The organism is Blastococcus sp. CT_GayMR19, assembly GCF_004570385.1.
Taxonomy (GTDB): Bacteria; Actinomycetota; Actinomycetes; order Mycobacteriales; family Geodermatophilaceae; genus Blastococcus_B.
In genome coordinates this window covers 57,672-102,509 of record NZ_SPQL01000017.1, presented here as the reverse complement: position 1 = coordinate 102,509, position 44,838 = coordinate 57,672, and the positions used below count along the sequence as shown (strand labels likewise).

At 72.9% G+C, this 44,838-nt stretch carries 43 protein-coding genes and 1 tRNA gene (1 of these 44 cut by a window edge); 19 read left to right on the top strand and 25 right to left on the bottom strand.

Annotated features, from left to right (window positions below; all coding sequences use genetic code 11):
• Positions 1–1,061, bottom strand: a 1,061-nt coding sequence (locus E4P39_RS19260) for a lytic murein transglycosylase (protein ID WP_135138198.1), incomplete at its 3' end; no start/stop codon positions are given.
• 270 nt (positions 1,062–1,331) lie between these two features.
• A tRNA-Arg gene (locus E4P39_RS19255) sits at positions 1,332–1,404 on the bottom strand.
• A 205-nt stretch (positions 1,405–1,609) separates the two neighbouring features.
• On the opposite strand from E4P39_RS19255, the gene E4P39_RS19250 reads away from it, so the two are divergent.
• The 3 genes from E4P39_RS19250 to E4P39_RS19240 all read left to right on the top strand — a co-directional run bounded on the left by E4P39_RS19250 (position 1,610) and on the right by E4P39_RS19240 (position 4,385).
• Positions 1,610–2,140, top strand: a complete 531-nt coding sequence (locus E4P39_RS19250; protein WP_135138197.1) for a single-stranded DNA-binding protein — start codon at positions 1,610–1,612, stop codon at positions 2,138–2,140.
• Positions 2,141–2,242: 102 nt separating this feature from the next.
• Positions 2,243–3,913 (top strand): energy-dependent translational throttle protein EttA, encoded by a 1,671-nt coding sequence (gene ettA, locus E4P39_RS19245; RefSeq protein ID WP_135138196.1) that lies wholly within the window; start codon positions 2,243–2,245, stop codon positions 3,911–3,913.
• Positions 3,914–3,971: 58 nt separating this feature from the next.
• Positions 3,972–4,385, top strand: a complete 414-nt coding sequence (locus tag E4P39_RS19240) for a thioesterase family protein (RefSeq protein WP_135138195.1) — start codon at positions 3,972–3,974, stop codon at positions 4,383–4,385.
• Between the two features lie 9 nt (positions 4,386–4,394).
• Here the strand turns inward: E4P39_RS19240 and E4P39_RS19235 are convergent, their stop codons facing one another.
• The 8 genes from E4P39_RS19235 to E4P39_RS19200 form a co-directional block, all read right to left on the bottom strand.
• Entirely contained in the window at positions 4,395–4,931 is a 537-nt protein-coding gene (locus tag E4P39_RS19235; protein WP_245159963.1) for an MOSC domain-containing protein, read from the bottom strand.
• Positions 4,921–5,568 (bottom strand): energy-coupling factor transporter transmembrane protein EcfT, encoded by a 648-nt coding sequence (locus tag E4P39_RS19230; protein ID WP_135138194.1) that lies wholly within the window; start codon positions 5,566–5,568, stop codon positions 4,921–4,923. Before E4P39_RS19230 ends, E4P39_RS19235 begins: the two co-directional genes overlap by 11 nt.
• Positions 5,565–6,293 (bottom strand): ABC transporter ATP-binding protein, encoded by a 729-nt coding sequence (locus E4P39_RS19225; protein WP_209306625.1) that lies wholly within the window; start codon positions 6,291–6,293, stop codon positions 5,565–5,567. The genes E4P39_RS19230 and E4P39_RS19225 overlap by 4 nt, the downstream gene beginning before the upstream one ends.
• A complete protein-coding gene (locus E4P39_RS19220) occupies positions 6,290–6,853 on the bottom strand; it encodes a biotin transporter BioY (protein ID WP_135138193.1) in 564 nt (187 codons plus the stop codon). Before E4P39_RS19220 ends, E4P39_RS19225 begins: the two co-directional genes overlap by 4 nt.
• A gap of 113 nt (positions 6,854–6,966) precedes the next feature.
• Positions 6,967–8,553, bottom strand: a complete 1,587-nt coding sequence (locus tag E4P39_RS19215) for a glycoside hydrolase family 13 protein (RefSeq protein ID WP_135138192.1) — start codon at positions 8,551–8,553, stop codon at positions 6,967–6,969.
• 55 nt (positions 8,554–8,608) lie between these two features.
• On the bottom strand, positions 8,609–9,040 hold the full coding sequence (locus E4P39_RS19210) for a globin (protein ID WP_135138191.1): 432 nt from the start codon (positions 9,038–9,040) through the stop codon (positions 8,609–8,611).
• Complete coding sequence (locus tag E4P39_RS19205; protein WP_245159962.1) at positions 9,037–10,347, bottom strand: MFS transporter; 1,311 nt, start codon at positions 10,345–10,347, stop codon at positions 9,037–9,039. The genes E4P39_RS19210 and E4P39_RS19205 overlap by 4 nt, the downstream gene beginning before the upstream one ends.
• A gap of 128 nt (positions 10,348–10,475) precedes the next feature.
• A complete protein-coding gene (locus tag E4P39_RS19200) occupies positions 10,476–12,554 on the bottom strand; it encodes a prolyl oligopeptidase family serine peptidase (RefSeq protein ID WP_135138190.1) in 2,079 nt (692 codons plus the stop codon).
• A gap of 153 nt (positions 12,555–12,707) precedes the next feature.
• Here E4P39_RS19200 and E4P39_RS19195 point away from each other — a divergent pair, with 153 nt between their 5' ends.
• Positions 12,708–13,313 (top strand): HNH endonuclease, encoded by a 606-nt coding sequence (locus tag E4P39_RS19195; RefSeq protein ID WP_245159961.1) that lies wholly within the window; start codon positions 12,708–12,710, stop codon positions 13,311–13,313.
• A 66-nt stretch (positions 13,314–13,379) separates the two neighbouring features.
• Positions 13,380–14,243, top strand: a complete 864-nt coding sequence (locus tag E4P39_RS19190) for a hypothetical protein (protein WP_135138189.1) — start codon at positions 13,380–13,382, stop codon at positions 14,241–14,243.
• A gap of 43 nt (positions 14,244–14,286) precedes the next feature.
• Here E4P39_RS19190 and kynU read toward each other — a convergent pair whose 3' ends face one another.
• A complete protein-coding gene (gene kynU, locus E4P39_RS19185; RefSeq protein WP_135138188.1) occupies positions 14,287–15,552 on the bottom strand; it encodes a kynureninase in 1,266 nt (421 codons plus the stop codon).
• A 45-nt stretch (positions 15,553–15,597) separates the two neighbouring features.
• Here kynU and E4P39_RS19180 point away from each other — a divergent pair, with 45 nt between their 5' ends.
• The 3 genes from E4P39_RS19180 to E4P39_RS19170 all read left to right on the top strand — a co-directional run bounded on the left by E4P39_RS19180 (position 15,598) and on the right by E4P39_RS19170 (position 18,015).
• Entirely contained in the window at positions 15,598–17,076 is a 1,479-nt protein-coding gene (locus E4P39_RS19180; RefSeq protein ID WP_135138187.1) for an amidase, read from the top strand.
• A 30-nt stretch (positions 17,077–17,106) separates the two neighbouring features.
• The gene (locus tag E4P39_RS19175) at positions 17,107–17,454 is read left to right on the top strand and encodes a hypothetical protein (protein ID WP_135138186.1); all 348 of its coding nucleotides are present in this window, start codon (positions 17,107–17,109) and stop codon (positions 17,452–17,454) included.
• 87 nt (positions 17,455–17,541) lie between these two features.
• Positions 17,542–18,015, top strand: a complete 474-nt coding sequence (locus E4P39_RS19170) for a DUF5130 family protein (RefSeq protein ID WP_135138185.1) — start codon at positions 17,542–17,544, stop codon at positions 18,013–18,015.
• Here E4P39_RS19170 and E4P39_RS19165 read toward each other — a convergent pair.
• Complete coding sequence (locus tag E4P39_RS19165; RefSeq protein ID WP_135138184.1) at positions 17,948–19,039, bottom strand: helix-turn-helix domain-containing protein; 1,092 nt, start codon at positions 19,037–19,039, stop codon at positions 17,948–17,950. The two genes, E4P39_RS19170 and E4P39_RS19165, sit on opposite strands and share 68 nt — an antisense overlap.
• 162 nt (positions 19,040–19,201) lie before the next feature.
• On the opposite strand from E4P39_RS19165, the gene E4P39_RS19160 reads away from it, so the two are divergent.
• Positions 19,202–21,331, top strand: a complete 2,130-nt coding sequence (locus tag E4P39_RS19160) for a molybdopterin-dependent oxidoreductase (protein WP_135138183.1) — start codon at positions 19,202–19,204, stop codon at positions 21,329–21,331.
• A 141-nt stretch (positions 21,332–21,472) separates the two neighbouring features.
• Here E4P39_RS19160 and pepN read toward each other — a convergent pair whose 3' ends face one another.
• Positions 21,473–24,016, bottom strand: a complete 2,544-nt coding sequence (gene pepN / locus E4P39_RS19155; RefSeq protein WP_135138182.1) for an aminopeptidase N — start codon at positions 24,014–24,016, stop codon at positions 21,473–21,475.
• Between the two features lie 137 nt (positions 24,017–24,153).
• Here pepN and E4P39_RS19150 point away from each other — a divergent pair, with 137 nt between their 5' ends.
• Positions 24,154–24,819: a DsbA family protein gene (locus E4P39_RS19150; protein ID WP_135138181.1), complete on the top strand. Its 666-nt coding sequence runs from the start codon at positions 24,154–24,156 to the stop codon at positions 24,817–24,819.
• A 131-nt stretch (positions 24,820–24,950) separates the two neighbouring features.
• Positions 24,951–25,706: an SDR family oxidoreductase gene (locus E4P39_RS19145; protein ID WP_135138180.1), complete on the top strand. Its 756-nt coding sequence runs from the start codon at positions 24,951–24,953 to the stop codon at positions 25,704–25,706.
• Between the two features lie 26 nt (positions 25,707–25,732).
• Here E4P39_RS19145 and E4P39_RS19140 read toward each other — a convergent pair whose 3' ends face one another.
• Positions 25,733–26,506 (bottom strand): MBL fold metallo-hydrolase, encoded by a 774-nt coding sequence (locus E4P39_RS19140; protein ID WP_135138179.1) that lies wholly within the window; start codon positions 26,504–26,506, stop codon positions 25,733–25,735.
• An 85-nt stretch (positions 26,507–26,591) separates the two neighbouring features.
• Complete coding sequence (locus tag E4P39_RS19135) at positions 26,592–27,257, bottom strand: DUF429 domain-containing protein (protein ID WP_135138178.1); 666 nt, start codon at positions 27,255–27,257, stop codon at positions 26,592–26,594.
• Between the two features lie 26 nt (positions 27,258–27,283).
• On the opposite strand from E4P39_RS19135, the gene E4P39_RS19130 reads away from it, so the two are divergent.
• Complete coding sequence (locus tag E4P39_RS19130) at positions 27,284–27,766, top strand: ribose-5-phosphate isomerase (protein WP_135138177.1); 483 nt, start codon at positions 27,284–27,286, stop codon at positions 27,764–27,766.
• Between the two features lie 23 nt (positions 27,767–27,789).
• Here E4P39_RS19130 and E4P39_RS22710 read toward each other — a convergent pair whose 3' ends face one another.
• On the bottom strand, positions 27,790–29,103 hold the full coding sequence (locus E4P39_RS22710; RefSeq protein ID WP_245159960.1) for a BtrH N-terminal domain-containing protein: 1,314 nt from the start codon (positions 29,101–29,103) through the stop codon (positions 27,790–27,792).
• 527 nt (positions 29,104–29,630) lie between these two features.
• Positions 29,631–30,872 carry a GNAT family N-acetyltransferase gene (locus E4P39_RS19120; protein WP_135138175.1) on the bottom strand — a complete coding sequence of 414 codons (1,242 nt, stop codon included), beginning with the start codon at positions 30,870–30,872 and terminating at the stop codon, positions 29,631–29,633.
• Between the two features lie 125 nt (positions 30,873–30,997).
• Between E4P39_RS19120 and E4P39_RS19115 the strand changes: the two genes are divergently transcribed.
• The 4 genes from E4P39_RS19115 to E4P39_RS19100 all read left to right on the top strand — a co-directional run bounded on the left by E4P39_RS19115 (position 30,998) and on the right by E4P39_RS19100 (position 33,722).
• A complete protein-coding gene (locus tag E4P39_RS19115) occupies positions 30,998–31,981 on the top strand; it encodes a sigma-70 family RNA polymerase sigma factor (protein ID WP_135138174.1) in 984 nt (327 codons plus the stop codon).
• A 66-nt stretch (positions 31,982–32,047) separates the two neighbouring features.
• Positions 32,048–32,425 (top strand): VOC family protein, encoded by a 378-nt coding sequence (locus tag E4P39_RS19110; RefSeq protein ID WP_135138173.1) that lies wholly within the window; start codon positions 32,048–32,050, stop codon positions 32,423–32,425.
• A 63-nt stretch (positions 32,426–32,488) separates the two neighbouring features.
• Positions 32,489–32,884 carry a hypothetical protein gene (locus E4P39_RS19105; RefSeq protein ID WP_135138172.1) on the top strand — a complete coding sequence of 132 codons (396 nt, stop codon included), beginning with the start codon at positions 32,489–32,491 and terminating at the stop codon, positions 32,882–32,884.
• 214 nt (positions 32,885–33,098) lie between these two features.
• A complete protein-coding gene (locus E4P39_RS19100) occupies positions 33,099–33,722 on the top strand; it encodes a universal stress protein (protein ID WP_245159958.1) in 624 nt (207 codons plus the stop codon).
• Positions 33,723–34,001: 279 nt separating this feature from the next.
• On the opposite strand, the gene E4P39_RS19095 is transcribed toward E4P39_RS19100, so the two are convergent.
• The 6 genes from E4P39_RS19095 to E4P39_RS19070 form a co-directional block, all read right to left on the bottom strand.
• Positions 34,002–34,373 carry a type II toxin-antitoxin system PemK/MazF family toxin gene (locus E4P39_RS19095; protein WP_280790877.1) on the bottom strand — a complete coding sequence of 124 codons (372 nt, stop codon included), beginning with the start codon at positions 34,371–34,373 and terminating at the stop codon, positions 34,002–34,004.
• A complete protein-coding gene (locus E4P39_RS19090; RefSeq protein ID WP_280790876.1) occupies positions 34,328–34,477 on the bottom strand; it encodes a hypothetical protein in 150 nt (49 codons plus the stop codon). The genes E4P39_RS19095 and E4P39_RS19090 overlap by 46 nt, the downstream gene beginning before the upstream one ends.
• Before the next feature lie 258 nt (positions 34,478–34,735).
• Positions 34,736–36,172: an amidohydrolase gene (locus E4P39_RS19085; protein ID WP_245159956.1), complete on the bottom strand. Its 1,437-nt coding sequence runs from the start codon at positions 36,170–36,172 to the stop codon at positions 34,736–34,738.
• Positions 36,169–38,475 (bottom strand): xanthine dehydrogenase family protein molybdopterin-binding subunit, encoded by a 2,307-nt coding sequence (locus E4P39_RS19080; RefSeq protein WP_167761976.1) that lies wholly within the window; start codon positions 38,473–38,475, stop codon positions 36,169–36,171. Before E4P39_RS19080 ends, E4P39_RS19085 begins: the two co-directional genes overlap by 4 nt.
• A gap of 37 nt (positions 38,476–38,512) precedes the next feature.
• Positions 38,513–39,025, bottom strand: a complete 513-nt coding sequence (locus tag E4P39_RS19075) for a (2Fe-2S)-binding protein (RefSeq protein ID WP_135138168.1) — start codon at positions 39,023–39,025, stop codon at positions 38,513–38,515.
• Between the two features lie 86 nt (positions 39,026–39,111).
• Positions 39,112–40,002, bottom strand: a complete 891-nt coding sequence (locus tag E4P39_RS19070; protein ID WP_209306623.1) for an FAD binding domain-containing protein — start codon at positions 40,000–40,002, stop codon at positions 39,112–39,114.
• A gap of 165 nt (positions 40,003–40,167) precedes the next feature.
• Between E4P39_RS19070 and E4P39_RS19065 the strand changes: the two genes are divergently transcribed.
• Complete coding sequence (locus E4P39_RS19065; protein WP_245159964.1) at positions 40,168–41,664, top strand: PucR family transcriptional regulator ligand-binding domain-containing protein; 1,497 nt, start codon at positions 40,168–40,170, stop codon at positions 41,662–41,664.
• Positions 41,665–41,689: 25 nt separating this feature from the next.
• Here E4P39_RS19065 and E4P39_RS23040 read toward each other — a convergent pair whose 3' ends face one another.
• Together E4P39_RS23040 and E4P39_RS19055 are read right to left on the bottom strand one after the other, a co-directional pair.
• Positions 41,690–42,001, bottom strand: a complete 312-nt coding sequence (locus tag E4P39_RS23040; protein WP_245159955.1) for a hypothetical protein — start codon at positions 41,999–42,001, stop codon at positions 41,690–41,692.
• 460 nt (positions 42,002–42,461) lie between these two features.
• A complete protein-coding gene (locus E4P39_RS19055; protein WP_135138166.1) occupies positions 42,462–43,460 on the bottom strand; it encodes a LacI family DNA-binding transcriptional regulator in 999 nt (332 codons plus the stop codon).
• Between the two features lie 136 nt (positions 43,461–43,596).
• Here E4P39_RS19055 and E4P39_RS19050 point away from each other — a divergent pair, with 136 nt between their 5' ends.
• Together E4P39_RS19050 and E4P39_RS19045 are read left to right on the top strand one after the other, a co-directional pair.
• Positions 43,597–44,550, top strand: coding sequence for a substrate-binding domain-containing protein (locus E4P39_RS19050; RefSeq protein WP_135138165.1), 954 nt, complete (start codon positions 43,597–43,599; stop codon positions 44,548–44,550).
• Positions 44,547–44,838: the beginning of an ATP-binding cassette domain-containing protein gene (locus E4P39_RS19045; RefSeq protein WP_245159954.1), read on the top strand. 461 nt of this gene lie beyond the right edge of the window; the window shows 292 of its 753 coding nt (coding positions 1–292); it begins with the start codon at positions 44,547–44,549; its stop codon lies off the right edge, out of view. Before E4P39_RS19050 ends, E4P39_RS19045 begins: the two co-directional genes overlap by 4 nt.

Below are 44,838 nucleotides of genomic sequence, written 5' to 3'. Positions count from 1 at the left end.
GGCGGCGGTGGCGGCGCGGGCTCGTTGGTGCCGCCGGTGGGAGCCGGGCCGCCGCTCGTTCCCTGGGACGTGCTCGACCTGGGCGGGGGTGCCGCACCGGCAGTCGGCTGCGCGGCGGCCGCACCGGCCGGCGTACCGGCCGTCGTGCCGGCGGGCTGGCTACCCGGCGGAGGCGAGGCTCCGACGGCCTCGCCGGGCGGCGAGTACGTCTGGTCCCGCGCGCCGATGGCCGGCCCGGGGGCGGCGGGGATCCCGGTCCAGTCGGGTGCCGGGACGGCGCCGGTCGTGTTGCCGATGATCGGCAGGCCGGCCACCGGGATGCCGGAGGCGTAGGCCCGGGCGAGGCCGAGCACCTGGTTCACGTAGCTGTCCGAGTGGTTGTAGGCGAACACCGCCCGGCGCTGCCCGGCGTCGGTCCGCAGGTCGCCGCCGGCCGTGCAGAGGTAGTTGGCGGCCGCGAGCGACACGTCGTCGATGTCGAACGGGTCGGTCGTTCCGTTCCCGTCGGCGTCGACGGCATAGGCGCGCCACGTCGTGGGGATGAACTGCATGGGGCCCATCGCCCGGTCGTACCGGGTGTCGTCGTCCCACTGGCCGCCGTCGCTGTCGGCGATGTAGGCGAACTGCACGCCGTCCAGCGCCGGCCCGAGGACCCTCGGTGTCGCGGTGCCGTCGGGGTTCAGGACGGCCCCGCCGTAGCGGCCGTGGTTGGACTCGACGCGGCCGATCCCGGCCAGCAGTGACCAGTCGATGCCGCAGGACGGCTTCGCGGACGCCATGCGGGCGGCGGCGACGCGGTAGGCGTTGAGGACGACGTTCGGAATGCCGTTGGCGGCGAGCCCGGTGATCTGCGCGGGTGGGGCAGGCTGTCCCTCCGCGGGTCGGGCGGGCAGGCCGGCCAAGGTGATCGCCCCGGGCGGAGCGCCGGCCGACAACCGGTCGAGCGCTGTCGCCGTCGTCTGGGCAGCGGCGCCGGAGAGATCGGCGGCTGCCAGCGCGGGCCGCGGGCCGGGCGGCGGGGCGACGAGCCCGCCCAGCGCGGCAAGGGCCACCGCGACCACGGGCCACCGCCGTCGGTGGATCCGCCGCCGCCTCGGGCGCACCGCGCCCCCTGCGCTACGGATCCGCCGGGCCCCTTCGTCGCCGGTGCCGCTGGGCTCTGCCGGCTCGTCATGGCCGACCCTCGATCTCCGCACCCGTCACTCCCGACGATCTGCCGGCGGCACGTCTTGCCCCCGCAGCCGCCGCGATCTACCCGTGACGCGAGGTTCGCAATCCGGTCCACGCGGACGTCGCCGTTCCGTCGTCACGGGCCGGAGGCGGGTTCGAGGCGCGCCCGGCAGGGATCGAACCTGCGACCAAGTGCTTAGAAGGCACCTGCTCTATCCACTGAGCTACGGGCGCTCGGCTCCAGATCATTCCATCGGCCGTGGCCGACGGGCCGGCAGGCAACGGCGTGGTCATGCCCTGGGGTGAGCCCGTCCACAGGCGGGCCGGTCGTCCACAGATGGTTCGGGCGCCGGTCAGGGCCGACCGGCAGCGGCGAGGGTCGTCTGCACACCGGCACCGCGCCGGCAGCGCGAGTCCGCGCAGCAGCCCGAGGAGCACCATGAACGACACCGAACTGACCGTCGTCGGCAACGTCGTCGACTCGCCCCGGCGCGTCCGGCTGGAGAACAGCGCCGTCACCAACTTCCGGATGGCCTCGACCGCCCGCCGGTACGACACCGGAAAGCAGGAGTTCGTCGACGCCGGCACCCTGTGGGTCGACATCGAGGCGTGGGGCGAGCTCGGCGGCAACGTCGCGCGGAGCATCAGCAAGGGCGACCCGGTGATCGTGCGCGGCACGCTGACCACGCGCAGCTGGGAGTCCGAGGCCGGGCGACGGTCCGCGCCCCAGATCAGGGCGACCGCCGTCGGCCCCAACCTGGCGCGGGGCTGGAGCGACTTCCACCGTCCCGCCCGCGCGGCGCTGGCGAACGGCCAGGAGGCCGGTCGCGAGCCGCAGCCGACGCCGGAGGAGGAGCAGCTGGCCCGCGACCTGGACGAGGCCTCCACCAGCGAGGACTACGGCAGCGGGTCCGGCGCGTTGTACGAGGTGGACTCCGAGAGCTCCTCGCTGGAACCGGCGCGCGTCTAGTTGCCCCGGGCTGGGAGGATCGGAGGCGAGAACGCACGGGGTGGGGCCGCGATCCGGCGGCCCCACCCTCGCTCGCGAGACGACGGAAGGCTTCGAAGCCCAGTGGCTCAGTACATCTACACGATGGTCCGCGCGCGCAAGGCGCACGGCGACAAGGTGATCCTCGACAACGTCACCCTGTCCTTCCTGCCCGGCGCCAAGATCGGCGTGGTCGGCCCCAACGGCGCCGGCAAATCGACCGTGCTCCAGATCATGGCCGGCATGCAGCAGCCGTCCAACGGTGAGGCGGCGCTGGCGCCCGACGCGACGGTCGGCATCCTGCTGCAGGAGCCGCCGCTCAACGAGAACCTCGACGTCCGCGGCAACGTCGAGGAGGCCGTGAAGCCCCTCCGCGACGCGCTGACCCGCTTCGAGGAGGTCAGCGCGGCGATGGGGGAGCCCGACGCCGACTTCGACGCGCTGCTCACCGAGCAGGGCGAGCTCATGGAGGTCATCGAGAACCACGACGGCTGGGAGCTCGACGCCCGCATCGAGCAGGCGATGGACGCCCTGCGCTGCCCGCCCGGCGACGCCGACGTCACCGTCCTGTCCGGTGGTGAGCGCCGCCGTGTCGCCCTGTGCAAGCTGCTGCTCGAGGCGCCCGACCTCCTGCTCCTCGACGAGCCCACCAACCACCTCGACGCCGAGAGCGTCGCGTGGCTGGAGCAGCACCTGGAGAAGTACGCGGGCACCGTCGTCGCCGTCACCCACGACCGGTACTTCCTCGACAACGTCGCCGAGTGGATCCTCGAGCTCGACCGGGGCCGCGCCTACCCCTACGAGGGCAACTACTCCACCTACCTCGAGACCAAGGCCGCCCGCCTGCAGGTCGAGGGCGCCAAGGACGCCAAGCGCGCCAAGCGTCTCAAGGAGGAGCTGGAGTGGGTGCGCTCCGGCGCCAAGGCCCGCCAGGCGAAGAGCAAGGCGCGGCTGGCCCGGTACGAGGAGATGGCCGCCGAGGCCGACAAGTTCCGCAAGCTGGACTTCGAGGAGATCCAGATCCCGCCGGGCCCCCGGCTCGGCAGCGTCGTCGTCGAGACCAGGAAGCTGACCAAGGGTTTCGGCGACCGGGTGCTGATCGACGAGCTGTCCTTCACGCTGCCGCGCAACGGCATCGTCGGTGTCGTCGGCCCCAACGGCGCCGGGAAGACCACGCTGTTCAAGATGCTGGTCGGCGAGGAGAAGCCCGACGACGGCGAGATCAAGGTCGGCGAGACGGTCAAGCTCTCCTACGTCGAGCAGAACCGCGCCGGCATCGACCCGAAGAAGACCCTGTGGCAGGTCGTCTCCGACGGCCTGGACCACATCAAGGTCGGCAACGTCGAGATGCCCTCACGTGCCTACGTCGCCGCCTTCGGGTTCAAGGGCCCCGACCAGCAGAAGCCGGCCGGCGTCCTGTCCGGTGGTGAGCGCAACCGTCTCAACCTCGCCTTGACCCTCAAGCAGGGCGGCAACCTGCTGCTGCTCGACGAGCCGACGAACGACCTGGACGTCGAGACGCTGACCAGCCTCGAGAGCGCCCTGCTGGAGTTCCCCGGCTGCGCCGTCGTGGTCAGCCACGACCGGTGGTTCCTCGACCGCGTCGCGACCCACATCCTCGCCTACGAGGGCGAGTCCAAGTGGTTCTGGTTCGAGGGCAACTTCCAGGACTACGAGAAGAACAAGGTCGACCGGCTCGGCATCGAGGCCACGCGCCCGCACCGCGCGACGTACCGCAAGCTCTCCCGCGACTGACCGGCCGGCTGCCGGGGGTGTTCTGCGCCCCCGGCAGCCGTACGGCAGGGTGTCGCCCGTGAGGCACACCGTGCGGGTTCCCATGCGCTGGTCGGACATGGACGCCTACCAGCACATCAACAACGTGGCCTTCCTCGGCTACTTCGAGATGGCCCGCGTGAGCCTCTTCTTCGAGCACCCCACGCACGACGAGAAGACCGGCATGCGCCGCGGCCTCGTCGTGCACTCGCACGAGATCACCTACAGGCTCCCCGTCGAGTACGACGCCGAGCCGCTGGAGATCCAGATCTGGGTGTCCGGCGTGCGGGCGGCGTCCTTCCTCTGCCACTACGAGGCCTTCGACCACGGCCGGCTCGCCGCCACCGGCCAGACGATGCTCGTGCCGTTCGACTTCGCGCTCAACCGCCCCCGCCGGCTGACCCCGGAGGAGAAGGCCTTCCTCGCCCGCTTCACCGACGAAGCGGCCGCCTGAGCCGGCCGGTCAGACCAGCCGCGGCACCGGGCGGTCGGCACCGGTCGGTGCACCGGCCCGGACGGCCTCCTCCTCGGGCACGGGCCGCACGAGGGAACCCTCGGCGATCGGACCGCCGGCGACCACTGCGGCGTTGATGCCGCCCCGGTGAGCCATCGCCTTCACCAGCCGCACCCCCGTCAGCCGCTCCAGGTGGGTGCAGGGCGGGCATCGCTTCATCCCGAACAGCAGCGCGTCGCCCACCCGGAACCACTGCCCGACGAGCGCGGGCAGGTCGATGCCCGTCGTCACGATGTTGCGGCGGGTGTCCCCGGGGGTGAGCTCGGACGAGGTCTCCGCGGCGACGGCGGCGACGTCGTCCCGGTCGATCAGAGTCACCTGCTTCTCCAGATCCGGGTACTGCGCCCAGGTGCCGCCCCCGAGGGCATAGCGGTCCCCGGCCAGTCCCAGCCCGGCGACGGCGGCGACCGACGAGACCCGGCGCATCGGCTCGGCCGCTGCGCCCGCCAGCCACATCTCGACCACGGAGCCGGCGTCAGGTGGCACGGGGATCCCGTCGCCGCAGGGGCACGTCGTCGGCGCCCCGGGCGTCCAGCGCCTCGCTGACCGTGTGTGCCAGCTGCAGCACCTGGACCAGCAGCGGCACGACCGTCGTCCTCAGGCCCCGCAGGCCCCGCACCGAGCCGCCGCGCGCGGCCTGGGCGTCGCGGATCCGGTCGGCCCGCTCGGCGATCAGCGGGATGAACCGCAGCGCCATGGCGATGACCAGCCCGATGCGAGCCGGGCGGACGCCGACCCACTCCAGCGGCCGGCAGATGCGCTCGACGACGGCCACCATCGCGGTCACCCGCGTGGTCGCGGTGACCACCGCGGCGGCCAGCACCAGCGCCAGCAGCCGCAGGACGGTCAGGGTGCCGGTGAGGACGTCGGTGAGCACCGCGTGCAGGATGAAGATGGCCACCAGCATCCACCGCACCGCGCGGGTCTGGCGGAGGAGCACGGCGGCCGGTAGCCGGGCCACCACCAGCCCGACGACGACGACGGCACCTAGCGCGCCGCACACCACCGGCAGCGTCGGGACGGCGAAGACGAGCACGCTCAGCCCCGCCAGAGCCAGCAGCTTCCAGCCCGCCGGCGTCCGGTGGACGACGGTGCCCCGGGGGACGTACAGCGCCAGCGTCACCGGTGCACCATCAGCGCGCGGTAGGCGGCCACCGAGCTGTCTGGCGGGCCGTCGGCGACCACCCGGCCGGCGTCGAAGACGAGCACCCGGTCGAACCCGTCCAGCAGTTCGAGGTCGTGGGTGACGACGACGACCTGCTGGTCGAGCTCGTCGATGATCTGCGCGACCCGGCGGGTGTTGACCAGATCCAGCAGCGTGGTGGGTTCGTCGAAGACGATCCGGGCCGGGCGCATGACGAGCACGCCGGCGATGGCCAGCAGCTGCTTCTGCCCGCCCGAGAGCAGGTGTGCCGGGTGGTCGGCGTGCCCGGCCAGCCCGTACCGCTCCAGCACCTCCGCGACGCGCGCCGCCCGCTCGGCGGCCGGCACGCCCTGGTTCTCGAGCCCGTAGGCGGCGTCCTCCGCGACCGTCGGGTGCACGATCTGGGCGTCGGGGTCCTGGAAGACGAAGCCCACTCGCCGGCGCACCTCGCGCACGTGGGTGCGGGTGTCGAGGCCGTCGACGAGCACGCTGCCGGTCGCGGGCACCACCAGGCCGTTGAGCAGGCGGGCGAACGTGCTCTTGCCCGAACCGTTGGCGCCGACGATGCCGATCCGGCGCTCGGTCAGGTGCAGATCGACCTCGGAGAGCACCACGCGGTCGCCGTAGACGTGCCGGACCCCGCGCAGCTCGATGCCGCGGGCCGGGTCCGCGACCGGCGCGGTCGTCTCCCGGCGCAGCCTCACTTGAGGGCGACCGCCCGCTGCGGCCGTTCGATGACCGGGTAGCTCCGGCGCACCTGGACCGCGATCACCGCGGCCAGCACCGCCTTGATCCCGTCACCGATCAGGAAGGGCAGCGCGCCGGACACGATCGCCGCCCTCGGCGACAGGTTCGCCATCGCTGCGAGAACCGGAACGCCGATCGCGTAGATGACCAGGATTCCGCCGACGACATTGGCCAGCACGCCCCACGCCAGGTTGTAGCGGGCCCAGAACCGCTCGGTCAGCCACCCGACGACGAACGCCGCGATCGGCCAGCTGATCAGGTAACCCGCGGTCGGCCCGGCGAACACCGCCAGGCCTCCGGTGCCACTGGCGAGCAGCGGCAGGCCGATCGCGACGAGGACCAGGAACAGCAGCTGCGAGAGGAATCCCCGGCGCGCGCCCAGGACGGCCCCGGCCAGCATCACGCCGAGGGTCTGGGCCGTGATCGGGACCGGACCCACCTGGATGGCCGGTACCAGTCCGAGCACCGCGGTGATCGCGGCGAAGAGCGCGATGTAGGCGAGGTCCTTGGTCTTCACAGCAGTCTCCCGGGTGCGGCCGCCGGTGCCGGTCACGCCGGGCGCCGTTGTGGCCCGGAAAGTACCGGAGTGCCGGTAACGGACCCCGCCCGCTCCCGGAACGTGGGCGCCGGTCAGGCGTGCAGCCACACCGCCGCGTCGTCGGGCAGCGTGCCGCCGCCGACGTCGGCACTCGCCAGCAGCACCCGGCCCTCGGGCAGCGGAACGGGCGCGCCGGAGAGGTTCACCAGGCACGCCAGACCGCCGGTCCGGCGGAAGGCCAGGCAGCCCTCGGCCGCCGGCAGCCACTCGAGGTCGCCCGTGAACGCCTGCGACGAGCGCCGCAGCGCCAGGGCCGATCGGTACAGCGACTGCATCGACGCCGGGTTACCCGCCTGCACCTCCGCGGTCAGGCCGGCCCAGCCCTCCGGCATGGGCAGCCAGGTGTCGCGCCGCGACGAGAAGCCGTACGGCGGCTCGCTCCCCGACCACGGCACCGGCACCCGGCAGGCGTCCCGGCCCCGCTGGGTGCGCCCCGACCGTTCCCACACCGGGTCCTGCAGCACCTCGTCGGGCAGGTCGACGTCGGGCAACCCCAGTTCGTCCCCGTTGTAGAGGTACGCCGCGCCGGGCAGGGCCAGCTGCAGCAGCGCCGCCGCCCGCGCGCGGCGGAGTCCGACCGGGCCTCCGCCGTAGCGGGACACGTGCCGCGAGCGGTCGTGGTTGGACAGCACCCAGCAGGCCGGCGCCGGCGTCTCCGCCACGGCGGCCAGCGAGTGGGTCACGGCGTCGCGCAGCGCGTCCGGCTCCCACTCCGCCGACAGCAGCTTGAAGTTGAAGGCGAGCTGCAGCTCGTCTGCCCGGAGATACTGCGCCAGCCGCGCGTCGTCGGACACCCAGACCTCGCCGACGGCCATCGATCTCGGGTACTCGTCGAGCACGGTGCGGATCCTCCGGTGCACGACGTGCACGGCGTCCTGGTCGAAGCGCAGGTCGCCGGGCCCGTGGTCGGCGAGCAGGCCGGTGTCCGAGGTGGGCACCATGTCCGGCAGGCCCTCGGGCTTGGCCATGCCGTGCGCGACGTCGATGCGGAAGCCGTCGACGCCCCGGTCCAGCCAGAACCGCATCGTGGTCTCGAGGTCGGCGAGCACCTCGGGATTGGTGAAGTCCAGGTCCGGCTGCTCCGGCGCGAAGAGGTGCAGGTACCACTGGCCGTCCGGCACACGGGTCCAGGCCGGGCCGCCGAAGACCGACGGCCAGTTGTTCGGCGGCTCGGCCCCGTCCGGCCCGCGGCCGTCGCGGAACAGGTAGCGGGCCCGCTCGGCCGAGCCCGGCGGCGACGCCAGTGCCGCCCGGAACCACTCGTGGTGGTCCGAGGTGTGGTTCGGCACCAGGTCGATCGTCACCCGCAGTCCCAGCAGGTGGGCGTCGGCGAGCAGCGCGTCGAACCCGGCGAGGTCGCCGAACACCGGCTCCACGTCGCGAGGATCGGCGACGTCGTACCCGTGATCGGCCATCGGGGAGGGGTAGAACGGCGTGATCCACACGGCGTCGACACCGAGCTCGGCCAGGTACGGCAGCCGGCTGCGGATGCCGGCCAGGTCGCCGACGCCGTCCCCGTTCCCGTCGGCGAAGCTGCGGATGTAGATCTGGTAGACGACCGCCTCGCGCCACCAGTCGGCGTCCGCGGACAGCGTGGGAGTGCTCGGGTCCGGGTGCACCGGGCTCCTCGGGGGTGTCGTGGCGTGCGGGAGGCGCAGGAACGCCCCGCGGAGGTCAGGCGGGGGAGAGGTCGCTGCCGCCGTCGGGAATGCGGTTCTGCATGCTGCGGGCCGCCATCTCCAGGTAGCCCCAGAGGGTCGCGTCCTGGTCGGGGGAGAGGGCCAGGGAGTCCACGGCGTCCCGCATGTGCCGCAGCCAGGCGTCGCGCTCGGCCGGGCCGATCGCGAACGGGGCGTGCCGCATGCGCAGCCGCGGGTGGCCGCGCTCCTGCGAGTACGTCGTCGGCCCGCCCCAGTACTGCTCGAGGAAGCCGCGGAGCCTCGTCTCGGCGCCGTCCCAGTCGTCCTGGGGGTACAGCGGCGCGAGGACCGGGTCGGTCCGCACACCCGCGTAGAAGCGCGCGACGAGTCGGGTGAAGGTCGGAGCACCGCCGACCTCCTCGTAGAAGGTCCGTGCGGAGGGCAGCGACCGGCTCGACTCGCTCATCCCGACGATGGTCCCCCAGGGGAGCCGGTTGCGGCCATGTGACCCTGCGTACGTCGGAAGGCCACCAGCACCGGGAGTACGGCGATCAGCCCCAGGCCACCCGACAGGGCGACGACGCCGCTCGGTGGCACGCCCTCCGCGGCGAGGCCTGCGGCGAGCGCGCCGATGCCCTGCACGCCGTACAGGCCGCTGACGGCGACGCCGAAGGCCCGCCCCCGGTAGGCGCTCGGCACCGCCTGCACGAAGGTGACGTTCAGCGGGATCACCCACGCCGAGGCCAGGCCGGAGAGGAACTGCAGACCGATCACCGTGGCGAAGGGGATGGTCCCCGGACCGGCGAGCAGCGCCACCAGGCCGGCCACCAGCACGGGGGCCAGCGTCAGCACGACCAGCGGCGCGACCAGCCGCTCGCGGCGGTCCGGCGGGACGAGCCGCCCGATGACCAGCCCGCCGATCGTCGCCCCCAACGGGTTGGCCGCGAGAAGGAGCCCGATGGCCGTCGTCGCCTGCCCGAGCTCGTCCACCAGCGGAGCGGCCACGCCTTCCGAGGCGTAGGCGAACATGGTGCCCAGCCAGAGCACGCCCACGATGGCCAGCAGGCGCGGCGTGCGGCCGATGAACGTCAGCCCGTCCGCCGCGTCCTGCCACAGCGAGCGTTTCCCCCCGCCGCCCTCGGACAGCGGGGCGGGTCTGCGCTTCAGCCGGGCCCAGAGCCACAGGGCGGACAGGGCGAACGTCCCCGCGTCGAGCAGCAGCGCCACGGAGGGGTTGAACACCGCCACCAGGGCCCCGGCGGCGACGAACCCGATGACCTGCGCGAGCTGCAGGCTGATGTTCGACAGCGACGTCGCCACCGCGTACTGGTCGCCCTCGAGGACATCGGCCACGAGCGCCGACCGGGCGGACTCGAACGGGGGCGCGCAGAGCGCGATCAGGAACAAGAGGCCGAGCAGGAGCCAGAGCGGCGCGCCGGGGATCGCCAGCAGCGCGACCAGCACCGCCCGGGCGGCGTCCGTCGCGATGAGGACCCGGTGCCGGGGCAGGCGATCGGCCAGGGTCGAGAGCAGCGGCCCGCCCAGCAGCCAGGGCAGATGGCCGATGGCGAAGGTGATCGCGGACAGCAGCGGGGACCCGGTGCGCTGGTAGACGAGCACCGTGAGCGCCACGCGCGCGAGCTCGTCGCCGATCGTGGAGAGCAGGAAGCTGCCGAACAGCGGCCGGAACTCCCGCACGGCGAAGACCTCGCGGAAGGTCGCCTGCCGTTCCGGTGCGCTGATGGCGGAGCCCTCCTCGGGTGCGGCGCTCAACGGACCCTCGCCGAGGGCGCAGCCGGCGTGCCGACGGCTGCCCGAGCGGCGGTGATCACGACCTGTGAGCGGCTCATCACTTTTAATACTGCCAGGTCCGTTTGCCGATGTGGGGGACGGGGTAACGGTCACACCCCTCGGGGCGACAGGCCGGCGTGCGCGGCCAGGAACGCGAGCTGATCGGCGGCCAGCCCCACCGTCCGGCTCACGGCACGCGCGCCGTGCCCGACCGAGGTCTCCCGCCGGAGCGCGACCGGGGCCTCCGAGGCGGTCGCGTGCTGCAGCGCGGCGGCGAGCTTGCGGCCGTGCAGCGGGTCGACCCGCGTGTCGGACTCGAACGTCGTGAACAGGACCGCCGGATACGCCGTCCCCTCCCGGACGGCGTGGTACGGCGAGTAGCCCAGCAGCCAGCCGAGTTCCGTCGGGTCCTCGGCCGTGCCGTACTCGTCGTTCCAGGTGCGGCCCAGCCCGAAGCGCTCGTACCGGACCATGTCCAGCAGGGGAGCGCTGCAGACGACGGCGGCCGCGAGATCCGGCCGCTGGGTCAGCGTCGCGCCGACCAGCAGGCCCCCGTTCGAGCCGCCCATCACCGCGAGCTGCTGGTGCGTCGTCCAGCCCTGTGCCACCAGGTGCTCCCCGGCGGCGGCGAAGTCGTCGAAGGAGTTCTGCTTGCGCTCCCGCATGCCGGCCCGGTGCCATTCCTCGCCGTGCTCCGACCCGCCGCGCAGGTTGGCCACCGCCCACACGCCCCCGGCCGCCACCCAGGCGAGCGCCTGCGCGGTGTAGGCCGGGGTGAGCGAGACGTTGAAGCCGCCGTAGCCGTAGAGCACGGCCGGCCGCGGCGCGTCGGGGTTGCCCGAACCGGAGAGGACGAAGACGTGGACCGGCGTCCCGTCCGGCGAGGTCGCGTGGGTCTCGATGACGGCCAGCTCCGGGACGTCGCCGGCGACGTCCGCCTCCTCCCAGCTGCTCAGCGCGGTGGGGGAGCCGGCGTCCCAGCGCAGCACCGACGGCGGGGTGGCGTAGTCGGTGTAGCCGATCCACGCCTCGGTCCCGCCCTCCGGCCGGGAGCCGACCCCGGAGACGCTGCCCACGCCCAGCCCGCCGACCTCGGCCACGCGCCCCGAGCCGTTCCCGGCCCAGACCGACAACCGGTCGGTGGCGTCCACGGCATGGACGGCGAGCACCTGGAGCGTTCCGTCCGGCGCGTCGACCAGCGCGACGTCGGAGAGGACGGCGTCCGGCTGCTGCGGGACGACGTCCTGCCAGAACTCGGGCGCCCAGGTGGCCGGATCGGCCGGGTCGGCGACGGCGAGCCGCCAGCGCGGGGTGCCCCGGTCGGACATCAGCCAGAGCCGGCCGTCCCGGGCGACCCACGCGGCGGTCTGCGCGTCGACCCCGACCTGGAACTCGCGCAGCTCGCCGTTCCCGGCCAGATCGGCGATCCAGACGTCGTCCCGCGGCGCGGTTCCCGCCGCGCCGGAGACCACCAGCCAGCGGCCGTCCCGGCTGGTGTGCACGCCGAAGTAGGTGGTGGGGTCGCTGCCCTCGCCGTGCACCAGCACGTCGGTGTCGGCCGGGGCGCCGACCCGGTGACGCCAGACCCGCCGGTGGAACTGCTCCTCGCCGGCGGGCACGTCCTCCGGGGGGAGGCGGCGCACGTAGAACAGCTCCTCGCCGCCGGGCAGCCAGGCGACGGGGGAGTAGCGGCAGCGGTCGACCGGCCCGTCGATCAAGGTCCCGCTCGCGACGTCGAGGACGTGCAGCCGGGACTCCTCGTCCCCGCCGGTGGACACCTGGTACGCCAGCCGGTCGCCCTCCCAGGACGGCGACCACGCGTCGAGCGTCGTCGTCCCGTCGGGGTCGAGGGCCATCGGGTCGAGCAGGACGCGCTCGGTCCCGTCCGCCTCGCGCACCCGCAGGACGGCGTGCTCCTGGCCCGGATCGCGGCGGGTGGAGAAGGCGCGCTCGCCCCGCCACACCGGTACGCCGACCGCGCCCGCGTGCACCAGCTTCTCGAGGCGCGAGGCGAACTCCTCGCGCAGCGGCAGGGCGCCGAGCAGGTCCGCGGTGAGGGCGTCCTGTGCCCGCGACCAGGCCTCGGTGCGGGGGTCCGCGGGGTCCTCGAGCCAGCGGTAGGGGTCGGCGACGCGGTGTCCGTGCAGGTCCTCGACGAGGTCGAGCCGGGGAGCGTCGGGGTAGCGCATCGTGCCCACGGTAGTGCCGGGAGCGCCGTTCCCGGGCCCACCGCAGGAGACGGCGGCGATTTCTGACTGCGCCGATCGTGCCCGGTCGGGTCAGAATGGGGCAGCCCGCGGGTCTCGGAGCCACCGGCGGTCCGCGGCGTCCGGAGGTGATCCGTGCCGCGTGCCGCGTCCGGGTCCGCGTCGGGGGGCCATCCAGGCCTTCGCCGCGACCCGATCCCGTCGATCCTGCCTGCCCCCTCTCCGGGCACCACCGGGGCGACCCTGCTGCTCAACGCCACGTACGAGCCGCTGTGCGTCGTCTCGAGCCGGCGGGCGATCGTGCTGGTCCTCGCTGCGAAGGCCGAGTCGGTCGACGCCACCCAGGACGTGGTGCACGCCGAGACGATCAGCCTCCCGGTGCCCGTCGTGGCGCGGCTGACCCGCTACGTCCGGGTGCCGTTCCCGTCCTCGGTGCCGCTCTCCCGGCGCGCCGTGTTCACCCGGGACGGGCAGACCTGCGTCTACTGCGGGAGCTCGGCCACGAGCATCGACCACGTGGTCCCGCGCAGCCGGGGCGGCACGCACACGTGGGACAACGTCGTGGCCGCCTGCCGCCGGTGCAACCACACCAAGGCCGACCGGTCGCTGGCGGAGATGGGCTGGGCGCTGCCGCATCCACCGCGGACGCCCAGCGGCGCGGCGTGGCGGCTGCTGGGCACCCGATCGGTCGACCCGCGGTGGCGGGAGTGGCTCGGCGTGCCCGAGAGCGTCAGCGCGTGAGCGTGCGAACGCACCGATGAGCAGAGCCATGTCCATGCGGACGACGAGCGCCGGCGAGGAGTGCCCATGAGCTCTCCCGGGACCGCCCGCCGGCTGTGGGCGCTCGGCGAGCCGTTCCACGCGCTCATCTACTTCGCCGACGAGGTCCGGGGGGCGGGCGCGGCGGCGGGGCTGACCGGCTTCTGGCAGACGTACTTCGCCTTCCGGGCCGCCCCGCTCGGCGTCGTCGGGGCCGAGGTGGTGACGGCGACCTTCTACAACTTCGCCCCGTCGTTCGTCGCCGCGCGGGTGCCGGCGGTCTGGGACGCGGTTTCCCCCGCCGGAGCGCTCGGCGCGCGGCTGGCCGGGGTCGACGCCGCCGTCCGCCGGGTCCTGGGCGAGGACTGGCCGGACTCGGCGGAGGCGGCCGAGGCGGCGGACCTGGCCCGCGCCGCGGCCGCCGCGGTGGACCTGCCCGGCCGGCCCCTCGCGGCCGCGAACACGGCCGTCCCGGTGCCGGAGGAACCGCACCTCGCGCTGTGGCAGTGCCTGACCGTGCTGCGCGAACACCGCGGGGACGGGCACAACGCGGCGCTGCTCCAGCGCGAGGTCGACGGCGCCGGCGCGCACGTGCTGGCGGCCGCCGCGGGCCGCAGCCCGCGCGAGTGGCTGCAGCGGGCGCGGGGCTGGGACGACGCCGCCTGGGACGACGCGGTCGAGCGGCTGACCGAGCGGCACTGGCTCGACGGCGACGCCCTGAGCGCCGAGGGACTGACCATGGTCGCCGCGATCGAGGCCGACACCGACCGCCTCGCCCTGGGTCCGTGGCAGGCGCTCGGCGACCCCGGCTGCGACCGGCTCGCGGCGCTCCTCGGCCCGATCCGCCGCGCCGTCGTCGCGGCGGGCGACTGGCCGGTGCACAACCCGATCGGCGTACCGGAGCCGGACTGACGGCCACCATGGCCATTTCGGCCCTGGGTGACGCGGCTCGGCTCTAGGTGACGCGGCTCGGCTCGGCGGGAAACCCCTCGTGGACGCCGTCGGCGAGCACCGTCCGGAGCCGGTCCATCGCGTCCCACACGTCGACGAACCGGGTGTAGAGCGGCGCCGGCCCGAGGCGCAGCCGGTGCGGCGTCCGGAAGTCCGGCACGACCTGGGCCGCGATCAGCGCCTGCGTGAGCTGCCACGCCTGGGGATGGGCCAGGGTGACGTGCGAGCCGCGCCGCTCCGCGTCGCGCGGTGAGGCCAGGAGCACCCCGTGAGGGGCGAGCCAGGCGTCGGCGAGCCCGATCATCAGCGCGGTCATGGTGCGCCCCTTGGCGGCCAGCCGCTCGACCCCCGCCTCCGCCACCAGCCGGGCGCCGACCTCGACGGTGGCCATCCCCAGCACCGGGGGCGTCCCGACGCCGAACCGCTCGATCCCCGGCGCGGGGTCGTACACCGGACCCATCGCGAACTGGTCGCGCTGGCCGAACCACCCCTGGATCGGGGAGCGGAGCTCCTCCTGCAGCTCGCGGCGCACGTAGAGGAAGGCCGGCGCCCCGGGCCCGCCGTTGAGGTACTTGTACGTGCAGCCGACGGCGAGGTCGGCGCCGGAGCCGCTCAGTCCGGCCGGCACGGCGCCGGCCGAGTGCGACAGGTCCCAGAGCACCAGGGCGCCCGCGTCGTGGACCAGCCGGGTGATCGCGGGCAGGTCGGCGAGCGCGCCCGAGCGGTAGGCCACGTGCGAGAGGACGACGACGGCGACCCGCTCGTCGAGCGCCGCGGCCAGCGCCGCCGGGTCGAGACCCTCGTCGAGGTCGGCCGGGACCTCGCGCACGGTCATGCCGCGGTCGCGCGCCACCCCCGCCACGATGTAGCGGTCGGTGGGGAAGTCGTCGGCGCAGGAGACCAGGACGTCGCGTCCGGGCCGCGCCGCCGCACCGGCGACCAGCAGCTTGTAGAGGTTGACGGAGGTCGAGTCGCCGACCAGCACCTCGCCCGGACCGGCTCCCAGCACCCCCTCGGCCAGGATGTCTCCCACCCGCGTGGCCTCGCCGATCCAGGACGCCCACGACCCCACCAGGTCGCGCGCCCACTCCTGCTCGACGACGCGGGCGAGGACGGCCGGGGTGTCCCGCGGCATCCGGCCCAGCGAGTTGCCGTCCAGATAGATCAGCCGGCCGGGGCCGTCGTCCTCGGTTCCGGCGAAGTGTGCGCGGAAGCCGGCCAGGGAGTCGGCCGCGTCGAGAGCCTCGGCGGCGGTGCGGGTCAGGTCCACGGTGTCCTGTCTACGCGATCGGAGGTGAGGGCTAGTTTCCCGTCCATGAACGCTGCTCCGCAGGGGAACGGGAACGCTGCCGCGTGCTCAGGCACCCGGCTGCACGACCTCACCGCGCTGGAGCAGGCCGCCGCCGTCCGGGCCGGCGACGTGAGCCCGACGGAACTCGTGGAGCACTCGCTCGCGCGGATCGAGGCACTGGACGCCGGGCTGGGCGCCTTTCTCACCGTGACGCCGGATCGTGCACTCGCGGCGGCCCGCCGGGCGGAGGCGATTATCCGGCGGGGCGGCGAGCTCCCGCCGCTGCTCGGCGTCCCGACCGCGATCAAGGACCTGAACAACACCGCCGGCGTCCGGACGACGTTCGGGTCACGGGTGATGGCCGATTTCGTCCCGGCCATGGACGACGCCGTCGTGACCAAGCTCGCCGCCGCCGGCACGATCTCGCTCGGCAAATCGAACACCCCTGAGTTCGGATTTCCCTGCTACACCGACAACGACCTGGCCGGCCCCGCCCGCTGCCCGTGGGACCCCTCCCGGCTGGCCGGTGGGTCCAGCGGTGGTGCGGCGGTCGCGGTGGCGGCCGGGATGGTGCCCTTCGCGCAGGGCAGCGACGGCGGCGGATCGATCCGCATCCCGGCGAGCATCAACGGGCTTTTCGGCGTCAAGCCGACCCGCGGCCGGATCAGCAATGCCCCGTACGGCGCCGACGTGACGGGGCTGGGCACCAACGGGCCGCTGGCCAGGACGGTCCGGGACGCCGCCGCGATGCTCGACGCCATGGCCGGACCGGTGCTCGGCGACCCGTTCTGGGCCCCGCCGCTGCCGCCGGGGGAGTCCTTCCTCGGCTGGGCCGACCGCCCGCCGGGACAGCTGCGGATCGGCCGCTGGCTGCAGTCGCCGATGCCGGGGATCGAGCTGGAACCGGAGGTGCTGGCGGCGTTCGAGGACGCGTCGCGGCTGCTCGAGGACCTCGGGCACCGGGTCGACGACGTTCCGGAGGGGTTGCTGGGCCCGGACGTGCTGCCCTCGTTCGAGGGGGTGTGGGCCCTGTCCGGCGCGACCCTGCCCGTCCCGCCCGAACGGGCCGGTGAGCTCCGGCCGCTGACCCGGGAGCTGCGGGGGCGCGGGCTCGCGATGTCCGCGCAGACGGCCATGGAGTCGATGCTGGCCCTGCGGCTGTTCTCCCGGCGGTTCCTGCAGGCGACGGTGGAGTACGACGTCCTCCTGGCCCCGGTGTGCACCATGACGCCCCGGCCGCTGGGCTGGTTCGACGCCGACGGCGACGGCGCGGAGGACTTCGAGCGGCAGAAGCGCTATGCCTCGTTCACCGCGCTGTTCAACGTGACCGGGCAGCCTGCCGTGAGCGTGCCGCTGCACTGGACGCCCGACGGACTGCCCGTCGGCACGATGCTCGTCGGGCGCCCGGCGGACGAGGCGACGCTGTTCGCGCTGTCCGCCCAGCTCGAGGAAGCCAGGCCATGGGCACACCTGCACCCCGCGTCGTGGGAGGACGACCGGTGATCAGCGGCCCGTGCCGGTAGGTTGTCGCCCGTGAACGTGGCCGAGACCATCATCGTCTTCGTCGGCATCCCGCTGGGGTTCGTCGTCCTGCTGGCGCTGCTCATCTTCCTTCCCGGGCGCAAGCGGCCGCGCTACAAGCCCGGGCAGCCGTGGGAGCACGCGCCGGTCTGGTACGAGCCGCATCCCGAGCACGGCCCGGCCGCGGGCGGGCACGGCACCCCCGGGCACGAGGGCCAGACCAAGGCCATCGGGTCGTCGGTCTACGGCGAGCCCAGCCACGACGCACACGGCTCCCAGGAGCACGCGCACGGCGCCGCCACCGCCGCCCCCCGCGCGGTGTCCGCCGGCCCGCTCGGCGGCGCCCGTGGGACCTGGTGAGGAACGCACCATGACCGACGCCCACGCACCCACGACCGACGCACCCACGACCGACGCACCCACGACCGACGCACCCGGAGGCCGGCGATGACCCGCGCGCTCGAGGCCGAGTCCCACGACACGGCGACGGCCCAGACCGCACCCGCCCGCACCGACGAGGCCACCGACGACGGTGCGGACCAGCTCTTCAGCTACCAGGAGCTGGGGCGTCTCGACGAGGCGCTCACCATGTCCTCCCGGGAGACCGGGCTGCGCTTCACGCTGTACATCGGCGACCTGGGCAGGCAGACGCGCGTCACGGCCGAGGACCTGCACGCGCGGTCGGGCCAGAACCCGACCGACGCCGTCCTCATCGCCGTCTCACCCGGCCAGCGGGTCGTCGAGGTGGTCACCGGGGCCGGCGCCGGGCGGCGGCTGCCGGACCGTGCCTGCGCGCTCGCCGTGCTGTCGATGACCGGGTCCTTCGCCGCCGGCGACCTGATCGGCGGGATCATCAACGGCCTGCGCCAGCTGTCCGACCAGGCTGGCCACCCCTCGGCCCTGCGCCACCCCCACCACTGACCTCGGGGTCCGCACCGGGCGCCGCGCCCCCCGAGACGAGGGAGCCCGCGGCTCCGTCAGCGTCCGGGAACCCGGCACGCCTGTCCCGCAGGGAATGCTCGGCCCGGTAGCGGGTCGGCGTGGTACCGAAAGACGCGCGGAACGCGCGGCTGAAGCTGGCCGGATCGGCGAAGCCCCAGCGCCGCGCGATGACGGCAACCGGCACGTCTGTCGCGGCGGAGGACAGGTCGCGGCGGCACCGCTCCAGCCGCTGAGCCCGGATCCGCAGGCCGACCGTCCAGCTCGCCTCGGCGAAGAGCCGGTGCAGATGCCGGGTGGAGAGGAAGTGGCTGCGCGCGATCTGCGCCGGGCCGAGTCCTGGGTCGGCCAGGTGCTCGGCGATGTAGTCGTCGATCCGCCGCAGTAGATCCGATGACCCGGCCTGCCCCGCGGGGAGGCCCGGACTCTCCCCGGCGACCGTCGCGACGAGTTCCGCGACCTCCTCGGCAATCCGTGTGCCGCCGGCGAGACTCAACCGAGGCGGTGCCGAAGCGAGGTCCTGCAACATCCGTCCGACGATGCCGCCGATCCCGGCGACGCCGTCCAGGGAGCGCGCCGTCATCCGGTGCGATGCCGCGGGCGAGAGCGCGACCATCGGACGGCTCCAGGTGAACACCTGGAGCTGCCAGTCGCCGGAGAGGTCCCAGACGAAGGGGCGGTCGGTCTCGTAGACGGCGTACCCGCCGGGTGCGAGCCGTGCCTCCCGGCCGTCCTGGCTCAGCACGGCGGCGCCCCGGGTGAGCAGGCCGACCTGGAACAACGCCTCGGAGTCCCTGCTGGCCAACCCGGCGGTGCGGCGGCAGACCTGGCTCGTGGAGTCGACGGTGGCCACGTCGAGGTGGCCCACCCGCGTGTTGCGCACCGTGCCGGTGAAGCGTTCGGGCTCCGGGGCGGCGATCTCCAGCGCCACGAACCGCTCGCGGACGAGGTCGCGCCAGCCTGCGAGACGGGACGTGGTCGCAGTGGAGCTCTCGGGATCTGCCATGGCGGCTCGCAGGTGGTGGGTGTGGCGCACCGTAGGACGGCTCCGCGGCGAGGGTCAACGGGCCGGCTCGTCACGGGCTGTCAAGGATTCGGCGGCGGAAGTCAAGGCACGGCGCGGAGCCGGCGCGACACTGCGGTTCGACCGCTCGCGAGGAGGACGACGATGCCCGCAATCGAGACCCCTGCCGGTGCCACCGTCGTCCGCGGTGCCTGCCCGCACGACTGCCCGGACACCTGCGCGATGCTGGTGACGGTGGCCGACGGCCGGGCGCTGGAGGTACGCGGCGACCCGGAGCATCCCTTCACCCGTGGCGGGCTCTGCGTCAAGGTCAACAACTACGTGGACAAGGTCTACGAAGCGACCCGGGTGCTGTACCCCCTGCGCCGCTCCGGTCCGAAAGGCAGCGGGCGCTTCGAGCGGATCACCTGGGACGCCGCCCTCGACGAGATCGCCGGGCGGTTCCGCGCGGCCGCCGAAAAGCGCGGACCCGAGGCGATCATGCCGGTCAGCTACCTGGGCACCGAGGGCATCCTCAACGGGCTCAACGTCGGCGACCCCTTCTTCAACCGGCTGGGCGCGACGATCTCTGAGCGCACCTACTGCGACTCCGGCGCCTGTACCGCCTACACGATGACCATCGGGGCGACGGCCGGCGTCGACCCCGAGAGCCTGGTGCACTCCCGCTACATCGTGGTGTGGGCCTGCAACATCATGTCGACCAACCTGCATCTGTGGCCGTTCGTCGCCGAAGCACAGCGGCGCGGGGCCAAGGTCGTGGTCATCGACCCGGTCCGGCACCGGACGGCGAAGGCGGCCGATTGGTACCTCCCGATCCGGCCGGGCACCGACGGGGCGCTCGCGCTGGCGATGATGCACGTGATCATCGGTGAGGGGTTGACCGATGAGGCCTACGTGCGAGATCACTCCGTCGGATTCCACGAGCTCGCCGAGCGTGTGCGGCAGTACACCCCTGAGTGGGCTGCCGAGGAGACCGGAATCGCCGCTGAGGACATCCGCACCCTCGCCCGGGAGTACGCCACCTCGCAGCCGTCGATGATCCGCATCGGCGTGGCCATCGAGCGACAGGCCGGTGGCGGGCAGACCGTGCGGTCCATCGCCTGTCTGCCGGCCCTCGTGGGCGCGTGGCGGCAGGTCGGCGGGGGACTGCTCCAGCTGCCGCTGTGGGCCTTCCCGGTCAACTGGGGTGCACTGATGCACCCGGAGCTGCAAACACCGGGTACCCGGATCGTCAACCAGTTCCTCCTGGGCCGGGCGCTGACCGGCGAGCTGGAGCTGGACCCCCCGATCACCGTGCTGATGGTCTACAACTCCAACCCGATGGTGGTCTGCCCCGAGCAGGCGAAGGTGGCTGCCGGGCTGGCACGCGAGGACCTGTTCACCGTGGTGAGCGACCACTTCCTCACCGACACCGCCCGGTTCGCCGACATCGTCCTGCCGGCCACGACGCAGCTCGAGCAGCAGGACATCATGTTCAGCTGGGGCCACTTCTACGTCTCGCTGAACACCCCTGCGATCGCGCCACTGGGCGAAGCGGTGCCCAACACCGAGCTGTTCCGGCGCCTGGCCGCGCGGATGGGCTTCGACGAGCCCTGCTTCACCCGTACCGACGACGAGATGATCGCGGAGGCTTTCGACTGGTCGGCGCCGGCGATGACCGGCATCACCGTCGACTCGCTGCGCCGGACCGGATGGGCCCGGCTGAACCTGCCCTCGGCCGACGAGTACGCCCCGCACGCAGAGGGCAACTTCCCGACGCCGTCGGGGAAGACCGAGTTCCGGTCGTCGGTCGCCGAACAGGCCGGCAACTTCGTTCTCCCGCTGTTCCGCCAGGGATCGAACGAATATCAGCCCGGTGGCGTCGTCGACCCGTTGCCGCACTACATCCCGCCGCGCGAGACGGCCGACACCGGCTACCGGCTGAACCTGATCTCGCCGAAGTCACACGCGTACCTCAACTCGAGCGCCGGCGACCAGGCACACCAGAAGCGGGTGCAGGGCGAGCCGACCGTGGCCATCCATCCGCGCGACGCCGAGGATCGCGGACTGGTCGACGGTCAGTACGTGCGGGTGCACAACGACCGAGGCGCGTTCGTGGTGCTCGCCCGGGTCACCGACGAGGTGGCGCCGGGGGTGGTGATGTCGCAGATGGGCGCCTGGCCCAAGAACACCAAGGAGAACGCCACGGTCAACGCGGTCACCCCCTTCGTCTTCGCCGACCTCGGCAACGCTCCGACGTTCTCCGACACCCGCGTGGAGGTCAGCCCGGTCTGATCCCCGGCCGCCAGGGACGACCGCCCGGTGCGAGGCGCTCCGACGAGTGGGGGCCGGAGGCTCCCGCGAGGAGGAGCGGGTAGGGCTCATCGTCGGTGGGGGACGGCTGCTGGTCGCGGTGTCGGCCGGTAGGCCGACAGATCACAGAGCGTCCCGCTCGCGGGCGCGCAGCGCCCGGACGATGCCGTCGCGGCCCTCGGAGACCAGCCGGCGCAGGGGTGCCGGGTGCCCGGGGTCGGCGAGCCAGGCGTCGGCAGCGGTGATCGTGCGCGGCTCGACGACCGGCGGGAACAGGTACTGCACGGCATTCTTGGCGATCTCACCCGGGCGCCGGTCCCACAGCGGCCGGATGTCGGTGAAGTAGCGGTCGACGTAGTCGGCGGTGAGCTCGCGCTGAGCCGGGTGCCAGAAGCCCAGCAGGAGCGCCTCGTGCACCGCGTTCGGCACCGAGTCGTCGTGGAAGACCCGGCGCCAGGTCTCCTCCTTCGACGCCGCGGTCGGCCGGAGCGCCCGCGCGGTGGCGGCCCGCCGGATGCCGGTGGCCGTCGCGTCGCGCTCCTCCTCCGCGTCGATGTCCGCGTCGCCGGCCGCCCCGATCGCGACGAGCCCGGAGAGGAAGGCCCAACGTGCGTCCGCGTCGACGGCGAGCCCCTCGAGGACCTTCGAGCCGTCCAGCAGGCTCCGCAGGACGGCGGCGTGGTCCTCGCTGCGGGCGGCGCCGGCGAACGTGCGGGACCACTGCAGCTGCATGTCGCTGCCGGGGGGCGCGGCCTCCAGGGAGGCGAGCGCATGGTCGGCGAGCTGGGTCCAGCCGGTGTCGGCCCACGAGGGGTCGGCGTAGGAGCGCAGCGCCACGTGCACCCGCGTCAGCAGTGACTGGACGACGCTGATCTCGCTCTCGGCGTCCACACCGGCAAGCACCAGCTGCACCCACTCGCGGGCGGGCAGCTCGGCGTCACGCGTCATGTCCCAGGCGGCCGACCAGCACAGCGCCCGGGCCAGCGAGTCGGGCATCGCGCCGATGCGGTCGCGCAGCGTCGCCAGGGACCGCTCGTCGAGGCGCAGCTTGGCGTAGGTGAGGTCGTCGTCGTTGACCAGCACGAGGTCGGCGGCCGGGTGGCCCACCAGGTCGGGCACCTCGGTCCGGGCACCGGCGACGTCCAGCTCCACCCGGGAGCTGCGGGTCAGGCCGTCGGGACCCTCGCTGTAGAGGCCGACCGCCAGCCGGTGGTTGCGCAGGACCGGGTGGTCGGCCACGGCGGTCTGGTCGATGGCGAAGGACGCGTACCGGCCGTCGTCGGTCAGCTCGAACACCGGGCGCAGGGTGTTCACCTGGCTCGTGCGCAGCCACTGGTCGGCCCACTCGGACAGGTCCCGCCCCGAGCTCTCCGACAGGGGCGTCAGCAGGTCGGCCAGCGTGGTGTTGCCGTACTCGTGCCGCCGGAAGTACCGCCGCACGCCGGCGAGGAACTCGTCCTGGCCGACGTAGGCGACCAGCTGCTTGAGCACCGAGGCGCCCTTGGCGTAGGTGATGCCGTCGAAGTTCACCTCGACGGCGGCGACGTCGGGGATGTCCGCGGCGATCGGGTGGGTGGAGGGGAGCTGGTCCTGGGCGTAGGCCCACGCCTTCTCGCTGTTGGCGAAGGTCGTCCAGGCGGTCGTGAACTCGGTCGCCTCGGCCTGGCACAGGGTGCTGATGTAGGTGGCGAACGACTCGTTGAGCCACAGGTCGTCCCACCAGCGCATGGTGACCAGGTCGCCGAACCACATGTGGGCGAGCTCGTGCAGGATCGTCTCCGCACGCCGCTCGTACGTCGCGCGGCTGACCTTCGAGCGGAAGACGTAGTCCTCGAGGAAGGTCACCGCCCCCGCGTTCTCCATGGCGCCGGCGTTGAACTCGGGCACGAAGAGCTGGTCGTACTTGTCGAACGGGTACGGGTAGTCGAAGACCTTGTGGAACCAGTCGAAGCCCTGCTTGGTGACGGCGAAGAGCTCGTCGGCGTCCAGGTACTTCGCCAGGGACGCGCGGCAGTAGAGGCCGAGGGGGATGCCCTCGTGCGCGTCGGTCACCCGGGCGTAGGGGCCGGCGATGAGGGCGACGAGGTAGGTCGAGATCCGCTTGGTCGGCGTGAAGTGGACCAGCTGCGAGCCGGCCGGCCCTGCCTCGATGGTGCGACCGCCGGTGTTGGACACCACCTGCCAGTCGAAGGGCGCGACGACGTGCAGCGTGAACGCGGCCTTCAGGTCGGGCTGGTCGAAGCAGGCGAACATCCGCTTGGCGTCGGCCGGCTCGAACTGGGTGTAGAGGTAGACCTGCCCGTCCTCCGGGTCCTGGAAGCGGTGCAGCCCCTCCCCGGTGTTGGAGTAGCGGCAGTCGGCGGTGACGACCAGCGTGTTCTGCTCGGTCAGCCCGGGGAGCGGCAGTCCGCCGTCCTCGGTGTAGGCGCTGACGTCGAGCTCGGTGCCGTTGAGCGTGGCCGAGTGGACCGTCTCGGCGATCAGGTCGATGAACGTGGCCGCTCCCGGCTCGCGGCAGCTGAACTCGACGGTCGTCGTAGACCGGAAGGTCTCGGCACCCGGGTGCCCGGCGCCGTCGGTGACGTCGAGCTGCAGGTCGTAGCTCTGCAGCGTGAGGAGTTCGGCGCGGGCAGCCGCGTCGGTGCGGGTCAGGTTGGATACGGCCACGCCGCGCAGCTTTCCATGAAGCGACGACACGTTCCCGGGACGCTCAGGTGCAGGTCGGGAACAAGCCGTGCCGGATCCGGATTGGCACCGGTGAGCAGGCCGCCGCGATCGGGTGGCCCCCGGCCCGAGGAGCACCCATGACCGAGGCAGTGCAGACCGCCCCCACGAAGGCCCGCGTCGACTTCTGGTTCGACCCGCTGTGTCCTTGGGCCTGGCTGACCAGCCGATGGGTCCTCGAGGCGGCCAAGGTCCGCGACATCGACCTGCACTGGCACGTCATGTCGCTGGCCGTGCTCAACCGCGGCCGTGACCTGCCGGAGGAGTACCAGGAGATGATGGCCAAGGCCATCGGCCCGGTGCGGGTGGCGATCGCGGCCGCCGAGCAGCACGGGGACGCCGTCCTCGGTGACCTGTACACGGCGATGGGCACGCTGCGGCACCACGAGAAGCTCGAGCTCGAGGACATCATCGCCCCGGCACTGGAGCGGGTCGGCCTCCCCGCGGAGCTCGCCGAGGCGGCGTCGTCCACCGACTACGACGCGGCGCTCGAGAAGAGCCACCACGAGGGCATGGACCCGGTCGGCGAGGACGTCGGCACCCCGGTCATGCACATCGACGGCGTGGCGTTCTTCGGTCCCGTCATCAGCCGGGTCCCGACCGGTGAGGATGCGGGCAAGGCCCTCGACGGCGCCGTACTGCTCGCCAACCTGCCCGACTTCTGGGAGCTCAAGCGCACCCGCACCTCCGGCCCCGACATGCAGTCGGTGCCCGCCGACGCCCTGGAGCTGACCGGCCGCCGCTGACCCGTCCGGCCCGCAGGCGCCGACGTCGGGGAAGGTGGTGCCTGCGGCCGCTTCGAGGGCCCTTCTTCCCCGAAGTTGCGAGGCCACCCGCCCCGGACGGCGCGGTCGAGGCCGCTTGGCATGATCATCCGATGCCGCGTCCCCTCCGTCAGCGCATCCTGATCACCGGCGCCAGCTCCGGCCTCGGCGAGGGCATGGCCCGCCGGTTCGCGGCGATGGGCCGCGACCTGGCGCTCGCCGCCCGTCGCACCGACCGGCTGGACGCGCTGCAGGAGGAACTGCTCGCCGCCCACCCCGGCATCCGGGTGGAGACGGCGGCGATGGACGTCGACGACCCCGAGTCCGTCGCGCGGGTCGTGCCCGAGCTGGTCGCTCGCCTCGGCGGGCTCGACCGGTTCGTCGTCAACGCGGGCATCGGCAAGGGTGCGTCGATCGGCACGGGCAAGGCGTGGGCGAACCGCGCCGTCCTGCACACGAACGTCCTCGGCGCGCACGCCCAGTGCGAGGCGGCGATGGAGGTCTTCCGCGCCCAGGGCGCCGGGCACCTCGTGCTGGTCTCCTCCGTGGCCAGCGTCCGGGGGATGCGGGAGACGCGCACGGCGTACGGCGCGAGCAAGGCCGCGGTGAACGCGCTCGGCGAGGGCATCCGGTCCGACGTCTGGGGCACCGGGATCACCGTGACGACGCTCCTGCCGGGCTACATCGCGACCGACATCAACGTCGGCCGCCGCGGCCCGTTCACCGTCGACCTGGACACCGGCGTCGACGCGCTGATCGCCGCGATCGAGAAGGAGCCGGTGCGGGCGTTCGTCCCCGCCTGGCCGTGGACGCCGATCGCCCGCCTGCTCCGGGTGCTCCCGCTGTCCGTGGTCCGCCGGCTCACTTGATCCGGGACTTTCCGCGCGGAAAGTCCTCAGCCAGGTCGGGACGACGCGATCCGCATCGTCGCCGCGTCGTACGGACCGTCCTCCGGTCGTCCGTTGCGCAGTGCGGCGAGCACCGCCAACAGTTCCTCGCGCTGGTCGGCCACGAAGCCGGCGTCCACCACGTCGCCGTGCCCGGGCACCACCGGACCGCGGGCCATGGCATGCAGCCGCCCGAGGGTCGCCGGCCACTCCGCCGGGAACGCGTCGTCGAACGACGGCGGAGCGCCCTCCTCGACCAGGTCGCCCGCGAAGATCACCGTGTGGTCGCCCGCGTCCTCCACCTCGACGACGAGATCGGAGTCGGTGTGGCCGAGGCCGAGGTAGCGCAGCACCACCTCGCGGCCGCCGACGTCGAGCACGGCGACGTCGTCGACGAGCTGGTCCGGTGGATCGACCGGTGCGGCCTGCACGAGGTCGGCCGCCGGGTCCCCGGCGGCGCGGAGCTGCGCGACGACGTCGGCCCGCTGCCGCTCCCCGGTGGTGAGCAGAGCCGCGGCGCACCCGCGCGAGCCCCATACCGGGGCCGGCCGGAACGCGGCGTTGCCGAAGCAGTGGTCGTAGTGCGCGTGGGTGTTGACGACCGTCCACGGGTGCGGCGTGACGGACCGGACGGCGGTGATCAGGTCGGCCGCCTCGCCGAGGTGGGAGCGGGTGTCGATCACCAGGCACGCACCGTCGCCGACCACCAGGCCGCAGTTGAGGTCCAGCTCCGCGTGCCGCCGCACGAAGACGCCGTCGGCGATCTCCTGCCAGCCGGTCATCGGAGCGCCGCCGGAGGCGTCGGGTCCCCCACTGGCGGTGTCGGGCTCCCCGTTTGAGGCGTCGGGGTTCCCGCCGGAGGTGCGTTCACCAGGAGATCCGCATCGGGCGGCCGCGGGTGTCCGTCCTGCCGTCGCCGACGCACTCGCCGCGCCCGTCGGCCAGCCGCTGCGCCGACCAGGCGGCCGCACACGCGTCCAGGGCGTCGACCATGGGGGTCCCGGCCGGCGCGTCGGCCAGCGCCGCCTCCACCTGCATGACGGCGCGCAGTGCGCGCAGCCGCTGGACCGTGCCGCGGGCGCTGCCTTTCCGGTCGCGCACGCCCGGTTCCAGGGCCCGGAACGCGAGCTCGGGGTGCACCTCGACCACCCGGTCCGTCGGTGGGTCACCCAGCGCATCGTCGAGGGAGCGGATGGCCGGCACCAGGTTCCAGGCCTGCACCGACAGCGCCTTTCCCGACGCGGCCCGGGACACCTCGCACGCCGTCCGGTAGTCCGCGCAGGCCAGCACCGGCCGCAGCGGCGCCGGGAAGACCGAACTACCCGCCCCGACCAGGAGACGCCGCGCCTCGACGTCGCAGGCGCGGACGCCGTCCTCCGAGAGCCCGATCGGCATGTCGATCGCGACGAGGTCGACATCGGGCACGGCCAGGACGGCGGCGGCGTCGGGGAGCGCCAGCAGGCTCACCGAGCGGCCGTCGAGGAGGGCGCCCACCCAGGCCCCGCGCCAGCCGTCCACCCCCAGCACCGGCACGGAGGGAGCCTGTCAGACTCGCCGCCGTGCGCGTCTTCATCGGTACCGATCACGCCGGCCTCGAGTTCAAGGAGCACCTGAAGCGGGCCCTCGCCGACGCCGGCCACGAGCCCGTCGACTGCGGCGCTTTCACCTACGACGCGCAGGACGACTACCCGCCGTTCTGCTTCGAGGTGGGGGAGCGGACCGTCGCCGAGCCCGGCTCGCTCGGCGTCGTCATCGGGGGGTCGGGCAACGGCGAGCAGATCGCCGCCAACAAGGTGCCCGGCGTCCGGGCCGCGCTGGTCTGGAACACCGACACCGCGCAACTGGCCCGCCAGCACAACGACGCGAACGTCGTCTCGATCGGCGCCCGCCAGCACAGCGACGAGGAAGCCACCCGGCTCGTCCTCGAGTTCCTGGGGACGCCGTTCAGCGACGACGAGCGGCACGTCCGCCGCATCGGCCTCATCACCGACTACGAGCGTGACCGGCACCGCCCGGCCGGCGGCCTGCCCACGCGCCCCTAGGAAGGGGAGCGTGGGCAGGGCCGTCACCTGTTCAGGACGGCGCCGAGGTCGGTCACCGCCGCGGCCTCGGCGTCGTGGATCGCGGCCAGGTGCCCGCTCATGCCGGCCAGCACCGCCGCGAGGCGCTCCTCGTCCAGCGGGGGCGCGTCGGCGTGCTCGGCCCGCAGCCGCCACAGCTCCTCGGCGGCCGCCGCCCGCTCCGCCGACCCCGCGTCGCCCTCGGCGACCGCTCCGGTGACCGTGGCGGTGAGGGTCCGCAGCCGGGCGATCGCCGGGACGTCGTCCGGCAGCGCCGTCTCGGCGAGAGCGTGCCAGCGGTCGGCGATCTCTCTCCACCGCGGCGCCTCGGCGGCCAGCCCCGGCTCGTCGAGCAGCACGGCGGCCTGCTCGAGTCCGTCGGCGAACAGCCCGCGCAGGTGCCCGCCGGCCATCCCGGCGGACTCGACGCCCTCCCACACGCTGGCAAGCGCCCGCAACAGCCCGCGCCGGTCGGCGAACACCGTCGGCCACCCCTTCGCGGCCCGGGGGTCGACGAGCAGCCGTGACCACTTCCGCCAGGCGGGCAGCGCGAAGGAGGTCGACGTCCCGCCGAGGTGGTCCTCGCCGGCCTCCAGCCCGGCACGCACCGCGGCGCGCAGCCGGTCGGCCGGCACGGCGGCGTCCGTGGTCCGGACGACGAGCATCGTGTTGCGGTAGCTGCCTACCCGGGCCCGCGCCCGGTCCAGGTCCGTGGCCGGCACGGTCAGCGGCGCCAGCGTGCGGTCGTCGACGTGCACACGACCCCCGGCCGCTGCGTAGGCGACGACCGGATGGCCGCCCTGTCCGTCGAGGAACGGCGGCAGGTTCCAGTAGCCGAGGTGGTAGCGGTCCGGCCAGACGATCGCCGGATCGCCGGCGGCCAGCGTCGAGGACAACGCCTCGGCCGCGCCCGCGGCGCCGCCAGTGCGCGCCCAGGCGACGTCCAGGCCCAGCCGATCGACCGTCGTGGCCAGCCGCCGGTCGAAGTACTGCCAGGAGTGGGTGAACCCGAGGGTGACCACGCGGCCGTCGTCGTGGGCGAACTCCCACAGGATGTAGCCGGCGCCGAGGCCGCCGCCGACGAGGAAGAGCAGCGGCTCGGTCAGCGGCCCGTCGGGGCCGGTGACCCCGCGGTGGGCGAGCACGTTGGTCAGGGCCGCCGTGTCCGGATCGACACCCCCGCGCAGAGCCCATCCGAGGTCTACGACGGGACCGGCGTCGACGGAGCCGACGACGTGGGCGCGGGCGACGGCGTAGCGCTCGCCGGTCCGTGCCATCCGCGCGCGCACGCGGGACTTGAGCTGCTTGGTCGTGGTCATCGTCGGACTCTCCCGGCTGCGCCCGCGGCGACGGCTCCACGCGCCGTGCGCCGCCGCAGCCGTGGCATCCGAACAGGTGAGGACGTCCGGGCCGTGCAGCGCCTCGAGGCTCTCGTAGTCCCCTTTGCCCCGCGTCGCCGGCCCGCGTGGAGGACCGGTCTGGGGTTGGGCGTGAGGCTCGCCGAGAGCACGATAGCCCCGGCGGCGCTGTCGCGCTGATCCGCGCAGCTGCTTCGTCAGATGGACGCCAGCCGCGCCTTCGATCGGCAGCCCCTCGGTCCGGCCGGTCTCCACGAAGCCGTGCCGCGCGTAGAGGCCGGGCGCCTGGAAGGTGAACGAGGAAACCACGATCCGCGTGCAGCCGCGATCACGGGCCACCTGCTCGGCGGCCGCCAGTAGGCGTGCGCCCGCTCCCCGGGCCCGTCGATCCTCCCGGACCAGGCCATCGCACGGCGTCCTCGCCCCGACGGGCAGACGATCGGAGCCGTCGTCCGATGCGATGAGGGCGCATAGGGCGGGGGGACCGGTCAGAACTCGTCGGGGCACCAGGGGGTCACCGGCCAGCCGAACGCGGTCGCCGCCAGGGTGACCGCGCCGGGGCTGACCTCGGTGACCCGGCCCGCCGCCTGCAGGGAGGCCAGCGAGACCCCGCCGAGGTAGGCCGCCGACAGCTCCTCGATGCCGAGGATCAGGTCCGGGTCGCGGTCGGTGCGCCCGCAGTAGGCGCCGGCGGGATGGCCGGACAGCCGCCACCGACCGGCGTTCCAGGGGCAGAACGGGTCGCGCACCTCCAGGACCAGATCGATCGGCGCGGGATAGCGGCGCGCCGCCAGCGCGCGGTCGACGTCGACGAGCCGGACCCACAGCGCGTCGACCGGACTGCGGTGCAGGGCGCGTGCGTCGGCGAGCAGGTGGACCAGTGGGTCGTCGGGTGACGACATCGACGCGCGCAGGGTGCGCACCAGGTCGACGGAGAGCAGGAGCCGCCACAGCGCCGCGTATGCCGGGGTGGTGGCGGCCCGCACCTCCTCGACGGTGATCGTCCCGTCGGGCTCACCGTGGCTGGTCCAGGCGCCCTTCACCCGGTAGGCGGCGTATCCGGTGACCTCGCCGTCGGGCTCGGTGTGCAGGAGGTAGGCCCGGGGAGGCGCGCCCTTGCGCTGGTCCTCGTCGTCCCGGAGCAGGCGGGTCCACCAGCGGTCGTCCCGCGCCAGGTTGCCGGGCACCGTGCGACGCAGCCGGTCGTGCAGCCCGACGACGGCGGACCGGTACTCCTCGACCGACACGAGGTCGACCCGGCCGGCGCCCAGGTCGACGTCCTTGCGCAGCCGCAGCCGTTCGGTGGCCCCGGTGAGCCCGCCGCGGAAGGTGGCGGGGGCGTAGCCGAACCGCCCGTAGATCGGGTGCTCCGCGGCCCACAGCGCGGCGACCGGCTCCCGCTGCTCCTCGTGCAGCTCGGTGAGCTGGCGGCGCATGATCGCCGTCAGGACGCCGCGCCGCCGGTGCGTCGGCGCCACGGTGACCCAGGTGATCCCGGCGCACGGCACCACGGCGCCCGGCACGGTGAGCACCCGCGTGTAGATGCCGGCGGTGGCGACGACGCGGTCGCCCTCCCACAGCCCCAGGGAGCGCTCGAGCTCGGCCACCGGCGGCGGCTCGTCGAGGTAGGGCCCGGTCATCGCGTCGCCGAACGAGGCGCTCATCGCGCCCCGCCAGGCACGCCATTCTTCCGGTCTCGCCGGGCGGAGCTGGGATTCGAGGTCGGCCACACGAGCTGTCTACCGGGCGGGTGCGACACGCGGCCACCGAGTTCGTCGATCGGCGCGGCCGGGGCTGCCGAAGTGTCGGCGTCCTGTGGTGTGCTGGCGCGACGTCGACAAGAGGAGTGGTCTTCGTGACCAGCGTGGTGATCGGACCCGCCGAGCAGCTCGACCCGCGGCTGCTCGAACACCGACGCGAGCTGACCGGCTACTGCTACCGCATGCTCGGCTCCTCCTTCGACGCGGACGACGCCGTGCAGGAGACGATGGTCCGGGCCTGGCGCGGGTTGGCCGACTTCGAGGGCCGGTCGGCGCTGCGCTCCTGGCTGTACCGCATCGCCACGAACGTCTGCCTCGACCAGCTGTCCGGCCGGTCACGGCGCGCGCTGCCGATGGACCTCTCCGGCTCGCCCTGGCAACCGGTCGAGTCCTCCCTCTCGGCGCGCCGTCCGCACACGGCGTGGGTCGAGCCGGTGCTCGACCGCTCGGTCCTGCCCGAGGACGGCGACCCGGCGGAGCGGGCCGTGGCCAAGGAGTCGATCCGGCTGGCGTTCGTCGCCGCCCTGCAGCACCTCCCGCCCCGGCAGCGCGCCGTGCTGATCCTCCGCGAGGTGCTGCGCTGGAAGGCCGACGAGGTGGCGTCGCTGCTCGACACCACCGTGGCGTCGGTCAACAGCGCGCTGCAGCGGGCCCGGGCGACGCTGGCCTCCGTCGGCGGCTCCCCGCCGCCACGGCCGCTGGACGACGACGCCCGCGACCTGCTCGCCCGCTACGTCGACGCGTTCGAGCGCTACGACATCGACGCGTTCGTGCAGTTGCTGCACGACGACGCCACGCAGCACATGCCGCCGTTCGAGATGTGGCTGCGTGGGCGCTCCGACATCGGTGCCTGGATGCTCGGTCCGGGTGCGGGCTGCCGGAACTCCCGGCTGGCGCAGGTGGATGCGAACGGCACCCCCGCGATCGCGCAGTGGCGTCCCCACGAGGGCGGCGGTCACGAGCCGTGGGCGTTGCACGTCCTGGAGATCGAGGACGGCCGCGTCGCCCACATCTCCAGCTTCCTGGACCACGGGACGGGCCTGTTCCGGCGCCTCGGCCTGCCGGAGTCGCCCGATTAGGCCGGCGTCGATGAGTTCGCCGTCGCCCGGGGGTCTGCACTGCAGGACCCAACGAAGGAGACGACCGTGCTCGCAGACAGCTCCGCCTACAGTGGCTTCTCCGTCGACGACCTGGATGCCGCCCGCCGCTTCTACGAGGAGACGCTGGGCCTGCGCACGTCGCCGCTCGGCATGGACGGCCTGATGCGGCTCGAACTGGGCGGCGGTGGGTTCGTGCTCGTGTACGCCAAGGACGACCACAGCCCCGCGACGTTCACGGTGCTCAACTTCCCGGTGCCCGACGTGGAGAAGGCCGTGGACGAGCTCACCGCTCGCGGCGTGCGCTTCGAGCGGTACGAGAACCCGCCCACCGACGAGATGGGCATCATGCGCGCCGGCGGGCCGCTGATCGCCTGGTTCACCGACCCGGCGGGCAACGTCTTCTCGGTGATCGACGAGGACTGAGGGCTGATCATCGCGGTTCCGGAGTCTGTTGACGCCGCTCCGTGGGCCGCGCAACCTGAGGCCATGACGACGGTCGTACGGCTTCCGGTGCGCGGTCAGTGGGCCTGGGACGTGCGCGGGGAGGGCCGCGCGGTCCGGATCTCCACGCACGTCGAGTCGGGGCTGGTGAACCTCAGCGTCTGGCGGCACGACACCTGTGTGGGCACGGTCCGCCTGCTGCCGTCGGAGGTGGCGAACCTGATGACCGGCCTGTCGGAGGGCCTGGCCCAGCTGGCGCGGGAGCCGCGCGAGGACGGTTCGGATTCCGAGGCCCGGCGGCTGCGGGAGATGGAGCAGCGGCTTGCCGTCCTGGAGTCGCTCGTCCAGGCCGGCGACCGACGGAGAGCGGTGCCGGCGTTCGTCGGCCGTGTCAGGGGAGCGGTGCGCGGCCTGCGGAACGGCGGTCCGGAAGCCCGCTGAGAGCGGGTGACCCGGACCGGCCGCGGCCGGACGCGCTACTGGTCCCGCACGTCGTCCGGGGCGGTCTGACTCGTCGATCAGCGAGGACTGGAGTCCTTGTCGCGGGCTCTGCCGGGGCGGACCATTCAGGTGGAGCCCGGACCGGTGAGCCTCGCCGAGGTCGCGGCCGTCTCCGGGGCCGAAGAATGGCGATGGCTCCTGAGGAGGTGGCGTCGTGAACGACGAGGAAGACACCCTGTACGCCGACAGCCCTCACTTCGTGTCGGAGATCATGCGCGGGCCCCGGGTGGTGGCCGCGGTCGACGGCTCGGCGGGCTCCCGGGCCGCCCTGCAGTTCGCCCTGGAGGACGCGGCGCGACGCGGCGTGCCGGTGGAGGCGGTCATCGCCTTCCGGCCGCCGGACTACTGGATGGACTTCAACGGGGTGGGCGCGGCGGAGGAGGAACGACTCATCCGGACGTTGGGGGCTCAGCACGAGGAGAAGGCGCGCGCCGTGCTCGAGGAGGTCACGCGGGCGCTGTCCGGACCGGTGCCCGAGGTGCACGTGCGGGCCGTCATGGGGACGCCGTCGGACGTGCTCATCCGCGAGTCGCAGGGCGCGGACCTGCTCGTTCTCGGCAGCCGCGGGCACGGTGGCTTCCACAACATGCTGCTCGGCTCGACGAGCATGCAGTGCACGATGCACGCCACGTGCCCGGTGACCGTCGTCCAGTCGCCCGAGGCGCATCGTCACCGGCTGAAGCTGCACCGGGAACGGCGCCGCGAGCGGGGGCCCGAGGCGCGAGCTCGTCGGCGCGGCACCGTGGGGGAGCGGTCGGAGGCGGGCGCCCAGAACTGAGTCGTGGCAGCCGCCGGTGCTGGCGTGTGCCTTTGGCATGTGGTCCGGATGGAACAGTGCCGCGCCCGGGAGGTTGCTCTGGCCTGCGCACCTGTGGAGTGAGTGACCGTGAACCGGCATGGCCAGCTTGGAAGGCTATGGCGCGGTGAGTCGTCCCGGACGGGGCGGACAACCCGGACTCGCTCCCCTTCTCCGCCAGCGTGGGCGGGCCGGTCCGGCGGGACGGTGGCCGCCGACGACATGTGCCCTGTATGGGTGGATTCCTTCACCGAGGCAGCGTCAGTCCGCGCAGTCGACCGCGACGGCGAAGGCTCCGCAGATCTGCCGCATGCGCGTGTCGGCCAACCGTCCGAGCCGCTCGACGAGGATCGCGACAGAGACGCTCTCGACCGAGTCCATATTGACCACGCAACGGCGGGGTACCGGGTCCTCGCCGGGCTCGAGCCCGACTTCGCTGACGAGGCCGCGGATCGTGGTGGTGCACGGTGCGACGAGTGCCCGCCGGTGTCGGGTGATCACTGCGTCGCGGGAGAGGACGACGACCGGGCGGCGCCCGATGTCGGACATTTCGCACCACCAGACCTCACCGCGCGTGGGCAGAGGAGTCACGACCGTGCGGCGGCTTCGCGGAACGAGGCCAAGTCTCCCCATTCGTCCGGTTCGTCGAGCGGGTGTTCGTCGTAGGCGGTGTAGCTCGCCTCGATTTCAGCTGAACGGTGGCGCGCCACCAGCGCGCGGAGCGCCTCGTCGATCATGACGGCGTCGGTGTCACCGGCTCGCACACGTCGCGCGGCTTGGAGGAGGTCTGCGTCGACGGTGGTTCCACCGCGACCGGACCACCGTCCGGCACTCGTCGGAGCGTGAGAACCGAGATCAGACCCGGCGCGGGACATGTGCCCGGTGCCGCAGCCAACGTGGCGCCGATGGCGCAACTCGTGCGGCCGGACCGCTAGCAACCCGATGGCTGGCCGTGGCATGGTGTGCGAGCGCTACCGCGTGATCTTCATGTCGGGTCAGGCGCCGACCAGCGACCGCCACTCCCTGTCGGCGAGCCGGTCGGTTCCGGCCCTCGCTGCCAGGCCGGCGGCCGCCGCGAAGGAACGGGACCGGACCTCATCCTGGTCGACCGTGGCGAGCACGCCGCCGTCCACCACCAGCCGACCGTCGACGTAGACCCGATCGACCTCGTCGCCGCGCTGGCTGTAGACCAGCGACGACACGGCCGCGTGTACCGGCGTCACGCAGAGGTTCGACATGTCGAGGACGACGAGGTCGGCGCGCTTGCCCACGTCCAGGGAGCCGATTGATTCCTGCAGACCCAACGCTCGAGCGCCGTCGATGGTGGCCATCTCGAGTGCTTTCTCCGCCGTCATGATCTCCGGGTCGCGATGCACGCCCTTGTGCAGGAGGGCGGCGAACTTCATCGCCTGGAGCATCGAGTGGTTCGACGACGACGCCGGGCCGTCCGAGGCCAGGCCCACGGTGATGCCGCGCCGCTGCATCGCCGGAACGGGCGCGAAGCCCGACCCGAGGTAGAGGTTGGAGCAGGGGTTGTGCGACACCTTCGTGTCCGACTTCTGGATCAGGTCGAGGTCCTGCCCGTCCACCTGCACGCAGTGCACGGCCAGCAGGTCGGGGCCGAGCAACCCCGTGTCGGCTGCAAAGGGGACGTCCCGAACCCCGAACCGACGGACGGACTCCGCGACGTCGAACGGCGACTCCGCCAGGTGCATGGTCACGAGCGCCCCGGTGCGGTCGGCCAGCGCGCGCGTCTCCCGCAGTGTCGCCTCGTCCACCGTCCAGCTCATGCATGGCGCCAGCCCCACGCTGATCCGTGAGCCAGGGACGTTCCATTCGCCGATGAGCCGCTCGGCGTCGGCCATGGCCACGTCCAGCGGCTGGATGAGCTCGGGCGGCGCCCCGACGTCGCTGCCGGCCGTCATGTATCCCCGTGCCATGACCCCGCGGATGCCGACGTCGAACATCGCCGCTGCCACAGCGTCGCCGAGGCCGGCCATCGGGTGCACGTACATGAAGTCGAGCAGCGTCGTCGTCCCCGTGGTCAGTGCCTCGGCGCACCCGTGCAGCGCTCCGGCGTAGCAGTCGTCTGGCGTCAGTCGCACCGCCGACGGGCCGGTCATCGTCAGGAACCAGTCGGAGAGGACCCGGTCGTCGCCCAGCCCCTTGAGCAGGGTCTGGAACAGGTGGGTGTGGGTGTTGACGAACCCGGGCAGCACCACCCGCCCGGAGCAGTCGATGACATCGGCGTCCGGGTGGGCGGCGAGCACCTCGGCCGTGGACCCGACGGCGAGGAGGACGTCGGTGAATGCCACCGCCCCGTCGGTCAGCACCCGCCGAGCGCCGTCCATCGTGATCACGGTGGCCCCGGACAGCACGGTGAGGGGAGGCGAATCGTCCTGGGCCGCGGCGGGGCTCGCGAGGTCGGTCACGCCGTCGGGCCGGCACTGGCCGGCGCCGCAGCTGCCGAACGCATCAGTTCCCAGACAGTCGCGGGCTTGAGCGGCGTACGGGTGACGGTGCAGCCGAGGTGCTCGATGGCGTCGGCGACGGCATTGGCCACCGCGGAGTGCCCGCCGATCGCGCCGCCCTCACCCATGCCCTTGACGCCCAGCGGGTTCAGCGGGGACTTCGTCTCCAGGTGCCCGATCTCCACGTCCGGGACATCGAGGCTGCCCGGGATCAGGTAGTCGAGGAAGGACGTCGACTGCGGCTGGCCGTCCGGGGCATACACGAGCTCCTCCATCAGCGCGCCGCCGAGTCCCTGGGCCACCCCGCCGGCGATCTGTCCCTCGGCGTTGCGGGGGTTGACGATGGTCCCGGCGTCGTTGACGACGACGTACCGGCCGACCGTCGTGACGCCGGTGTTCGGGTCGACCTCCACCTCGGCGATGTGGATCCCGTAGGAGTAGGGGGCCGCCATGTTCTCGAAGTACTGCACCGACTCCAGGTCCGGTTCCATCCCCTCCGGCCGGTTGCCGCCTGGGCTCGCCGCGGCCGCGATCTCGGCCCAGCTGACCCGCGTCGTCGGCACGCCCTTGACGTGCGCGTAGCCGTCCTCGAGCACCATGTCGGATGGGTCCGCCTCGACCAGGTGAGCGGCCAGCGCCAAGGCCTTCTCGCGCACCTTCGTCGACGCCATCACCACCGCGGTACCGGCCATGACCGCGTTCCGGCTGGCGTAGGTGCCCATCCCGTGGGCCAGTCGGCCGGTGTCCCCGAACACGACCTTGATGGTGTCGTGCGGCACCTGCAGCTCGTCGGCGGCGATCTGAGCAAGCATGGTGGCGGTGCCCTGGCCCTGCGGAGCGGCTCCGGAGTTGATCGTCACCTCGCCGGTCGGGTCGACCCGCACGCTGCCTCCCTCGAATGGGCCGGTGCCGGTCAGCTGGTGGTAGACGCAGATGCCCATGCCGATGAGCCGGCTCTCCTCGCGGGCAGCCTGCTGGCGTGCTGCGAAGCCTGCGTAGTCGGCCATGTCCAGCGCCCGCTCGAAGGCGGCCGGGAAGCTCCCGCTGTCCAGGATCACGGCGGCCTCCAGCGAGACCAGGCCGGTGTCGTAGGGCATCTCCTCGGGGGTGAGCAGGTTCTTGCGGCGCAGGTCGGCGCGGTCCACGCCGAGTTCGCGGGCGACGATGTCCAGCAGGCGTTCGCGTGCGAAGGTGGCCTCCGGTGCGCCGGCACCGCGGTAGGCCGACGCGGGGGCCTTGTTCGTGGAGGCGCAGACCGCCTCCACACGAAGCGCGGGCACCCGGTAGATGCCGCCGAGGCTGGTCCCGGCCAGGGATGCGTTCACCAGCCCGAGCGGTCTCTGGTACGCCCCGCAGTCGGTGATGTGCCGGGCTCGCAGGCCGAGGATCGTGCCGTCGTTCCGCAGGGCGATCTCCAGCTCGTGGATCTGCTCCCGGGAGTGGGCGATGGTCAGGAAGTGCTCGTTGCGGTCCTCGATCCACTTCACCGGCCGGCCGATCCGGCCGGCGGAGAAGGGCACCAGAAAGTCCTCGGGGTAGAAGTCGGCCTTGATGCCGAAGCCGCCGCCGATGTCAGGCGTGATGACCCGGATCGAGCGCGCGGGGACGGCGAGCATGCCCGCCAGGACGGTGCGCATGGTGTGCGGCCACTGGGTGGAGGCCCAGATCGTCATCTCGCCCGTGACGGCGTCGCGGTGCCCGACCACGCCGCGGGTCTCCATCGGGATGCCGGTGTAGCGCTGCATGTCCAGCCGCTTGCTGATGATCCGATCCGCACCGGCGAAGGCTGCCTCGACGTCGCCGCTCTCGTAGACCATCGTCGCCGCCACGTTGTCGGGGGCGTTCTCGTGCAGCACCGGTGCTCCGGGCTGGATGGCGGCGTAGGCGTCGACCACCGCCTCAAGGGGCTCGTAGTCGACCTCGATGAGCTCGAGGGCGTCCTCTGCCAGGTGCCGGCTCTCGGCGACGACGACGGCTACGCCCTCGCCGACGTAGCGGACGGTGTCGGTCGCCAGCGGGTACTGCGGCGCCGGGCGGAAGGACTCCGGGTTGTAGAAGAAGGGGATGCCCGGCGGGTCTGCGCCGAGCTCGGCGGCGGAGAACGCGTCGAGGACGCCCGGCAGTTCCCGGGCCGCGCGCACGTCCACCGACAGGATCCGGGCGTGTGCGTGCGGGCTGCGGAGCACCGCCATGTGCAGAAGGCCGGGGAAGCGGATGTCGTCGACGAAGGCGGCCTCGCCCCGCAGCAGCCGAGGGTCTTCCATGCGCCGGACGCTGGCTCCGACCATCTTCACGCCCATGTCAGCGCTCCCACGCCTCGTCAGCGGCCTGGACCGAGCGCACGATCCCCTGGTAGCCGGTGCACCGGCAGAGGTTGCCCGAGAGTGCCTCCCGGATCTCCGGTTCGGTCACTCCGTGCTTCTCGCGGAGGAAGTCGTAGGTGGTGAGCAGGAACCCGGGTGTGCAGAACCCGCATTGCAGGCCGTGATTCTCCCAGAAGGCCTGCTGGATGGGGTGCAACTCGTCGCCGGCCGCCAGCCCCTCTACCGTGGTCAGCTGGCTCCCGTCGGCCTGCACGGCGAACATCAGGCACGCCCGGATCGGCTCGCCGTCCAACAGGACGGTGCACGCGCCGCAGACGCCGTGCTCACAGCCGACGTGGGAACCGGTCAGGCCGAGGTCTTCGCGGAGGAAGTCGACCAGCGAGTGCCGGACGGAGACGGTCCGCTGGTACGAGTCCCCGTTGACCGTCACCGTGATCGTCTTCTCCCGCGTGCCGACGGGGTCGACCGTCGCCCGCTCCTCGACGTCCATCGCATGCTCGCTCTCCCGGCCGGTCGTTCCCGGCCCACTCGTCGGTCCTCGGTGGGTGCCCGAGGTGGACTCTCGTTGGTCAGGGGTCAGGCGGCCGAGGTCGCACGGGGTCCGGCGAGCCCGGTCGCCTCGGCGATCGCCCGCTGCAGCAGGTGCCGGGTCAGGTGGCGCCGGTACTCCGCCGGGCCGTGCGTGTCCGGGGGTGGGTCGAGGTCGGCCGCGAAGTTCCCGGCCAGCTGAGCGATGGCGTCCGTGTCGGGCTCGGAACCGACCAGGCCGTCGACGACGCTGTGCGCCTGCACGGTGCTGGGTGCGGCACCGGCAACGGCGAGCCCGGCCCGGGTGACCAGGCCGTCGGCCACGGTCACCACCGCGGCCACCGCCACCTGCGCGAAGTCGCCTCGGCGACGGCTGACCTCGAGGAAGCGGCTGTGGGTGCCCTCGGGCCAGGCCGGGACGCGAATCTCGGTGAGCAGCTCCTCGGCGGCGATGGACGTGGTGAAGAAGCCTTCGAAGAAGTCCTCGGGCGCGACCTCGCGTGACCCGTCGGCGCTCCGGATCACAAGGGTGGCGCCCAGGGCACTGACCGCAGCGGGCAACTCCGCCGCCGGGTCGGCATGGGCCAGGCTGCCGCCGACGGTCCCGCGAGCGCGTATCTGCGGATGCCCGATGTACCCGAGCGCGCTCCGCAGCAGGGTCTCCGGACCGTCGGCGGCCCGCGATAGGTGACGCTCGAGGGCCCGCTGCCGGGACGTGGCGCCGATGCGCAACGTGCCGTCCTCGGCCCGAATGCTGTCCAGGTCAGCCACCTGGTTGATGTCGACCAGCACGGCCGGTCGGGCCAGCCGGAAGTTCAGCATCGGCACGAGGCTCTGACCGCCCGCGAGCACCTTCGCCTCGTCGCCGTACTCCCGCAGGACATCGAGAACTTCTTCGATGCGGGTCGGTGCCAGGTAGTTGAACGGAGCTGGTTTCACCGGCGTTCCTCCTGCTGTCCGTCGGTGCCGACTGCGACTGACGCCAACTCCCGAGGGGGTCAATCGTCGGCACTCTCGCGGCCCGGCGCCATGGACGTTCTGGTGCACTTTGCGCGGCCGCGACTGGACCTTTCGTCCACCGCCTGCTGAGGTCGGCGCGTGACGATGACGCTTGCCGAGGTGCTCGCCCTCGACGTCCTCCGACGGGCGGACCCGCAGGTGGTGGTCGGCGCGGAACTGCTCGACCGCCCGGTGCGCTGGGTGCACACCAGTGAGCTGGCCGAGGCGGCGTACCTGCTCCGGGGAGGGGAGCTGCTCCTCACGACCGGCCTGGGCATCACCGGGCGCGGTGCGGTGGGGGAGGCCGCCTACGTCGCTGCGCTGGCCACCCGGGGCGTGGCGGCGCTGGCGTTGGAGCTCGGCTGGACGTTCCCCGAGGCGCCGCGCGCGCTCGTCGACGCATGCAGCGAGCACGGTCTGCCGCTGCTCGTCCTGCGGGAGGTGGTTCCGTTCGTCGAGATCACCGAGCAGGTGCAGACCACGATCCTGGAGCGCGCGGCGGGGACGGCGCGCAGCGGGCGGGACGTCCGGCAGGTGCTGACCGATGCGCTCCTCGACGGGGCCGGTCCCCCGGAGCTGACTGTCCTGCTGTCCGAGCTGGTGTCCGCACCCGTGGTGGTCACCACCGCTGAGGGCGCGCTGGTTGCCGCGGCGGGCCAGGGCCCTAACGGGTCAGGACGTCGCGGCCGGCCGGTGGCCCGCCGGGACGTCGTCCTGCTCGACCGCCACTGGGGGCACGTCGCCGTCCTGCCGCCCGCCCGCACGGACGACCCGCTCGTCGGCGCCGCGTGCGGCTACGGCGCCGAGGCGCTCGGGCTGGCACTGCTCCGCTCGGCCGCCGGTGCCGACCTCGAGGTCCGGCGGCGCCAGCTGGTCGACGACCTCACCGAGCGGCGTTGGCGGGCGCCGGGCGAGCTGGTCGCCCGAGCCCGCGTGCTCGGACTGCCGTTCTCGGCCGATGGCCGGTACGCGGCACTGGTGGTCACCGACCTCCCGGTGACCGATCTGGACATCGTCGTCCGAGCGGTGGCCGGCGCCGTGGCACCGGGCACGGCCCTTGTCGCCGACGTGGGGGAGGACGTCGTCGCCGTCGTCCGTACCTCGGCGGTGACCGCGGCCGCGCGTGCGGTGCTGCGCGCCGTGGACGCGCTCGGACCACCATCCGCGCGGGTGGTCGCCGGGACCGTGGTGGGCAGACTCGAGGACGTCGACCGGTCGATCGCCCGGGCGCGGGCTGCGCAGGCGCTCACCGCCGGCGGTGACCGGGTGGTGTCGGCGGCGGGCATGACGGCCCGGCTCTTGCTTGCCGGCGTCAGTGACGGGCCGCTGGCTCACCACCTGGTGCGAGAGGAGATCGGCCCCCTCGCCGATTACGACGCAGCCCATGGCAGCCAGCTCGTGCGCACGCTGCGGATCTACCTGGCCCATGCCTCGTCGAAGGTGCAGACCGCGCAGGCGCTGCGGCTGCGACGCCAGACCTTGTACGGCCGGCTGCAGCGGATCGAGGAGCTGATCGGTGACATCGCCGCGCCGCAGCGGCACACGGCCCTGGTTCTGGCCCTAGCCCTCGATGAGCTGGCGTGCAGAACTCATGCGCCGTGATGCCGGTCCCGGGGCGGCCGTCGTCTCAGCGGCCGGTCAATCCGCCGAGCGGGCCACCGCCCAGTTTGGCGATGACTTCCTGTGGCCCGAGGCCGTACCGGGACAAGAGGTCCACGTCGTCGTCCGTGTCCATCCGGTCGGGCAGTTCACGGTCGGCCTGCTCGACCTTGTCCGCTTCGCCCTTCGAGCGCAGCAGCTCCATTACCTGTTCCTTGTCGATCTGCATGAGCTCTGCTGTACCCATTCGCTGGGAAATACCGACCCGCGTCTCGCCAGTCTGGTGTTCAGTGGCGGCATGACGGTCGCCCGGCGGATCGCCGCCCGGCATCACCTTCACCCCCGGACTGTCCCGCACCGGGTCTGACGGCGGCTTTCATTCGCCGAGGGATGAGAGGCATGGCGACACCGCAAACCGCCCGCACGTAAACGCTGTCGCGGCAACCTGTGAGCGGTTTCCGCGATATGTCGCGTTGAGCGGGTGACGGGAATCGAACCCGCACAGTCAGCGTGGAAGGCTTGAGACCTCGCGCGCCATCTTTGCTGGTCCGCGGCGCGTCGACAAGGCTTCGAACCTTCCGCATGCCTCGCGCCACGAATGGCGGGCAGAGAAAACGGGTCCCCTGTTGGTCGTCGGTCCCTTGCCCGTCGAGAGCTACAGTTCGCCGATGCAACGCGCGGCCGCGCCGTGCGCGGCTGACGCATCTACGGCCGCGAGCAGGGCGACCGCGACAGCCCGCCGCACCGCGACGCCGTCCACCCCCGCGAGGTGCACGCCGCCCGATCTGGGGTCCTGATCGTCAGGGCGTCCCGGCAGGGCTGGTCTCCCCGATGACGAGGTCGGGCTTGAACCAGTGCGACGAAGCATTGTCGTCGGACTCGATCAGGGACCGGATCGACCGCGCCATCCTCTCCACGGGCTGACGCACCGTGGTCAGCGACGGGTGGGCGAGTGCTGCTGCGCCGATCCCGTCGAAGCCGACGATGCGGAACTCGTCGGGGACCGATCGGCCTTCGTGCAACAGGTGTGCCAGGACGCCGAGCGCGATCACGTCGGCAGCGGTCACCACCGTCGCGCCGGTCCAGCCGTCGGCGAGGATGCGGGCTGCCGCCTCCCGCCCCCATGCGGCGGAGAAGTCGCCGAGCAGGGTGGGGACGTCGGGTGAGAAGTACTGCCGCATGCCGTCGAGGCGTTCGTGGGCGGAGGAGGAGTCCGGCCTCGCACCGACGTAGACGACGGGATGCGTGCTGACGTCGACGGCGGTGGCGACGTGATCGCGGACCAGCTGCATCCCCGCCCGGTTGCTGACGCCGACGTAGGACGCAGCGGTGCCCTGGACGCGGCGGTCGAGCTGGATGGTGTGCACCGCGGCCGCCGCAGCGGTGACGGAGGGCTCGCTGCGTTGCTCGTGCACGGGGATCAGCACGAGTGCGTCGACCTGGCGCCCCAGGAACGAGCGGACGCCCCGAGCCTCGGTCTCCAACGACCCGTCGGCGCTGAACACGAGGAGGTCGATCCCGGGGTCGGAGAAGGCGCGCGAGAGCTGCTGGGCGAGCGCCGAGAAGTACGGGTTGTCCAGGTCGGGCACGACCAGCCCGACGGTCGAGGTGCGGGTCTGACGCAGCGCCCGGCCGACCAGGTTGACGCGGTAACCGAGCTGCTCGGCGGCCTCGGTGACCTTGCGCTGCATGACCGGGTCGACGGACCGTGTGCCACTCAATGTCCTGGAGACGGTCGCCACCGACACGCCGGCCAGCCGCGCGACGTCAGCCATCGTGGCCGAGCGGGCCAGCGGCACGACAGCCTCCTGTCCTCGGACGAGGTGCCGAGGCACTCGGGATATCGATTTCACGTCGACTCTGGACTACGCCGGACTGCCGTGTCTACAGTCACACCCGATCTCGGTAATCGATTTCCGACGAAGCGAGGACCCCATGACCCGACCCTTCCGCGTGGCCGTCTCGGCGACCGCCGCAGCCCTGGCCCTCGCTGCCTGCAGCACCGGCAACGAGGAGCCCGCTACCGGAGCGGCCGGCGAGCCGGCTGACGAGTGCGTGATCGGCATGACCCAGATCAACCAGACCGCCGCCTTCTTCACGCAGATGAACGAGGGCGCGCAGGAGGCGGCCGAGGAGGCGGGGTGCGACCTGCAGATCGCCAACGCCAACAACGACTCGGCCAAGCAGAACAGCGACATCGAGAACTTCGTGTCCCAGGGCGTGACGGGACTGATCGTGGTCGCCATCGACGTCAACGGCGTGCTGCCGGCCGTGGAGGCGGCCACCCAGCAGGGGATCCGGACGGTCGCCATCGACGCCGAGCTCGAGGAGGGGGCTGTCGACACCTTCGTGGGGGTCGACAACGAGGCCGCCGGGGAAGAAGCCGGCCAGTGGGTCGTCGGCGAGGGCCTGGCCGAGGGGGCGGCCTACGGCGTGGTCGACGCCCGCAACTCGTTCATCCAGAACCAGCGCGAGGACAGCTTCCGCGCCGTAGTCGACGCGGCCGGGGCGACCTTCACGCAGGCCGTCGACGGCGAGAACGTGCAGGAGCAGGCGGCGACGGCCGCGCAGAACCTGGTCACCGCCCAGCCCGACCTCGACTTCGTCTACACCACGGGCGAGCCGGCCACCGTGGGTGCCGTCGCCGCCCTGGACCCGAACGGCACCACCAAGGTCATCGGCTGGGACCTCACCGCGGAGGTGATCGCGGGCATCGACAGCGGGCTGGTCACCGCCGTGGTGCAGCAGGATCCCCGTCAGGAGGGCGTGGAGGCGGTCAACGAGCTCGCCGCGCTCCTCGAGGGCGAGGAGCCGGCGGGCTTCATCGACGTGCCGATCGCCATCGTCACCTCGGACAACGTCGACGAGTACCGCGAGATCTTCGAGTGACCTCCGGCACCCGCGACCTCTCGACGCCGCGGGTCGAGATGAGCGGGATCCGCAAGCGCTACGGAGCGCTCGACGTGCTGCGGGGTGTCGACCTGACGGTCGGCAGGGGCGAGGTCGTCGGCCTGGTCGGGGACAACGGCGCGGGCAAGTCGACCTTGATGAAGATGCTGGCCGGCGCGGTCATCCCCGACTCGGGGGAGATCCGGGTGGACGGGGCGGCGCTGACCGGCTCCGGCCCCCGCGCGGCGCGGGCCGCGGGGATCGAGATGGTCTACCAGGACCTGGCGC

Bases quoted from the DNA above. Each gene is read 5' to 3' on its own strand.
- E4P39_RS19250 (WP_135138197.1), top strand. From the start codon at position 1,610: ATGAACGACACCGAACTGACCGTCGTCGGCAACGTCGTCGACTCGCCC.
- E4P39_RS19210 (WP_135138191.1), bottom strand. From the start codon at position 9,040: ATGAGCGAGTCGAGCCGGTCGCTGCCCTCCGCACGGACCTTCTACGAG.
- E4P39_RS19200 (WP_135138190.1), bottom strand. From the start codon at position 12,554: ATGCGCTACCCCGACGCTCCCCGGCTCGACCTCGTCGAGGACCTGCAC.
- E4P39_RS19190 (WP_135138189.1), top strand. From the start codon at position 13,380: ATGAGCTCTCCCGGGACCGCCCGCCGGCTGTGGGCGCTCGGCGAGCCG.
- E4P39_RS19180 (WP_135138187.1), top strand. From the start codon at position 15,598: ATGAACGCTGCTCCGCAGGGGAACGGGAACGCTGCCGCGTGCTCAGGC.
- E4P39_RS19170 (WP_135138185.1), top strand. From the start codon at position 17,542: ATGACCCGCGCGCTCGAGGCCGAGTCCCACGACACGGCGACGGCCCAG.
- E4P39_RS19165 (WP_135138184.1), bottom strand. From the start codon at position 19,039: ATGGCAGATCCCGAGAGCTCCACTGCGACCACGTCCCGTCTCGCAGGC.
- E4P39_RS19160 (WP_135138183.1), top strand. From the start codon at position 19,202: ATGCCCGCAATCGAGACCCCTGCCGGTGCCACCGTCGTCCGCGGTGCC.
- E4P39_RS19150 (WP_135138181.1), top strand. From the start codon at position 24,154: ATGACCGAGGCAGTGCAGACCGCCCCCACGAAGGCCCGCGTCGACTTC.
- E4P39_RS19145 (WP_135138180.1), top strand. From the start codon at position 24,951: ATGCCGCGTCCCCTCCGTCAGCGCATCCTGATCACCGGCGCCAGCTCC.
- E4P39_RS19140 (WP_135138179.1), bottom strand. From the start codon at position 26,506: ATGACCGGCTGGCAGGAGATCGCCGACGGCGTCTTCGTGCGGCGGCAC.
- E4P39_RS22710 (WP_245159960.1), bottom strand. From the start codon at position 29,103: ATGACCACGACCAAGCAGCTCAAGTCCCGCGTGCGCGCGCGGATGGCA.
- E4P39_RS19105 (WP_135138172.1), top strand. From the start codon at position 32,489: ATGACGACGGTCGTACGGCTTCCGGTGCGCGGTCAGTGGGCCTGGGAC.
- E4P39_RS19095 (WP_280790877.1), bottom strand. From the start codon at position 34,373: ATGGGGAGACTTGGCCTCGTTCCGCGAAGCCGCCGCACGGTCGTGACT.
- E4P39_RS19090 (WP_280790876.1), bottom strand. From the start codon at position 34,477: ATGATCGACGAGGCGCTCCGCGCGCTGGTGGCGCGCCACCGTTCAGCT.
- E4P39_RS19080 (WP_167761976.1), bottom strand. From the start codon at position 38,475: ATGGAAGACCCTCGGCTGCTGCGGGGCGAGGCCGCCTTCGTCGACGAC.
- E4P39_RS19075 (WP_135138168.1), bottom strand. From the start codon at position 39,025: ATGGACGTCGAGGAGCGGGCGACGGTCGACCCCGTCGGCACGCGGGAG.
- E4P39_RS19065 (WP_245159964.1), top strand. From the start codon at position 40,168: ATGACGCTTGCCGAGGTGCTCGCCCTCGACGTCCTCCGACGGGCGGAC.
- E4P39_RS19050 (WP_135138165.1), top strand. From the start codon at position 43,597: ATGACCCGACCCTTCCGCGTGGCCGTCTCGGCGACCGCCGCAGCCCTG.